The organism is Verrucomicrobiota bacterium (assembly GCA_027622555.1).
In the GTDB taxonomy this organism is placed as follows: Bacteria; Verrucomicrobiota; Verrucomicrobiia; order Opitutales; family UBA2995; genus UBA2995.
Map to the genome: position 1 here is coordinate 1 of JAQBYJ010000006.1, position 57,671 is coordinate 57,671.

General features: G+C 47.0%; 50 protein-coding genes and 1 pseudogene (1 of these 51 running past the window's edge). 15 read left to right on the forward strand and 36 right to left on the reverse strand.

The genetic code is table 11. The annotated features are described in order from the left end of the window. Nucleotides 1-170: 170 nt before the first annotated feature. Nucleotides 171-845, forward strand: a complete 675-nt coding sequence (locus O3C43_02690) for a type VI secretion system tube protein Hcp (GenBank protein MDA1065391.1) — start codon at nt 171-173, stop codon at nt 843-845. Between the two features lie 142 nt (nt 846-987). Here O3C43_02690 and O3C43_02695 read toward each other — a convergent pair whose 3' ends face one another. After that, nucleotides 988-1,911, reverse strand: a complete 924-nt coding sequence (locus O3C43_02695; protein MDA1065392.1) for a TlpA disulfide reductase family protein — start codon at nt 1,909-1,911, stop codon at nt 988-990. A 149-nt stretch (nt 1,912-2,060) separates the two neighbouring features. Here O3C43_02695 and O3C43_02700 point away from each other — a divergent pair, with 149 nt between their 5' ends. Together O3C43_02700 and O3C43_02705 are read left to right on the forward strand one after the other, a co-directional pair. Continuing rightward, nucleotides 2,061-2,930 carry an NAD(P)-dependent oxidoreductase gene (locus O3C43_02700; GenBank protein ID MDA1065393.1) on the forward strand — a complete coding sequence of 290 codons (870 nt, stop codon included), beginning with the start codon at nt 2,061-2,063 and terminating at the stop codon, nt 2,928-2,930. A 33-nt stretch (nt 2,931-2,963) separates the two neighbouring features. After that, nucleotides 2,964-3,671, forward strand: coding sequence for a TerC family protein (locus O3C43_02705; GenBank protein MDA1065394.1), 708 nt, complete (start codon nt 2,964-2,966; stop codon nt 3,669-3,671). Nucleotides 3,672-3,694: 23 nt separating this feature from the next. Here O3C43_02705 and O3C43_02710 read toward each other — a convergent pair whose 3' ends face one another. From O3C43_02710 to rny, 6 genes are all read right to left on the reverse strand, one after another. Next, nucleotides 3,695-5,521 carry a DUF1501 domain-containing protein gene (locus O3C43_02710; protein ID MDA1065395.1) on the reverse strand — a complete coding sequence of 609 codons (1,827 nt, stop codon included), beginning with the start codon at nt 5,519-5,521 and terminating at the stop codon, nt 3,695-3,697. Nucleotides 5,522-5,711: 190 nt separating this feature from the next. Then, entirely contained in the window at nt 5,712-7,472 is a 1,761-nt protein-coding gene (locus O3C43_02715) for a DUF1800 domain-containing protein (GenBank protein ID MDA1065396.1), read from the reverse strand. Nucleotides 7,473-7,662: 190 nt separating this feature from the next. Beyond that, complete coding sequence (locus O3C43_02720) at nt 7,663-8,553, reverse strand: SPFH domain-containing protein (GenBank protein MDA1065397.1); 891 nt, start codon at nt 8,551-8,553, stop codon at nt 7,663-7,665. A gap of 120 nt (nt 8,554-8,673) precedes the next feature. Then, complete coding sequence (locus O3C43_02725; GenBank protein ID MDA1065398.1) at nt 8,674-9,762, reverse strand: response regulator; 1,089 nt, start codon at nt 9,760-9,762, stop codon at nt 8,674-8,676. Between the two features lie 46 nt (nt 9,763-9,808). Further along, a complete protein-coding gene (gene trpS / locus O3C43_02730; protein MDA1065399.1) occupies nt 9,809-10,813 on the reverse strand; it encodes a tryptophan--tRNA ligase in 1,005 nt (334 codons plus the stop codon). Nucleotides 10,814-10,895: 82 nt separating this feature from the next. Continuing rightward, nucleotides 10,896-12,422 carry a ribonuclease Y gene (rny, locus tag O3C43_02735; GenBank protein MDA1065400.1) on the reverse strand — a complete coding sequence of 509 codons (1,527 nt, stop codon included), beginning with the start codon at nt 12,420-12,422 and terminating at the stop codon, nt 10,896-10,898. Between the two features lie 318 nt (nt 12,423-12,740). On the opposite strand from rny, the gene rodA reads away from it, so the two are divergent. Both rodA and O3C43_02745 read left to right on the forward strand, forming a co-directional pair. After that, nucleotides 12,741-13,901, forward strand: a complete 1,161-nt coding sequence (rodA, locus tag O3C43_02740) for a rod shape-determining protein RodA (protein ID MDA1065401.1) — start codon at nt 12,741-12,743, stop codon at nt 13,899-13,901. Nucleotides 13,902-13,996: 95 nt separating this feature from the next. Then, nucleotides 13,997-15,754: an Rne/Rng family ribonuclease gene (locus O3C43_02745; GenBank protein ID MDA1065402.1), complete on the forward strand. Its 1,758-nt coding sequence runs from the start codon at nt 13,997-13,999 to the stop codon at nt 15,752-15,754. A gap of 37 nt (nt 15,755-15,791) precedes the next feature. On the opposite strand, the gene O3C43_02750 is transcribed toward O3C43_02745, so the two are convergent. From O3C43_02750 to O3C43_02780, 7 genes are all read right to left on the reverse strand, one after another. Further along, nucleotides 15,792-16,829 (reverse strand): inositol monophosphatase, encoded by a 1,038-nt coding sequence (locus O3C43_02750; protein MDA1065403.1) that lies wholly within the window; start codon nt 16,827-16,829, stop codon nt 15,792-15,794. Nucleotides 16,830-16,907: 78 nt separating this feature from the next. After that, a complete protein-coding gene (gene nadB, locus O3C43_02755; GenBank protein ID MDA1065404.1) occupies nt 16,908-18,512 on the reverse strand; it encodes an L-aspartate oxidase in 1,605 nt (534 codons plus the stop codon). A 50-nt stretch (nt 18,513-18,562) separates the two neighbouring features. Further along, nucleotides 18,563-19,405 carry a pantoate--beta-alanine ligase gene (panC, locus tag O3C43_02760; GenBank protein ID MDA1065405.1) on the reverse strand — a complete coding sequence of 281 codons (843 nt, stop codon included), beginning with the start codon at nt 19,403-19,405 and terminating at the stop codon, nt 18,563-18,565. An 80-nt stretch (nt 19,406-19,485) separates the two neighbouring features. Continuing rightward, nucleotides 19,486-20,121 (reverse strand): PqiC family protein, encoded by a 636-nt coding sequence (locus tag O3C43_02765; GenBank protein MDA1065406.1) that lies wholly within the window; start codon nt 20,119-20,121, stop codon nt 19,486-19,488. Nucleotides 20,122-20,136: 15 nt separating this feature from the next. Next, complete coding sequence (locus O3C43_02770) at nt 20,137-21,150, reverse strand: MlaD family protein (GenBank protein MDA1065407.1); 1,014 nt, start codon at nt 21,148-21,150, stop codon at nt 20,137-20,139. Nucleotides 21,151-21,226: 76 nt separating this feature from the next. Beyond that, nucleotides 21,227-21,997 (reverse strand): ATP-binding cassette domain-containing protein, encoded by a 771-nt coding sequence (locus O3C43_02775; protein MDA1065408.1) that lies wholly within the window; start codon nt 21,995-21,997, stop codon nt 21,227-21,229. 5 nt (nt 21,998-22,002) lie between these two features. Beyond that, nucleotides 22,003-23,145, reverse strand: coding sequence for an ABC transporter permease (locus O3C43_02780; protein ID MDA1065409.1), 1,143 nt, complete (start codon nt 23,143-23,145; stop codon nt 22,003-22,005). An 82-nt stretch (nt 23,146-23,227) separates the two neighbouring features. Between O3C43_02780 and O3C43_02785 the strand changes: the two genes are divergently transcribed. Next, nucleotides 23,228-23,887 carry an HAD family hydrolase gene (locus O3C43_02785; protein ID MDA1065410.1) on the forward strand — a complete coding sequence of 220 codons (660 nt, stop codon included), beginning with the start codon at nt 23,228-23,230 and terminating at the stop codon, nt 23,885-23,887. A 50-nt stretch (nt 23,888-23,937) separates the two neighbouring features. Here the strand turns inward: O3C43_02785 and dnaE are convergent, their stop codons facing one another. Further along, on the reverse strand, nt 23,938-27,225 hold the full coding sequence (gene dnaE / locus O3C43_02790) for a DNA polymerase III subunit alpha (GenBank protein MDA1065411.1): 3,288 nt from the start codon (nt 27,223-27,225) through the stop codon (nt 23,938-23,940). A 166-nt stretch (nt 27,226-27,391) separates the two neighbouring features. Here dnaE and O3C43_02795 point away from each other — a divergent pair, with 166 nt between their 5' ends. Next, nucleotides 27,392-29,122 (forward strand): radical SAM protein, encoded by a 1,731-nt coding sequence (locus O3C43_02795; protein ID MDA1065412.1) that lies wholly within the window; start codon nt 27,392-27,394, stop codon nt 29,120-29,122. A 23-nt stretch (nt 29,123-29,145) separates the two neighbouring features. Then, the gene (locus tag O3C43_02800; GenBank protein MDA1065413.1) at nt 29,146-29,460 is read left to right on the forward strand and encodes a DUF971 domain-containing protein; all 315 of its coding nucleotides are present in this window, start codon (nt 29,146-29,148) and stop codon (nt 29,458-29,460) included. A 61-nt stretch (nt 29,461-29,521) separates the two neighbouring features. On the opposite strand, the gene lpxA is transcribed toward O3C43_02800, so the two are convergent. Both lpxA and O3C43_02810 read right to left on the reverse strand, forming a co-directional pair. Beyond that, on the reverse strand, nt 29,522-30,292 hold the full coding sequence (lpxA, locus tag O3C43_02805; GenBank protein ID MDA1065414.1) for an acyl-ACP--UDP-N-acetylglucosamine O-acyltransferase: 771 nt from the start codon (nt 30,290-30,292) through the stop codon (nt 29,522-29,524). Nucleotides 30,293-30,303: 11 nt separating this feature from the next. Further along, on the reverse strand, nt 30,304-31,644 hold the full coding sequence (locus O3C43_02810) for a bifunctional UDP-3-O-[3-hydroxymyristoyl] N-acetylglucosamine deacetylase/3-hydroxyacyl-ACP dehydratase (protein MDA1065415.1): 1,341 nt from the start codon (nt 31,642-31,644) through the stop codon (nt 30,304-30,306). Between the two features lie 111 nt (nt 31,645-31,755). Between O3C43_02810 and O3C43_02815 the strand changes: the two genes are divergently transcribed. Further along, nucleotides 31,756-31,977 carry a hypothetical protein gene (locus O3C43_02815; GenBank protein ID MDA1065416.1) on the forward strand — a complete coding sequence of 74 codons (222 nt, stop codon included), beginning with the start codon at nt 31,756-31,758 and terminating at the stop codon, nt 31,975-31,977. After that, complete coding sequence (locus O3C43_02820) at nt 31,950-32,036, forward strand: hypothetical protein (protein MDA1065417.1); 87 nt, start codon at nt 31,950-31,952, stop codon at nt 32,034-32,036. Before O3C43_02815 ends, O3C43_02820 begins: the two co-directional genes overlap by 28 nt. A 76-nt stretch (nt 32,037-32,112) precedes the next feature. Here the strand turns inward: O3C43_02820 and O3C43_02825 are convergent, their stop codons facing one another. After that, a complete protein-coding gene (locus tag O3C43_02825) occupies nt 32,113-33,456 on the reverse strand; it encodes a thymidine phosphorylase (protein MDA1065418.1) in 1,344 nt (447 codons plus the stop codon). Between the two features lie 187 nt (nt 33,457-33,643). On the opposite strand from O3C43_02825, the gene argS reads away from it, so the two are divergent. Then, nucleotides 33,644-35,407, forward strand: a complete 1,764-nt coding sequence (gene argS / locus O3C43_02830; GenBank protein ID MDA1065419.1) for an arginine--tRNA ligase — start codon at nt 33,644-33,646, stop codon at nt 35,405-35,407. Nucleotides 35,408-35,445: 38 nt separating this feature from the next. On the opposite strand, the gene O3C43_02835 is transcribed toward argS, so the two are convergent. Then, nucleotides 35,446-36,594: a M24 family metallopeptidase gene (locus O3C43_02835; GenBank protein ID MDA1065420.1), complete on the reverse strand. Its 1,149-nt coding sequence runs from the start codon at nt 36,592-36,594 to the stop codon at nt 35,446-35,448. A 30-nt stretch (nt 36,595-36,624) separates the two neighbouring features. Here O3C43_02835 and O3C43_02840 point away from each other — a divergent pair, with 30 nt between their 5' ends. Continuing rightward, nucleotides 36,625-37,155, forward strand: a complete 531-nt coding sequence (locus tag O3C43_02840; protein ID MDA1065421.1) for a DUF192 domain-containing protein — start codon at nt 36,625-36,627, stop codon at nt 37,153-37,155. Here O3C43_02840 and O3C43_02845 read toward each other — a convergent pair whose 3' ends face one another. The 9 genes from O3C43_02845 to rpmI form a co-directional block, all read right to left on the reverse strand. Further along, entirely contained in the window at nt 37,156-39,711 is a 2,556-nt protein-coding gene (locus tag O3C43_02845; GenBank protein MDA1065422.1) for a pitrilysin family protein, read from the reverse strand. It lies immediately after the preceding gene. Between the two features lie 11 nt (nt 39,712-39,722). Next, nucleotides 39,723-40,172 (reverse strand): hypothetical protein, encoded by a 450-nt coding sequence (locus O3C43_02850; protein MDA1065423.1) that lies wholly within the window; start codon nt 40,170-40,172, stop codon nt 39,723-39,725. Nucleotides 40,173-40,247: 75 nt separating this feature from the next. Beyond that, on the reverse strand, nt 40,248-41,702 hold the full coding sequence (gatB, locus tag O3C43_02855) for an Asp-tRNA(Asn)/Glu-tRNA(Gln) amidotransferase subunit GatB (protein ID MDA1065424.1): 1,455 nt from the start codon (nt 41,700-41,702) through the stop codon (nt 40,248-40,250). 194 nt (nt 41,703-41,896) lie between these two features. Beyond that, nucleotides 41,897-43,363: an Asp-tRNA(Asn)/Glu-tRNA(Gln) amidotransferase subunit GatA gene (gatA, locus tag O3C43_02860; GenBank protein ID MDA1065425.1), complete on the reverse strand. Its 1,467-nt coding sequence runs from the start codon at nt 43,361-43,363 to the stop codon at nt 41,897-41,899. Between the two features lie 20 nt (nt 43,364-43,383). Beyond that, a complete protein-coding gene (gatC, locus tag O3C43_02865) occupies nt 43,384-43,677 on the reverse strand; it encodes an Asp-tRNA(Asn)/Glu-tRNA(Gln) amidotransferase subunit GatC (GenBank protein MDA1065426.1) in 294 nt (97 codons plus the stop codon). Between the two features lies 1 nt (nt 43,678). After that, a complete protein-coding gene (gene pheT, locus O3C43_02870) occupies nt 43,679-46,123 on the reverse strand; it encodes a phenylalanine--tRNA ligase subunit beta (GenBank protein ID MDA1065427.1) in 2,445 nt (814 codons plus the stop codon). A 5-nt stretch (nt 46,124-46,128) separates the two neighbouring features. Continuing rightward, on the reverse strand, nt 46,129-47,169 hold the full coding sequence (pheS, locus tag O3C43_02875; protein MDA1065428.1) for a phenylalanine--tRNA ligase subunit alpha: 1,041 nt from the start codon (nt 47,167-47,169) through the stop codon (nt 46,129-46,131). A gap of 44 nt (nt 47,170-47,213) precedes the next feature. Further along, nucleotides 47,214-47,573 (reverse strand): 50S ribosomal protein L20, encoded by a 360-nt coding sequence (gene rplT, locus O3C43_02880; GenBank protein ID MDA1065429.1) that lies wholly within the window; start codon nt 47,571-47,573, stop codon nt 47,214-47,216. 81 nt (nt 47,574-47,654) lie between these two features. Continuing rightward, nucleotides 47,655-47,879, reverse strand: coding sequence for a 50S ribosomal protein L35 (rpmI, locus tag O3C43_02885; protein ID MDA1065430.1), 225 nt, complete (start codon nt 47,877-47,879; stop codon nt 47,655-47,657). A 363-nt stretch (nt 47,880-48,242) separates the two neighbouring features. On the opposite strand from rpmI, the gene O3C43_02890 reads away from it, so the two are divergent. Both O3C43_02890 and O3C43_02895 read left to right on the forward strand, forming a co-directional pair. Next, entirely contained in the window at nt 48,243-48,479 is a 237-nt protein-coding gene (locus O3C43_02890) for a type II toxin-antitoxin system Phd/YefM family antitoxin (protein ID MDA1065431.1), read from the forward strand. Then, a complete protein-coding gene (locus tag O3C43_02895; protein ID MDA1065432.1) occupies nt 48,480-48,866 on the forward strand; it encodes a type II toxin-antitoxin system VapC family toxin in 387 nt (128 codons plus the stop codon). A gap of 184 nt (nt 48,867-49,050) precedes the next feature. Here O3C43_02895 and O3C43_02900 read toward each other — a convergent pair whose 3' ends face one another. The 3 genes from O3C43_02900 to O3C43_02910 all read right to left on the reverse strand — a co-directional run bounded on the left by O3C43_02900 (nt 49,051) and on the right by O3C43_02910 (nt 51,397). After that, entirely contained in the window at nt 49,051-49,800 is a 750-nt protein-coding gene (locus tag O3C43_02900) for a hypothetical protein (GenBank protein MDA1065433.1), read from the reverse strand. A gap of 12 nt (nt 49,801-49,812) precedes the next feature. Further along, entirely contained in the window at nt 49,813-50,325 is a 513-nt protein-coding gene (locus O3C43_02905) for an RNA polymerase sigma factor (GenBank protein MDA1065434.1), read from the reverse strand. 190 nt (nt 50,326-50,515) lie between these two features. Then, the gene (locus tag O3C43_02910; GenBank protein ID MDA1065435.1) at nt 50,516-51,397 is read right to left on the reverse strand and encodes an SCO family protein; all 882 of its coding nucleotides are present in this window, start codon (nt 51,395-51,397) and stop codon (nt 50,516-50,518) included. An 81-nt stretch (nt 51,398-51,478) separates the two neighbouring features. Here O3C43_02910 and O3C43_02915 point away from each other — a divergent pair, with 81 nt between their 5' ends. Next, nucleotides 51,479-51,985: an azurin gene (locus O3C43_02915; GenBank protein ID MDA1065436.1), complete on the forward strand. Its 507-nt coding sequence runs from the start codon at nt 51,479-51,481 to the stop codon at nt 51,983-51,985. Between the two features lie 43 nt (nt 51,986-52,028). On the opposite strand, the pseudogene rhuM reads toward O3C43_02915, so the two are convergent. The 5 genes and pseudogenes from rhuM to O3C43_02940 form a co-directional block, all read right to left on the reverse strand. Beyond that, a pseudogene (gene rhuM / locus O3C43_02920) lies at nt 52,029-52,763 on the reverse strand (RhuM family protein). Nucleotides 52,764-52,882: 119 nt separating this feature from the next. Then, entirely contained in the window at nt 52,883-55,189 is a 2,307-nt protein-coding gene (locus O3C43_02925; GenBank protein ID MDA1065437.1) for a DEAD/DEAH box helicase family protein, read from the reverse strand. A 73-nt stretch (nt 55,190-55,262) separates the two neighbouring features. After that, complete coding sequence (locus O3C43_02930) at nt 55,263-56,264, reverse strand: DUF4145 domain-containing protein (protein ID MDA1065438.1); 1,002 nt, start codon at nt 56,262-56,264, stop codon at nt 55,263-55,265. Between the two features lie 77 nt (nt 56,265-56,341). Further along, on the reverse strand, nt 56,342-57,358 hold the full coding sequence (locus O3C43_02935; GenBank protein ID MDA1065439.1) for a nucleotidyl transferase AbiEii/AbiGii toxin family protein: 1,017 nt from the start codon (nt 57,356-57,358) through the stop codon (nt 56,342-56,344). 2 nt (nt 57,359-57,360) lie between these two features. After that, a protein-coding gene (locus O3C43_02940) for a DUF6088 family protein (protein MDA1065440.1) crosses the window boundary here: on the reverse strand, nt 57,361-57,671 show its 3' portion. It continues 289 nt past the right edge of the window; only the last 311 of its 600 coding nucleotides appear in the window; its start codon lies beyond the right edge, outside the window; its stop codon occupies nt 57,361-57,363.

Here is a 57,671-nt window from a genome sequence, read left to right on the forward strand (position 1 = left end):
ACTGGTTTTCCAAAACTTTATCATGCGCATTTTACGGACAACCAGCGGCTTTTCGAACAGGGTCTAGCTTAATGTGTTATGGACTCTGTAATTACTTCAAAGCGGAACTGCCGCCTGATTTGCAGTGTCTCAACAATTCTCTCCCAAATCCCAATTAAACCACCACAACCATGAAATTAAATAGAATATCCCTGCTCATACCCCTCCTAATCATTGCTCCACTTTTGGCAAACGGTGCGATCTACATAAAATTTGACGGTGTTGATGGAGAATCCAGAGACAAGGATCATAAAGGTTGGATAAATCTGACCTCTCTATCAACTGGCAGCGGCGAGCACAACGGATGGTCAGACTTGCAGTCTTTTTCTCAAGGTCTCAGCTCGAGCAATTCAGGAAAAGGAGAAGCGGCTTCAGGGCAGGCTACGGGAAGACGCGATGCGGCTTCAGGTCTGGCTACCGGACGAAGAGACGCCGCTTCAGGACAAGCTACCGGAAGACGTGATGCTGCTTCAGGTCAGGCTACCGGCAGGCGGGATGCTGCTTCAGGTCAGGCGACCGGAAAAAGAGACGCCGCTTCAGGAATGGCAACTGGCAAACGCCAGCATAAACCACTCAACATCTCCAAACCCATCGACAAAGCGACTCCCATCCTGGCAAAGGCGCTGGCATCAGGAAATTCCATAGGAAATGTAACCCTTCAACAGGTTGAAAACGGCAAAACCGAAACCATGGTTTTACAAAACGCAACCGTTGCAGCGATCAGTAGTAATGGTCAAAGCGAAACCGTGACATTGAACTATGATAAAGTTCAAGTACGAGGCTGGAATCCACAGTCAAAGGAGTAGATTCTGGGTGAGGCAAGCCCGACGAGAGCCGGAAAAAGGAAAAAGCCAACAGAACCAAATAGCTTTAAAACCGCATTAATCTTTTATTGAAAAGACCGAAGAGATTATCCTCTTCGGTCTTTTTGGTTTAACGAAATTGATATTAAAGCCTTACGCCGAGCGAAGCCAACGTAACAGATAATTGTGGATCCATAGGATGCCCATTAAAAAGGACATTCCCTTCAGGGCCTACCAGTATCATTCGGGGAATAGAATTGATCATGAGTGCTGAGGAATACGGACTCGCTTCAGGCTCGATCAACCAGGGCATATCCATACCATGTTTCTCCTGGACTTCCCTGGCCAGCCTAACTTGATCAGATCTATCGGTATTCATTCCTGCGACAAACACTCCTTGGCCAGGTAACACTTCCGCTTTGTGTTTAAGTGCCGGCATCAAGGCGATGCAGGGGCCGCACCAACTAGCCCAAAAGTCGAGTAACACGGCCTTCTGGCCCGCAACCATTTCGCCCAAAGTCGTAGTCGATCCATCCGTTGATTGGATCGCGAGATCCAATGGTAGACGGAGATCCGCCATGGCTTCCTGTTGGGCCTGACTTTCATGCCTTTCCGTAACCAGTCTCGACATACCGAACATGTTACTAATTTCAGGACTTTTCCAGAAGCCTTCTTTAACGTGATTCTCAAAAGCCTTCCAATCTCCTTCGTCTCGGGCTTTAAGCGCTTTAAGGTTTTCAATCAAACCGTATACCTGAGCACGACTTGAAAAGAATCCGCCAGAACCTATAGAGAACGATTCAGCTTTAGATTCCATCGATGGAATCAATTCCAGGACAGCCTCAAGGTCACCGCCACCAAGTAAATTTAACACTTTACTCTCCAGCAAAGTCGCATCTTCAACTCCGGCTTTTTGCGCTGCAGAGTATGCAGAATCAAAATCGGATTCCTGATCCACTGAAGCAGCTCTTAACGCGTCGATCGCTTGCGCCGTGGTTAAAATCGGCTGCTCTTGGGCAAAAAGGCAAAGGGGAGAAAGCAGCAAGAATGATAAAAAATATTGTTTCATAATTAGGGTGTTCGAAACTGTGAGACACGAAGTCGCGGATTGTTCCCGCTTAAATCAAAGGATTATGCAGGAAAGTCAATAAAAGGCTGGCATCGCAAAAGTTGAGAAACTTAAATGCCGCTCTCCCTCGAACTTCCAATAATATTTATATGAGCAAAGAAACCATTTCATTTATAGGAACCGGCGTAATGGGCCGAAGCATGGCCGGTCACCTTTTGAATGCTGGATATCCGATCCAAGTCTACAATCGCACAAAATCCAAAGCGGATGATCTGGTTTCCTCAGGGGCGACTTGGTGCAATACGCCAGGAGAAGCAGCCAAAGGTGCCGATATTATTATAACCATAGTAGGTTTTCCAAAAGATGTAGAAGAAGTTTACTTAGCTGAAGGTGGAATCTTGGCTAACGCGGGGGCTGGCTCCTTGTTAATCGATATGACCACTTCAAGCCCGTCATTGGCAAAAAAAATAGCCGCAGCGGCCGAAGGGAAAGGTATCGGTTCTTTGGATGCACCGGTATCGGGTGGAGATTTGGGCGCGAGAGAAGCCAGACTTTCAATTATGGTCGGGGGCTCCCAGGATGATTTCAACCGTGCATTACCTATTTTCGAAATCATCGGTAAGAACATTCAACGCCAGGGCGAAGCAAGTGCAGGCCAGCTTACTAAAATGTGTAACCAAATTGCCATCGCAGCGGGCATGCTGGGAATTACAGAAGCGATGGCTTACGCGAAGAAATCAGGATTGGATCCGTTTAACGTACTCAAAAGCATAGAAACAGGAGCCGCAGGAAGTTGGTCTTTGAGCAACCTTTCACCAAGAGCACTGAAAGGTGATTTTGCTCCAGGGTTTTATGTTAAACATTTCATTAAAGATATGAAAATCGCTATAGAATCCGCAGACGAAATGGGCCTGGAACTACCAGGGCTAAAACTGGCCAAAACTCTTTACGATAAACTCGCCGCACAGGGTGGTGAGGACGATGGCACGCAGTCGCTGTTAAAGCTCTACTTAAGTTAATAAAAAGCCGGGCATCCTTTTAATCTTAATTCTATGACAGGAGATTCCATCGCAACTCTTGCACTCTTAATCGGTCTTGAGCTGGTACTCGGAATTGATAACATTCTGGTCATATCCATAATGGTAAGTCGGCTGCCGAAGGAGGTTCAGCAGAAGGCTCGGATGTTTGGATTGGTTCTAGCAATGGTCGCGCGCTTAGTTCTGCTTTGGGTGATAGTTACTTTGGCATCCATGACAACACCGTTGATCGCCACGTTCTCCGTTCGAGACATCATTTTATTGGTCGGCGGACTCTTCCTCTTATACAAAGCGGTCTCTGAGATTCATCAAACTGTTGAATTAAAGGAGGAGGGACATCACATAGGTGGAAAGAGTGTTTCATCGCAGTTTAATGCAGCAATCATTCAGATAGTGTTTCTGGATATCGTATTCTCTGTCGACTCGGTTCTCACCGCAGTAGGTCTAACAAATGAACTGTGGGTTATCATAACCGCTGTGGTTGCTTCCTTTGCGGTCATATTGATATTCGCGAAGCAGGTAGGAGATTTCATATTGAGAAACCCAGCACTCAAAATCCTCGCACTAGCCTTCCTCGTAACGATTGGTGTCACGATTTTCCTGGAAGGCATGCACCAGCATGTACAAAAGGGATATATCTACCTTCCAATGGGTTTTGCATTGGGCATAGAACTGTTGCAAATGCGTTACATCGCAAATCGAAAAAAAAGAAAAAGCATTTAACAATTGATCTGTAACCACCCCGGCTAAACGTCGTTGCGCTCTACAACCAATCTAAAAAAGCAAGGATGCAGATCCTGTGGAGCAGAGGCTTCCATCCGCTCGTAGATCCCAGTTTCGCCTACCATGGAAACAGGTACCGTAAACCAAGTTATAAGATTGGTTGAAAGCTCAACTTTGTAATCAATGTTCTCGCGACCACCGGGCTTCAAAAAACGATATTTTGCCGTGCCCTCTTCGATCCTGGATACAGGCAATCCGGGATTTGAGTCACCGGCCCTTGGAACGTTGTTATCCAACGGATCCAAGTTAAGAGCAAATGCCATTAAGTTAGTTACTCCATTTTCGTTGATATCCAAATCATCCGCAGCATCCCCGGCATCGTCGATTCGCCCATAGTGAGTATAACGCCAATTTTCCAAAGCACTTCGATTAAATGCGGCTGAATTATTAGAGTATTCGGAGTTACCTGCATCATTGAACGCATGGACTCTAAATTCGTAGAAACCTGCAGGAATCAAATCGGTTGCAATGTAAGTCGTCTGAGAAATATCACCAAAAATTTGTACCGTTTCCCAATCACCTTCGGGATCCGTCCGCATATCGACACGGTAACCTTTTGCGAAATCTATTTCATTCCAGGTTACCTGCATGGTGCCATTCCCAAAAGCAAGCACTTCGGATACCACCGGGGCTTCTGGTTGACCGGGACCATATTGCGGAGTGAGGTCGATTCCTTCCACCAAATTCAAAGGCGCGTATTCTTCAAGGCCTGGAAAAATGTTTCCAATATTTGGATTGGCCATGCGACGAATGATTACCTCACTGAGAATGGTGCGATAGTCGGTAGTTGGCCTTAGATCGGTTTGCATAAACAATTGATCGTTCTGCAATCCTGGAAAAGTTCCGTGTACTCCACCTTTAACGGATCCACCCATTACCATAAATATATTACCAGTGCCATGGTCAGTTCCTCGATCCGCGTTTTCACGAACACGGCGGCCAAATTCACTCATGACAAGGACAGTGGTACGTTTGGACAAGGCATTGGCCTCGCTTCCATCCAGGTCTTTATAGAACGCAGCCAGAGAATCACTCAGTTCACCAATCTTGTTGGAGTAATTTCCGTTATTTGGCGCATAATCCTGAGTATCGTGCGTGTCCCAACCCCCATAGTCAACCGTGGCAACGCGCAAACCCAAATCAAGCTTGATCATGCTGGCAATTGTTCGCATGTCCCGTCCCAAACCTGAGTTTGGATACGCCGCTCCATTGGCAGGGGTATAACTCGTACTCCCAAAGGTTTCAATAATATCCGAAGCATTGAGGGCTTGAAGTCCCGCATCTTTCACCAAGCTGAAGCCGTCCGAGTAAAGGTCGCGAACTGCTTTGCGAAGGTCATCCCTTACTCTCCAATCTGCATTGGAGAAACCAATGCTACTGCCATTGGACATATTTAAAGTGGATTGCTCACCAAACAAAGATGTCGGAGCAGAAGCTCCCGCCGCAAGAACTGGCAACAGCACATCAGGCGGAAGGTCGGGTTGGGTACCCAGGGTACGAGCCAACCATCCGGATTTGGTTGTCTTAACAAACGGCGTTCCAAGTTCCATATAAGCCTGGGCATCAAAGTGACTTCTGGATCCTGCATTTCCTACGGCATTCACAATGGCAAGATTTCCATTCTGAAAAACTTGGTGAAGAGCAGTTGCCCGAGGATGCATGCCAAATTCTCCATTCAAAGCCAATGCAGCATTTGTACCGGTCGTCGGAATTTGTAAGGTGGGACGAAACCCTTCGTAAAACCCCCGATTGTCTCCATCGACAGGAGGAATGAAATTGAGTCCATCCATTCCCCCTCTAAGATAAAGGACCACAAGAATTTCACCAGTGCTTGAAGAGCCATCGGCTTGATTAACAAGGGGTCAAGCTTGATCGAACATGGTCCCGGAAATTTTGGAACCACTCATTGCAGCTATTGCAGAGCAACAGCCTTGCATAAATCTACGTCTGGAGGTGTGCATGGAAGTGTGTTGTTAAAGGTTAGCGAAGAAAGTTTGTGGGGGACAGCAGTATCAAAGCTACTGTGTATCGAAGACGTCGTGCTGCATCCGAATTGGAATCCCAAAGCGTATCCATAGCAGGACTTCGCCCGTTGGCCATAAAATCAATGATCCCCTCTCGCTCTCCTTCCGGCAGTGCCCGAGCCAGGATTCGATTAGTCCAATAGTCTACAATTTCTGCTGAAGTACGAATATGGGAAGGAGTTGCTTCTTCGATCCGAATGTGCCTGACCTCTTCATGCGAATCTTCAACCGCATTGATCATAAAACGCCAGATGCTCATGATAGGATTCGTACTCAACCAACTTTCCTTATTGTCTGAAAACCCATCCGGTGTAGGATGTCTGAACAGCCCCTGACCAGCCGACTGCAAGTAGTCGAGCATACGGGTGGTATCGCTGATCTCCATTGAAAACGGCCATTGAGCATTTGTCGCACGAAAGGCACTAACAGCCATTTCGTAAGGTCGTTTGATTTTATCACCAAAGGCGTTTCGGAATTCGTCAGACATTATTACCGCACGAACCACCTGTTTCAATTGATCCGGTTCATCCTTCTTTGCGATGAACACATCCGCTATCTGGCTGACCAAACTTTCAGGGGGATTGTCCATAATGAGTCTCCGGCAAAGTTTTCTGGAAATGTACCGGGCAGTCCCCGGGTGATTGGCAACCAGATCCATGACTTTGTAACCATCGGACTCACCACCAAAGGCGGGAATTACAGTTTGCAAAATTCTTTTTTCACCCTGGCTATGTCGATCGTTGCGATACATGAAATCGCCGTAGTTTCCAAAATCACCGCTATCATTAACCGTCCACCCGGTGAAACATTCTGCAGCATCATACACATCGGCATCAACATATCCTCTGGGAGTTCCGTCGGTGTAGGTAGGAACATCATCCCTTGGGATTACTCCATAATAATTTTCCGCACCCATAGAGTGCAGTTCGAAAAACTCACGGGCGAAATTTTCATTAAAACCCGCTGAGGTGTTAGTATAGTTGTCGAGGTAATACAACATGGCCGTGTGTTTGGTCATGTCTTCAAGAAATTCGCGGAAGTTTCCCAAGGCATGTTTGCGAATAACCTGCTCGTCCCAATTCATGAACACCGCTTCGATATAGGTGGCCCATCCATAGACATTGAAATGATTGTGCCAGAAATCTACCAGGACTTCGAAAAGCTGCTTCTTACTATGAGCAGCGCGCAAAAAATTTAAGCGTTCCAGCTCCTCAACCGGGCGTCTCCGAACACTCGAGTCTCCGCTTCGTCCATGGTCCGTCCATGCTTGCCGCAACGATTTCCCTGGTGTCGTAAATCCTGCAGCTTGAATTCTCGCGTCACAATCCGCATCGGCAATACTATCTGGATTGAGTTGTTTATCCAACCAGTTGGAGAGACGCTCTTCATCCGTCACGCCCAAATTCTCGAATTCTTCGATCTCTTCAGGAGTTGTGCCAAAGCCACATCGCGTAAGCGCAATGATGCTCAACTTCGGAAGGCTCGTTGCGTGAGTGCGATACTCTTCTATGTTTGGTGTTCCAGAAGCAGTTGCTGCCTGCTTCGCCGCTAAGGTGCCTACATCCTCATACGACTTCCGACTGTTTCGCATCGGCGTAATTATAGCAGTTGAACTACCGGAAGTTCCGGTGACTACCGTGGCAGACGCCTTGGTTGCTAAATTAACAAAATCCCTTCGTGAAAGGGTAGATGACTCTTGTATCCTGGAAGTGTTCATATCGCGGTTAACTCTGCACTCGAATCAACTGCTCCACTTCCGAAACCCGAATTTTCTGCAATTTTGGTTTTTATTTGACTCGGTTTTTACAAGAACCCCGCATTTTAAAAAAATTTTCGCTTTCTTCGAGCCTGATACAAAAAAAGGACCCCGTTTCCAGGGCCCGTTTTCTCTTAAATAATGGTTGGAGCTACTGTCTTTCGCCCATATGCAACAGCGGCATAGGATTGGGACTGCTGCCATCTAAAAAGTAAATTTTGGCTGCAGGATCTTCAGCGATTTTCTTCAGTGCCTCCAATGACTGAAGTTGAATATAAGCCTGATTATCTGCGATGGCATCATTCAGCTTCCCAATTTCATAGGCTCGGGCGTCAGCAAGTAATTTCACCTTTTCAGCTTCTTGTTCAGCAGCCTGGCGCTCGGCGATAGCCTCTTCTACTTTCTGCTGCATCTCTGTTTTGTATCTTTCAAGTTCGGCTTTCTGCTTCTCGACTTCCTGCTCCCGCTCCTTTTTACCCTCAATGGCTTTCATTATGAAAGGAGGAAGTGTGATACTTCGGATAAGAACTTCATCTATGATGAGGCCTTTTTTATCCAAGCTATTCTTAAGATCGTTCAGTAATTGTACTTGGAGCCGATTCTGTGTTTCTTCCAAAAAGAAATCCTCCGCCCGGGCAATTGTTTTCCCGGCTTCCCTTAAGGTTGAACGCAGTGAAGGAATCAGCTGGGTAGTGATAAGGCGGTTCTTATCACCATATAATTTCAAAGTCTGCGGTGCCTCGGACGCATTGATACGAAACTTAACGCTCACATCCATTTGGGTTTGAAGTTGATCCTGGGAAGGAACACTGGCCGTTTCAGTGATGGTATCCGCCCGCGTATCGAAGTCATACCATTGGTACAACGGATTAACCGGAATGTGCAATCCTTCCTCGAAAGGATTAGGCATCACCTTGCCAAACAAGGTCGCTACAGATACGTGCCCCGCAGGAACCGTTTTTAGAAATCGAGATCCAAAAAGAAGGACAACAACTATCATTATACCGAAAACGATAATGGAAAATAGGCCTTTATTATTCATAAGAGTTTATTGGTTAAAAAAAGTCAGAGTAGGCGATGCCATTCGGTGCGCAACGTTTTAGCCGTAGAAAAGTGAACAGGCGGATCTGCGGATTATTTAAAGGCGGCTGAAAAGAATGAGCTATTCTTCTGCAATAGGCAGTCTCAGAATCACCCGCGTACCTTCCCCAGGGTGACTGTTGATGGAAAGGGTTCCACCGTATATACTACAAAGTTTTTGAACAATAGACAGACCCAGGCCAAGCCCTTGCTGCTCCTGTTCTTCCCGGTTTAGTTGAATAAAAGGACCCAAAGAAGAAATTTGCTCCCGACGCATACCATGACCCCGGTCCTCAATTGCAATGACGTAAAAAGGTTCATCAACAATTGTGTTCAGATTTATCCGGGTATTACTCCTGGAAAATTTTAAAGCGTTATCCAGCAATTGGTATAACATAAAAGAGAAATCTTCATCTGAAACTGCCAAGGTCGCAGGTAACAAAAACAAAGTTATGTCTCCCTTCCTTCGGGAATAACGGCTGTATAGTTTTTCAAGGAGTGGCCTTAATGATTTTGGCTCAATTTTATATCGGGCGCTAGCTTGCTTATCAGATAATTGCTCCCGGTTAAAATCGATCTGAAGTTCGAGATAGCGCACATAATTAATCACCGTTTGTAGCATCCGTTCGCCAGATTGTAGAATGAGTGCGCTGAAATCCCGAACCTCCGAAGGATTCAATATCAAAGCATTCTCTTTCATCATCGCTGCAAATCCAAGAATTCCATTCAGGGGAGTCTTAAATTCATGCGGCACTTTGCCTACAAGGTTCATCCGAACCTGATCGAGGGATTCCGAGATTATTCTGAATCGTTCCAGAAGTGAACGAATACGCTTTACCAGTACAGCCGCGTCAAAAGGTGTTGCGACGAAATCGTCAGCCCCAAGACTAAAACCTCTCTCCCTATCACCGCTTTCGTTTCGACCGGTTAGAAAAATAAAAGGTGTAAGTATCAATCGGTCATTGTTTCGAAGTATTTCCAACACCTCGAATCCATCCTTAACAGGCAGCACAATATCGCACAATATCAAATCGGGCTTTTCCTCTTCCGCAATTGTTACACCCGCTTCACCGTCGGCGGCTTCAATCACCTCAAAACCCTCAATCCTTAATAGGTCTACCAAAGGAATCCGGACAGATGCTTCATCTTCAATGACCAGGATTTTTGACATACCAGGAAGGGGTGATTGGATTATTGATTGCTTTGGTCAAGTTGACTCAACGAAACCGTTCAACGAATCCCACTTTGCGCTGTACCTTTGACAAAATTTTGTAGGCTTTCTTTTGAGCGACTTCGGCCCCAGCCTTAAGCACACTATCCAGATAGGTTTTATCTTCAACCACCTCTATGAAACGTTCACGAATCGGTCTCAATCCTTCGACAACTACCTCCCCAACCGCTTTCTTAAAATCTCCATAGCCTTTTCCGACAAACTCCATTTCATGTTCTTCGACAGATTTTCCTGAGAAACCAGCCATGATTGAAAGTAGATTAGTGATCCCGCCTTTATCTGGGTCCGATTTAACTTCCGAACCTGAGTCGGTGACGGAGCGCGCAATTTTTTTACGGATCTGATCAGGATCGTCGGTAAGTAATATGTAGGCACCTTGATTGTCGTCGGACTTGGACATCTTTCGCGTTGGATCTTGCAAAGACAACACCCGGGCACCGGTAGTGGCTATTTGAGGTTCCGGAATTTTAAATGTCTCAGAATAGGTATGGTTGAAACGCTCGGCAACATTCCGAGCCAACTCCAGATGCTGCTTCTGATCTTCGCCCACTGGCACAAGGTCCGCATTGTATAAAAGAATATCTGCTGCCATTAATACCGGGTAAAACAATAGACCGGAATTAACGGGCGCTCCTTTGGCCGTTTTTTCTTTAAATTGGGTCATTCGCTGGAGCTCGCCGAGAGGAGTCAAACAACCGAGCACCCAGGCAAGGTCAGCGTGGCCCACAACATGTGACTGAATAAATAGGGTACACCTTTCAGGATCCAATCCACAGGCAATGTATTGAGCGACCAATGACCGTGTCCGCAGTCTCAATTCAGAGGGAACATACGGAACAGTAATCGCGTGCATATCCACCAAAGGAAACAGGCAGTCGTGATCATCCAAAAGAGAACCCCATTGTTTGATAGCTCCCAGATAATTTCCTATGGTAAGAATACCTGTCGGCTGGGCAGCGGTTAAAACCGTTTTTCGATCTGAATCACTCATAGCAGTAAAAGCGAATCAGCAAGGCAGAGTTTAATTTTCTGTTCAACCATTAAGCCAGTAAGGATTTTGATATCACCAATGCCTAAGTGGCTGTCTCTGTAAATCGTTGTTCTCGAATAACTGTCACCTTGATGGTGCTGGGATATTGAAGTTCCTCTTCAATGCGGTTTCGAATCTTCAGAGCGATCATTCGGGCATCTTTTTCCTGGACTTTTTCGGGCGCGACCATAACGCGAATCTCGCGTCCGGCTTGAATGGCAAATACTTCGGAAACACCTTCTATATCTTTCGCTATCGCCTCCAAGCGAACCAGACGTTTTGCATAAGCATCCAGTGATTCAACGCGCGCGCCAGGACGGGTGGCAGATACTGAGTCAGCGATCATGAGAAGCGGAGCATACAGACTAGTTGGCTCCACTTCTTTGTGATGGGCTGCAACAGCATTAGCGACCGATTCGTTTTCGCCATAGTTACGCAATATTTTGGCAGCCATCATGGCGTGGCTACCTTCATATTCGTGTTCCACAGCTTTTCCAATATCGTGCAATAGCCCGGCTCTTTTTGCGAGGTTAGGATCTAAGCCCAACTCGGAAGCCAACATGGAACAAATGTATGCGCATTCGATCGAGTGGTCCAAAGTGTTTTGATTAAATGAATAACGGTACTTAAGTTTCCCAAGCAGGCTCAGTACTTCATTGGGGATTCCGGTAAGGTTTAATTTCTGTACGGCCTGTTCCCCGTATTGGAAAACCAAGTTATCAATCTCATCTTGTCCCTTTTGGATAGACTCTTCTATGCTCGCCGGATGAATCCGACCATCTTTAACCAATAGCTCAAGAGCGACACGGGCCGCTTCACGCCTGACAGGATCGAAACATGAAATAAGAACACTGCCGGGAACTTCGTCGATCATTAGAGTAACACCTGTAAGTGCTTCGAATGCTTTTATATTCCTGCCTTCTTTTCCAATAATTCGACCTTTCATCTCATCGTTCGGAAGAACTACAGTCGAGGCTGCATTGCTGGAATCTGGTGTGCTGGCGATTCGTTGCATCGTTGTAAGAATGATGCGTTGTGCCTCACGCTGAACTTCCAGATCAGACTTGGCTAATAAACGCTGACGCATATCCCGAAGTTCGTCCTCGCACTCTTTGCGAACCTCATCTTCCAGCCGCCGCCGAATATCTTCAGGATTAAGCTGAGCAACTTCCTCGAGTTTCGTTCGATACGCCGCAGACGTCTCCAGGATAGTTTTCCCTCGGTTATTGAGATCAGCATCCCGCACTGAAAACTCCTCCAAGCGACTTTCGAGATCGAGAGCTATGTCATTCGCATTTGCTTCCTTAGCAGCCAGAATTCGTTCTCGCTCAGACAACTCGGCCTGAAGGCGTTGAATGTCCTGCGTCAGATCCTGACGTTCTTGCTTGATTTGCAGGGAAGCCTCAGCGATTAGCTGTTTGCAATCAACAGAAGCTTCTTTGCGCGCGAGTTCAACAATGTTGGCTGCTTCTACCCGCGCATTCGATCGATATCGAACGGTTAGTATCCACCCAGCCAAAATTCCTATCGCGACTCCAATTACACCTAAGAATAGCGTGTTCGGGTCCATAATTCATTTTCAAATTCAAGTCCAAAAAGAATATACTACCTGTGCCATCAACGATTTAGGTCAATTTAAAACGTAGATTTTAGGGTTCCAAAACCCTAAGTAATACTGGTAAAAACACTTAATAATCTGAGTTTCACACAAAGATTACATAAAATCGCCCGTCGGTTGTGATACTCATTCTGTATCAATCGCTGACCGGGTCCACTGCCTATCCTTTTGATATCCGAAATAATCCAGTCCATTTTTAATCCCAGTACCCGATCAAGGTCAGGATCCAACACAGGTCTGAACCGAGAGGATCACCCGCGCTGGGATTGGATAAGCCCAGTCTGTATTTTCCTGTTGGCGATCGGTGGCGTGTTTTTTATCTATAGTGCACAATTGAATTCCTCCCCCCCACTCTCACAGTGGAAAATGCAGGTTGTGTGGATCTTCCTTGGAACCTTTGTGTATATAATCGTTTCTTTCATCGATTACGACATCTTCATGAAGTACAGCCACTGGTTGTACCTATTAACCCTCGGCCTCCTGGCATTTGTCTATTTTTTCGGACTTGAGCGGGACGGAGCCACTCGGTGGATAGACCTTGGATTCTTCAATTTCCAGCCCTCAGAAGTGGCAAAAATCTCGGTCATGGTTAGTGTTTCGAGCATTCTTGCGAGATCGGAAATCGGCAAGATAAAGGAATCCTTGACCGCTCTGGAAAAAGTTGCCTTGGTTGTGCTAATCCCAATGGCACTGGTTCTGGCACAACCCGATTTGGGTACTTCTTTGGTTCTTATCCCCATGGTACTCGGTCTGTTATATATTTCCAATTTATCAATGCAGTTTTTCATAACTGTGTCATTGGCATGTGTAATGATAGTCGGAATCGTCATGTGGGATGTTTACCGCTACTATAGTTTTTTAGAATCCAATGATTACACCCCGACTAGCAATCTGGGTGCCTACGAAGAAGAATCTTACCTTCCCTACTTGAAGGACTACCAACGTAACCGCATCCTGACTTTTTTGATGCCGGACAAGGTGGACCCAAGAGGCAGTGGATGGAACCTGAACCAATCGCTTATATCAGTTGGTTCAGGTGGCCTAACAGGCAAAGGATGGACAGAAGGCACACAGGCGAAATTGGGTTATTTACCGCGCTCCGTAGCGCACAACGATTTTATCTTCTCCGTCCTCGCGGAGGAGAAAGGGTTTTTAGGCAGTATTACTGTTCTCAGCCTCTCAGGTATCCTATTATTGAATGGTGTTAGAATCGCCAGTAAAGCGAGAGACCGTTTTGGTATGCTTCTCGCCGTTGGTGTGACAATAATTTTTACCATTCATATCTTTATAAATATTGGAATGACCATAGGACTGATGCCGATTACAGGATTACCCCTGCCCTTCTTAAGTTATGGAGGCTCTTTCCTCCTGAGCTGCTGCATACTGCAAGGCATTGTTCAATCTGTATACCGTCACAGAAAAGCTTTCTAGCCCTATGAAAATTTATACATTAAGTGACAATATGATATTTTGCTCAGCACAGCCAGGAATGAATACAGCCTCATTCGACAAGCACCATAAATATCATGAGCGAAAATACATCGAAAGATCATCAAAACATTTCGGAATCCGAATTAGAAGACAAACTCAGGGAACCCCCGGTTGAACCGGAAACGGAACCCCTCCCTTCTCAACAGATAAAGCAGGAGGCAAGTAAGCGGGCGAAAAAATCCCGACCTCTCCTTAAACGCGTCATGAACGCGATTAAGAAAGAAAATCCAACCTTCCGTGAAGTCATCATTAATTCCGAACCCCTGGAGACACGGGTGGCTGTTCTTGAAGATGGCGTAATAGAACGATTCGAAGTCGAACGCGTAGGTGAAGACCGTTTGGTTGGCAGTGTTTTCAAAGGGAAAATTCAGAATCTCGAGCCCGGGCTGAAGGCGGCGTTCGTGGACATTGGCCAATCCAAAAATGCGTTTCTGCATTACTGGGATATTATTCCAGCTGCCAACGATTCGACAATCGAAGTTGTTCGGCGAAATACGAAAGACCCTAATAAGAAAAATAAGAAAATCGACCTTCGAGACATTCCAAGTCTTTACCCAATCGGTACCGACATCGTTGTCCAAATAACTAAAGGCCAGATCGGAACCAAAGGGCCAAGAACCACTACCAATATCGCCTTACCAGGGCGGTACCTGGTGCTCATGCCATTCAACGATCAATGTGGTATTTCCCGCAAGATAGAGGACAATAAGGAGCGGGCTCGTCTGAGGAAAGTGATCAAAGACCTGACCATTCCGGATGGAATGGGCATCATCATACGAACTGCAGGCGAGGGGAAAAAACTACGTTATTTCATTCGGGATCTCCACATTCTTTTGAAGACATGGAATACCATGGAAAATCAGATCGATACTGAGAAAGGATCTGCCTGCCTTTACCGTGAACCGGACATCATCGGACGAACTGTCCGCGATTTTCTAACTGAAGAAGTTGATCGTGTGTTGATAGACAACGAGAAGGATTGGGAGCAAATGCGTAACACCATTTCGGAGATCTCCAAGCGATCCATGAACAAAATCCATTTGTTTAAAGATTCGATTCCGATCTTCGAACGCTTTAATATTGAACGCCAGATAGAGCAGACTTTTCAGCGCCGCGTCCCCCTTCCATCGGGAGGAGAAATTGTAATCGAGGAGACTGAAGCACTTGTCGCAGTTGACGTAAACACAGGCTCTCATCGCAATAAAGATGGTAAGGACAAGAATTACATCGTTCAGGTCAATTTGGAATCCGCATCTGAGGTAGCCCGCCAGATTAGACTCCGAAATATTGGGGGTCTTATTATCATCGACTTTATTGATATGAAAAGCCGACGGGATCGTCAGGCAGTCTACAACCGGATGCGCAAGGCAATGGAGGACGATAAGGCCAAAAACCATATTCTCCCCATTTCTCAACTCGGCATCATGCAAATGACACGCCAGAGGCAGGAGGTGAGCATTGGTACTGGGCTCTATACAGGTTGTCCTTACTGCAACGGACGAGGAATCGTAAAATCACCTCGAAGCATCAGTGTGGAAATCCAACGACAAATCACTTCAGTCTTACGGCGTTTCAAGCCAAAAACTTCCGAAAACGGCCAAGAAGATACAGGGCTCACAATTCGTGTGATGCTCAATCCAACTGTGCTTGAACGACTCCGTAGCGAAGATGAATCCTTGTTGGTAGATATCGAACGTCTTTACGACGTGAAGCTGTCTTTCCGCGCAGATGTATCGTACCATATGGAAAACTTCAGACTGATTAACGCTATCACAAATCAAGAATTTCGTTAACCAATTCCTATACTTTTATAAAAAAGGCTTCTGATTTTCAGAGGCCTTTTTTGTTGGATAAAGGAAAATACTCTTCCAGCAATGGCCTGAGAACCGGTTTGATAATTCTGGCCAATTCTTCATTGGCGTATCCAACCCATGAAACCGGGGCAACAGTATCGATCGGCGCGTCCACTTCCCCGCCCCAGGGAGACTCTAAAATGCAACCCGCCTCAGTTAACAGAAGCCCGGCCCCGACATCGTAAGGGTGGCAAGTTAGCGATCCAGGAACGCCAATTGAACTTAACGCTTCCGGCCTGATATCCCCAAAAAAACGATAATGTCCGACTATCAACTCGTACATTTGCCCAGCAGTACTAATGTATTGATCGTCAAAAATAACGGGTGACTTTGAATTCCCATAATAGCCAAGACCTTTCCACAGGTCCGTTTCGAAGCGAGCTATCAATTCTTTTGCCTCAGGAAAAAACTTCACGAACCCGGCCACACCGTGCTCTAAGGTTTTTGCAGAAGATGGGTTTAATGAAAAAGTAGATTGTTCCCCGCTGTCCAGGTTTAGCCGTAAGGAAACCAACCCACTTCTACCACAGCCTTTACAACCACTAATCTGATCCGAGATTCGCTGTTTAGACGTGGGGAGCTCCGTGATCATGGCTACCTCAATATCACCAACACGATTGCTTCCAAACTTCTGCGGAGCAACTCCAGCAATTACCCAGGCTGACCGTTTGTCATACATGAGTTCGCGAGTACCATCAATCGGATCAATTACGACTTTAAACAAAGTATCTTCCAAACCATAACCTGAGGGAAACAATACTGGCGCTTGATCCTCAAGACCTTCGACTATCAGCTCGATCGGCAAGTCGTCCGGCCAATTATTTGAGAACCACTCCAGAAGAGATTCCTCGCTGAACTTATCGATCAAATAAATGGTATCTGACTCAGAAACACCACTCACTGAAGCTAGCTGTTCAGGTTCAACTGTCGATCGTAGGGAAATAACATGGTCCCTGACAGCTGTACCTAGTTCACAAAGCAGTTCTCGGATCCGCTCTTTTTCGAATTCAGTCATTGAATTATTCAACTATTTTTAGGCCAAAGGACTGTGATGAAATCGATCTCGTAAATCTGCGGTTGAGATGACTCATCATCAATTTGGATGAATCACGGTATTGCTTACTTCGTCATTCTTATCGGGAAAATCCAGCGTAAAATGGAGCCCTCGACTCTCCTGTCTTTGTAAGGCACATTTCACAATCAACTCGCTTACTTGAATGAGGTTTCTTAATTCAAGTAAGCGAGGTTCCACCGTAAAATTCCAATAATATTCGTTGATTTCGGCTGATAAGAGCTCGATTCGTTTTTGAGCGCGTTTCAATCGTTTAGTTGATCGGACTATACCTACATAATCCCACATGGCCTTGCGCAGTTCTTCCCAATTATGGGTAATGACAACACGTTCATCAGGATCGCTCACTTCACCATCCACCCAATCAGGCAACTCTAGAAACCCCACGGAAGATTCTTTAAGATATTTGTCTACAGCAAAAGCCCCGTTATTTGCCATTACCAAAGCTTCCAATAAAGAGTTGCTGGCAAGTCGATTGGCGCCATGCAATCCGGTACAAGCAACTTCTCCACAAGCGTATAATCCGGGTAAATCGGTTTCTGCATCGAGATTGGTAACCACGCCCCCACAAAGATAATGAGCAGCAGGAACTATAGGTATCCAATTTTTGGAGATGTTGATCCCCTGCTCCAGGCAAGCCGCATAAATCGATGGAAACCTTTCCTGGAGGTAATGCTCACCCTGGTGGGTTATATCGAGCCAGAGGTGAGCTGAGCCACTTTTCTTCATCTCAGCATCGATCGCTCGTGCTACAATATCACGAGGAGCAAGTTCAGCTCGCTCATCGTAGTCATCCATAAATCGATCTCCTGATAAATTACGCAATAAGGCGCCTTCTCCTCGAACTGCTTCGCTTATAAGAAAACGCTTAGGTGAATCGGAGTAGAGTGTAGTTGGATGAAACTGAATGAACTCCATGTTCGCAACGGGAACACCTGCGCGGTAAGCCATCGCAATACCATCTCCAGTGGCAATTGATGGATTGCTTGTGAAAGGGTATACATGGCCGGCCCCACCAGAAGCCAGCAACACAGCCTGTGCTGCAATGGTTCGAACATCTCCAGTTAACACATCTAATACATAAACGCCTACCACTCTATCTTCGGACGACTCATTTCCAGCGGAAAGCTGCTGCATTTTTTTTTGGGTTATAAAATCGATAGCGAAAGCATGTTCAAAAGTGCTGATTAGAGGGTGATTCTCGACAGCAGAAAGTAAGGCCGTTTCAATCGCCTTTCCAGTCATATCAGCAACGTGAAGAATCCGCCTTTCCGAATGCCCACCTTCTTTACCAAGCGAAAAAGAACCTTCCTCGTGTCTTGAAAACTCGAGTCCAAGATTGATAAGCTCCTGAACGCATTGAGGGCCTTCTTTAATAATCTGACGAACTACTTTTTCATCACACAATCCGTCGCCGGCAATCAAAGTATCTTGAACATGAAGGTCTACGTCATCGGTAGCCGAAGTAACAACCGCGATACCACCCTGCGCATAATTAGTGTTCGACTCCGCACGTTGTTTTTTCGTAATAATGGCCACTCTATGGCCAAGCTCGGCAGACTTGTAGGCGAAGCTCAAGCCGGCGATGCCGCTACCAATTACTAGAATTTCAAATCTTTCAGCCATGGAACGGAAAAGGTAACGGCATTAAAGTAAAGAGTATTTGAATCCCTCGATCAAAGAAGGATGTTGTCGAGCATTCGTACCTCATCCAACCAAACAGCGGTCAAAATGAGGGTTTTACCAGAAACGACTTCGCGCACAGGAGTCATGGAATCAATATCAACTATTGCCACATAAATGATGCGAATCCGGCGACGCCTACTGAGAATGTGAATGACCTCAGCAGTGATGCGGTCAGGATTTCGAATTCCGTTGTTCACCATGTCCTTTCCAGCTTTTAAAGCCTGATAGACTCCGGCTGCTTCAAGTGCTTGCTGAGGAGAAAACCACTCATTCCTGGAATCAATAGCCAATCCTGATTCCTCACGAACAGTTGGGTAAACTTCTATGCGGGCATTAAAATGTAGATCTCGAATCATCCGACGCACAGCTGCGATCTTTTGCGCATCTTTCTGGCCAAAAAACAGTATGTCGGGATGAAATAGGTTCAAATACTTGGCAATTAAAGTAAGAGCACCCGAGAAATAATGCGGCCTCGATTGACCGCATAACACTTCAGTGATTTGCTTCTCGTTTACGAAGGTGGAATAGTCATCTGGAAAAAGCTCTTGGGGATCTGGAAAGAATACCCAGTCGACACCCAATTCTTTGCATATCTCAAGGTCCTGCTGTTTTCGTCGCGGGTAACGCTCGTATTTTTCATGAAGGCTAAACTCCTTGGGATTGACGAAGATACTCAGTATCAAAACGTCAACTTCGACGCGCGCCAACTGAATTAGGCACTTATGTCCTTCATTCAGTGCTCCACCTGTTGAAATGAACCCAAGTGATTTCTCTGCAAGCCGAATCCGACCTTTAATGGCATCATACTCAGAAAGTGAAGAAAATGTTTCCATCGAAAGTGTTGCTTAAATCAAAATCAATCCGTCTTAAATTGCACCAATAATCTCACTGAGATAATCACTTAATCCTTTGCTTACTTCCACAATTCATCAACGACATCATCGAGATCCTCAGCGATTAACTGACTTACCATAGACAACCCATTTGAGAGTCCTCGAGCCAGATTCGAATAGTTTCCTTTGTCCCATTTTAGATTTTCTCCGCCAAAGTAGCCTTGCTTGTAAATCGTTCCATCGCGAGTCGATTGAACCGTCCAGGAAACTTTTAAAAGAAGTCGAGCTTCCGGAGATTCCTGAGCTTCAAATGACTGAAATTTCAAGTGAACGATAATATCAGGATCGGAATGATCAGGCCATGGAAGAGCGTGTAAGCTTAGCACCTTCGAGGATTGCCTCTCAATATTTTGAGTTAGAATGCGTTGCAAACTTACAGACGGCCTTTCAGCCCACAAATTTCTTTCTGTGTACCGCAGTTCATTTTCGCCAGTCCTTACTGCAATTTCTTTCCGATCCAAATAATCAGGAACTTCAACCTGATCGAATCCAACCTCAATAACTGTTTCTGCCGAGTTGTCACCGGCTTCAATAGGATCGATTGCCGTTAAGGTATAATAGTGGGTAGGTTGCAAATCACCTTCACCACCAATTCCAATGCAACCAACACTGAACACAAGCATAGATAAAGTTAATAGAATGAAGGAGATTCTCATGGTTGCATTTGGATGTTAATCAGGTGATGAAGGTCGGCCGCTGATCAGGGAGCTCGGATTGCGTTCGAGATAATCAGTCAAACTTCGCAATGATTCAGCTGCTTCGGTTAAGCTGCCCAATGCGTGATCCAAATTTGTTCGAACACTTGATTGAGGACGCACCATTACATGCAAAGAGGATGTAGTTACTTCCAAACTCTCCAGTGTTTTGGTCAACTGTTGTAACGCGTTTTGCAAATCCTCTGCCGTGGGATCGACCGCGGATCTAATTTCCGATGCCAAGCTTTGATATTCGGTGAGGGTCAGTTCCATCTTTTCGAATAGCTTTGGAAACTCTGGCGACTCAGCTAATGCGGTAAATGAATTAGCCGTACCTTGTAGGCTTTGAGAAAGCCCCTCAAGATCGGCATTCAGAATTTCCGTATTTAAGTTCTCAAGCAGGTCGATCAATTTCAATGAAATGCCTTCGAAATCTACCGAATTAAAGCGTTTGATAAAGTCTGTTACGTTATCAGAGAGCTCGGCCAAAGTCCCTTTGAAGGTAGGAATTTCAAAAAATTCAGAAAACTGGCTGTAGTACTCAGCCGGATACTCATCGGGATTTACAATGTCTAACTCGACGTACATAAGACCTGTTATAAAGCTCAAAGTCGCCAATCGAGCCCGAAGCCCATCATCAATATAGTTTCGAAGTTCGTCGGGTTTGGATATGTCAATCAATGACCCCATTGATTCATCAAAATTCCTTTTATCAACTTCATAAATCACTGGTATGCGACTAGAAACGCCCTCTCCTTCTGTCTCTCCCAGAAAAATCTTAAGCTCGGTAACTTGCCCGATCTTTACGCCCCGAAATTTCACAGCAGCCCCCACCTCGAGACCACTCACTGTTTCATCAAAATAAGTAACGAATCTATAACTTGCTCTCGAGAACGCAGATCTCCCAAGAAAAATTAACGCAACCACAGCAAAGGCGAGGGCACCGAGGACAAAAATCCCAACAACGGTGGCATTTGGTTTCGTACTCATAAATATTGGAGGAGGGAGTTATAGAACACTAACAAAAAGTGCAACCCTGGTTCTGAAAAATCAAATTTAGTAAACATCATGGTTGCTGAGAATAACGGCCTCCTCTTCGGCTTAGGAATTCGGTCACCCTTTCATCTCTAGAATTGTTAATAAGATCATGCGGATTACCTTTGGCTATCATCGACTTGGTCTGGGGATTCAACATCAAGGCCTGGTCGGCTATGGCAAATATGCTATCAAGCTCGTGTGTCACAACGACAACGGTAGTGTTGAACAAGTCCCTTAAGCTTAAGATCAGGTCATCAAGACGTTTTGAACTAACCGGATCCAGCCCCGAGGAAGGTTCATCGAAAAATAAGATCTCGGGATCCAACGCCATAGCCCGAGCGAGTCCGGCGCGTTTGCGCATACCACCACTCAATTCATTCGGGTAAAATTTTTGAAACCCTTTCAGGCCCATCTGGCTAAGCTTCATGTCAACGATCTCCTGAATCTGACCTCGCTTTAAGTTGGTGTATTCCTCCAACGGAAATGCAACATTCTCCTCCAAGGTCATCGAACTCCACAAGGCACCTCCCTGATAAAGGACTCCAAATTTTCGTAACAACGATTCTCGTTCTCGCTCAGAGCTAGTTGCAAAATCCTGGCCTTCGTATAACACCTGTCCTCCTGAGGGTTCAATAAGCCCAACCATGTTTTTTAGCAGAGTACTTTTCCCACATCCCGACCGACCCATGATCACTAATATCTCTGCCCGTTTTACTTCAAAAGAAATATCATGCAGGACTTGGTAATCGCCGTAAGCGCATATCAAATCTTTTACCTCAATGTGTGGAATTTCAGACACGTTTATTAAATTTCGTAAATACTGTAAAGAACTGCGAAAATGGAATTGGATATTATGATCAACAACAAGGAAGTTACCACGGCCGATGTTGTAGCTCGTCCAACACCTGTCGAACTGCTTTCGCAATTCATCCCGCGTAAGCAACCGGAATAAGCGATGATAATTCCAAAAACGCTGGATTTAATCAGACCGGAGCAGATGTCCATCAAACTGATATTAAGAAAGGTTTCCTGAATATAGGTTTCCACCGGCATGTTTAACGTAATCTTGGCCACCAGCATACCCCCGATCACTCCAAGAGAGTTCGCATAAACGACCATCAAAGGTGTCATAATCGAAAGCCCAATGACTCTCGGTAGAACCAGGTAGTCAACCGGAGATACCGCCAAAGTGCGAAGTGCATCGATCTCTTCTGCCACTTTCATTGAGCCAATGGTTGAGGCAAAAGCGGCTCCCGTTCGGCCAGCCAATACAATGCCCGTCATGATCGGCCCCATCTCACGAACCATAGCCAAGCCGACAAATGCTGGAGTAAAATATTCTGAGCCATAATCCTTCAACAGATCAGCTGCCTGAAACGCCAAAGTGACGCCGATAAGAAAACTGATAAGCCCTACGATTGGTAACGCCATAGGGCCAGTGTCCTGCATGGAACGAAAACAATCTACCCATCGCATTCGAGAGCCTCCAGTGAACAACCGAAAGAAGGAAACAATGATCTCACCCAAAAAATCGGAAAATACGCGTAAATCGCGCCAGAAACTGATCGTATAGTTTCCCACTTCTTCGGCAAAATTAGGAGCTCCTTTAGGCTCCATTCCATCAACACGGGAGTCCACAGCACTCTGCGTCTGCAACATCAACCGGCCCAAGCCATGGGGTAAACAGTCACAGTTTAACTCCATCTTGCGACCGTCAGACCACTCTTTTGCCTGATTTAAAAATACGAGGAGTGATGAATCCCAATCCTCAAGATTTTTGGTTTCTAACAGAAGCCCATTCACATCAGGTCGAATATCTCCTCTTTTAACAAACTCCTTAAAAGAAGGTGCAGTTTTATCCAAAAACCATTTACCCATCAAACGAATGACAAGCGTTTCACCAGTCTCCTCCAGCTCAACCTGGCTGGCATAAGGATATTTCGACATAAAAGTGCAGAGGATAGGATATGAATCAACAGGCTATTCAGTTGATTTAAGGCTCACAATAGGCAAACACTCCTTCCCTAGAATGCAAAGCCTATTATTCGACTTGGATGGTACTCTATTGGACCACTTTACCTGCTTGGTACGTTGCTACGAACACGTGCTAACCGAACTTGAACAACCCATCCCGACCAGGGATCAAATCAAACGTGCGGTTGGTGGCTCCGTTGAGTTGACAATGGCCAATTTCGTACCAGTGGAGTTGCACAAAGAAGCCTGTGCTCGCTGGAAAATTCAACTTAAGGAGATCCTCACTGAAGATGCCTATATTCTTCCTGGTGGTCTCCCCTTAATCCAGGCACTGAAAGCCCAGGGTAAACAGCTGGCCGTATTTACCAACAAAGTTGGTGAACATTCCCGCACTCTTTGCGACCACCTGGAAATCTCACAATATATGGATGCAGTGGTCGGCGCAGACGACACACCTTACCGCAAACCGCAAAAGGAATTTTCTGAATACGTTCTCGCGCTTCTTGATGCCGATCCGGCGACCACGGCCCTTATCGGCGATAGTCCCTACGATATTCAAGCGGCCCATTCAGTCGGTATTCCAGCCTACTGCGTAACCACCGGCACGCACAACCAAGTGGAATTGGAGGAAGCAAACGCGGACGCCGTATTTCCCGATCTTCCTGCACTGGGCAAAGCACTATTTGGTCTCGATCTTCTTCCTGAAATTGCCTGACCTTCATTCTCCTTAGATAATAACAAAGGCCTCTCTTGGCGGGCTTTCAGCTAAACGGCTCGAGCGAGAGCCTTGTCTACATCTCGCAATCCGGTTCTTGCCTCTACCAGGCTGACGCCCTGCACGGTAATCGCGCTTTCGGTTTTATCCCACTCTATCAACACACGTACGCGAATAGCTTTGGAACGTGAGACTACATAAGCCATCCGTTGATAAGCCTGCGGAAACAGCGTAACTTCTGCCACTCCGGTTTCATCCACAAGCGAGACAAACTTCATCGGCTTCCCGTTCACTGCGATAAAGTTTCGCACCGCCACAATGATTCCCACGATTTCCACCTCGCGGCCGACATACTCCACCAATTGATCAATAGATACCGCGCTGATCCGGTTTATCCCCTCCAACCACAGTTCAAAGGGCGACATCGTAATCGGGTAACCAAGCAAATCCGTTTCCCAGTGAGCAAACACTCCGGGCTCCTCGGACTGAAAAGGGAACGGCTCCTTAGTCGGTTCCGGTTGAAGTAAGCGTTCGCTTCGCTCCACGTAATCCTGGCGGCGATAGTGCTCCGCCCACCAAACTGCCTCATAACGATTTTCGAAAAAAAAGTGCAGGGCTCCCGACTTGGCCAAAAGTAGCAAATCAGCCCGATCGGGAAGCACCCGCACTAGAAAATCATCCCAGTCTTCAAACACACGTTTCTCCACCTCCACCCTCCACGTATTCAAGAATTTGCTACCCAACCCTTTAATGCGGGACAATGGATAGAGCACTGTATCGTTGCGAAACCAAAATCCGAAGACCGGGCGCGTCACATCGGGCAGCTCGAAACGGTAACCGTGACGCAACAGTTCCAGCATGTATACCAGCGCGCTATAAAATCCACGACCGCTTTGTAGCACTGCCGTCATGAAATAGCCTAAGTAGTGTTTCTTTAGGAACGCTCCCTGGAATGCTTCCACCGCATAAGCCGCACCATGCGCTTTGTTAAACATGTAGCCAGAGAACCCTACCAATAATTTCCAGACGGTATCGATCGCATCCTCGTCCCTATCCTTATCACGGGCACAGGCGTAAAACTCATCCTCCAACTCCTGCATGTCGCGGCCTTTCAGCTTCTTTATCAGTATGCGACGCAACAAATCAGCCCGCCCCAGATCCATACCTGCCCAGTGGTGCGCCACCAATAGGATGTGCTCCTCATAGACCATCAATCCAAAACAGTCGCCCAGAAGGGGCTCAAGGTCCGGATGCACATAAGTCGGCTCTTCCTGACCCAGATAACGTCGGGAGAATAAGGTCTTCTTATCCTCGTTGGCCGCTCCCGGGCGAATAACGGACACAACCCCAACCAGGCAATCGATATCAGCGCACTGACACATCTTGAGTAGACTTGTCATCGCCGGCGACTCGATATGGAAGACTCCCCTAGCCTCGCCGCTGGCCATCATAGTGTAGATCTCCGGATTGTAGTAATCAATACGATCAAGCGGTGCAAATACCCCTAACTCCTCACGAATATTTTCGCAGGTATCACGGATAACGCTCAACCCGGCTTGCCCAAGTAAATCGAGTTTTAGCAGACCGAGATCCTCCACTGGCTGCATCGACATTTGCGTCATCATATAACCTTTATTCGACGATAGCAGCGGCGTGAAGTCGGCCAGCGGTCGGTCTGCAATAACGATACCACAGGGGTGCATCATTGGATGCCGTGGCAGGCCATCGAGACAGAGCGCTACCTTAAGTATCTCTTCGAAACGCTCTTCATTCTCCAGGTGTTTGTTCTCCTGATGATCTTTGCGCTTATACATCATATCAGCCATGCCATTATAGGGCATGTAGCGCGTCATGTAACGTGCCTCGTTCTCTGAGACGCCCATGGTCTTGGCCACATCTGCGATGGCCGCTCGACTTTTAAAGGTACTGAAACCGCCGATCATCGCTACATGATCTGCACCGTATTTTTCGTACACATACTGAATAACCTCGTCCCGTCTATCCCAGGGAAGATCCAGATCGATGTCCGGAAGCTTTGAATGCTTGAGCCGTTCCCGATTTAGAAACCGCTCGAAGTTCAGCCCGAAACGAAAGGGGCACACATTACTCACACCGAGACTGTAACAAACCAGACTACCCGCGGCGCTACCCCGTGCGAGCAAGGGAATAGTGCGTGCCCGGCAGGCCAATACGATGTCGTAGAAAATTAGGAAATAGCCTGCATAACCCGTCTCCCGGATGATCGACAGCTCGCGCTGAATGCGCTCAAGCAGCTCCTTTCGTGTGGGTTTATTTTTCCACGGGTGGTGCTCTTTTACGTAACGCAGGATGATACCCCGCAGACACAAATACCTCAGCTGTTTGAAGTCCTGCTCGTTTCGTCCGTCGTCCGATTCCCCCAACGTACTTCCATATACACCAGCCTCCTCCGCTGCGACTAGCAACTCTTCACGTTTGTTAGGAGGCAGGGCGGCCTCGCCGAGACCGCCGGAATAGGGATGGATCGCCTGGCGATCGAACCCTGTCTGTACATGTGGTAACCAGAGTTGATCGAAGACAAAATCGAACTCACAGCTTTCTGCGAATTTCCGGGTTTGAGTCAGCACTCGTGGGACTTTGCCAAATCGGTGTCGCATGGCCTCGGCCGCGACAAAAGCATAGTCACCGGGAATCAGTTTATCCGGATGAGCCTGGTTTATGCAGGTCAGTGTACCGATGGCTTGCAAGACGCGTAGGACCTTCCACTGATCGCGAGTCACACACCGAGCTCCGCTCATAGCTACCCAACGGTCGGTCAAAGGTGAGAGTTCCCGGTATACCCTTCGCTGAAGCTCCTGCTCTCTCGGAGTGTCCCATTGAAGTTCGATCCACAACTCAGGACCGAGGTGCTCCACACATAGATCCCACGTACGCCTCCAAACGACCCAATCGCTCACTTGCGGCAAGGCATTGCGCGGAGGAACCGGGCGAACCGATAGATGAAAGTGCCCGCCAAACTCTCGCCAGAAGAACTGAAATGCCGGCAGAGGAATTCTGTTTCCCTGCATTTGCCAGAGTGACAAGTAGCGCGAAAGTACCTGGTAGCCATCGACAGTTTTAACGGTCAGCTGAATCTCTCCCAACTCCGCAACTTGTAGACGGCATCCAAACACCGGCTGCATCTCCATACGCAGACAGGCCTGGGAAAACTCTACCACTCCCCAAAACCCTCCAACATCCGCAATACCCACGGTGCGATACCCCAAGCGATAAGCCAATTCCACCAACTCTCGCGGCGATAGCAGCGAGCCATAAAAAGAGTGAAAGCCATAATTCCCCAAACTTTCCATAGTAAACATATGTTCACTATATTTAAGAGAATGCAAGCCTCCATTTCTGTGTTTCCAAAATTAGTTCAGGAAAGCAAACTACCAAAGATTTGGATAGAAACAGGCGACTGGAGATATCGTTCAAAACACCGAAAGGAATAGACATTTAACCAAGAGGACCCTAAACCCGGTTGCGATGATTACACTTATCCGACCTCCAGCTATAGATGTCCTTCGATTTGCGACAACATCCGTAAGCCCACCCATCGGTCTGGCCTACGTCGCTGGATCACTTGAAGCTGCCGGACACACCGTAAAGATTGTTGATGCAGTAGCTGCAGATCCGACGCAAACGACTCGAGCCTATAAAGGATTCCTCATGGGCCTTAAAATCGAGGAAATGACTGAACGCATTGATGAAGCCACAAAACTCATCGGGATAAGTACCATTTTCACCCATGAATGGCCCATTGTGGTCCAGCTGGTCCGGCTAATTAGAAAAAAATTTCCTGACGTACCCATTATGGTGGGAGGAGAGCACGTCTCATCGATGCCCGAATTTTGCTTACAATCCTCGGACGTTAACTTCGTCGTAATGGGAGAAGGTGAAGAAACCTGTGTTGAACTGGCAGAGGCTATTTTCTCTGGTAGTTCACATAAAGAAATCGCCGGTATTGCCTACCATGAAGGTGATTCGGTTATCACAAATCCCAGACGACAGCGCAATGCCGCATTGGACGATATCCCACGACCGGCCTGGCATCTTTTTGATTTGGCCAGCTATCGGAAGCATGGCTTGATTGGTGGAATCGACACGGATGGGATCACCATTCCAATGCTCGCAACGCGCGGATGTCCGTACCAGTGTACCTATTGTTCCTCCCCGAATATGTGGACAACAAACTGGGTTGCGAGAACACCGTCCAAGGTTGTGGACGAAATGGAATATTACATACGCGAATTTGGAGCGTCCAATTTTCCGCTTCAAGATTTAACAGCCATCATTCAGAAAGATTGGATCGTTGATTTCTGCCAATTGATAATCGACCGAAACTTGAATATTACCTGGCAGTTACCGACCGGAACACGAGCCGAGGCTATTGATGATGAGGTGGCTGCGCTTCTGAAAAAGAGTGGAATGGTTAGTATGGCATATGCTCCAGAATCCGGATCGGACGAAACGCGCGAGCTCATTAAGAAAAGGATTCACAAAGATAAACTCCTGAAAAGTATGGAGGCCGCGGTAAAGCACGATCTCCATGTGACCTGTTTTTTCGTCCTTGGGTTTCCACATGATACCCCGAAGCACTTTAAAGAATCGCTGTCTTTTGTGAGACAACTCGCAGAAACCGGATCGGAAGATATTGCGATAAGTTTTTATATGGCACTGCCGGGGACAGAGCTATTTCGAAAACTCTACAATCAGGGAAGAATCAAATTCACGCGGGACTACTTCAGGCACATCCTCGATGCGCAGACTATGGCTCCGTCCAATCTCTATATGGACGTAGGAAGCCGGGAGATGCTGAGCTATTGGAAACTACGGATATACTTTGAGTTTTATGGAGCAAAGTCTCACAAGAACACATTCCTCGGAGTTCTTATCAGTGTATTCGGCGCCGTTCCTGGCATGTTTAAGAAGGTGCACGTATCCCGTATGGAAACGGCATTCAGAAATTTCCTGACGAACTGCGTTCGTATGTTCAAAGCGCAGTTTCGCCCGCGATGGATGCCGATGAAAGAAGAACTCGAGATGTTTGAACCTTGGCATGATCTATTTGCTTCAACCATGGATATAAAAGCGGCGGGAGCGCCCGAGTTGAAGGAAACGGGTAAGATTAATTTCATGAGTATATTGAAAAAGGAGCACGCACAACGAGTAGAGTATAAGAATGAGATTCGAACGGAAGTAACCGCCGACACTTAATCTAAAAGAGGCCCTAACACCTTATGAAAAGTCCTAAAGACGTTCAAATAATTGGACAGGAAATCGCTATCCTATGGCATAATGGAGAGGAAGATTATTTCCCGATGGCATTTCTGCGCGAATTTTCACCGAGTGCCGAAAACATAGGCGAGATGGATATCCTGGGAAAAGTGCACGGAGGTAAGCCCGGTCACAAGTATCCAGGCGTAACGGTAACTGGCTGGGAATTCATGGGAAACTATGCCATTCGATTTGATTTTAGCGATGGGCACAACACTGGCCTGTTTTCATTCGATTACCTGACTACTCTCAGAGAACGGCAAAAGGACTGGTCTTAGTCCGCTTATGCAAGCGGATTGATATTGGGAACAGTTGGCAGCGAAAAAACGGGAACCCGCCTTAATACACGCCACGATCGCTACTTTCCATAAAGTCGAGAAAAACCTTAGCGCGTGGATGACTGGCATGATCCGAAGCCAATGTAGTTTCCATTGCCTGTTTTCGATTTAATCCTTCGCGGTAAAAAGTCTTATAGAGGAATTTCACCACAGAAAGATCTTCTTTGGTAAATCCATGACGTTCGAGCCCGACTTTATTAAAGAATTTAACTTCCGGGTCACGTCCATCGATCAGCATGTACGGTGGCACGTCCTTCACCGTTTTCGACATACCACCCACAAAACAATAATCACCAAAGCGGCAAAACTGATGACCCGCTGCTCCCCATGAGATGATGACGTGATTACCGACAACGCAGTGGCCAGCGAGGGCGTTTTGACCACTCATAATGAGGAAGTCGCCAATAACGCAATCATGAGCAACATGTGCATAAGCGAGAAACACATTGTTATTTCCAATCTTCGTAAACTTACCGTCTTGAGTACCTCCGTGAATAGAAGTGAATTCTCGAAAGGTATTTTGATTGCCTACCTTTAATCCAGGCTTTCCGCCGTCGAATTTCAGATCCTGTGTTTTTGTGCCGATACAGGCATAGGGAAAAATCTCATTCTCCTCACCTAAAAAGGTATATCCTTCCACGGTAGCATGGTGATGAATAACGGTGTTTGGCCCAACAGTTACTTCGGCGCCAACAAAGGCATAAGCGCCAATTTCAGCACTTTCATCTATTTTGGCTCCGGGTTCAATTATAGCCGTTGAATGAATACTCATGAAATGAAGTGTTAAGAATCTTCTTCTGCTACGAGTGCGAACATCATTTCCATAGAAGAGACTACGGCCCCGTTAACTTTGCAAGAAGCAGAAGCACTTCCAATTTTGTTAGCTCGGAGTTTTAAAATCTTTGCCTCGATCACCAGTTGATCTCCTGGAACAACTATTTTCCTGAGCTTCACTTTATCAGCACTAATAAAGAGAGGAATCTTCCCTTCACCGCCACAACGTAAAAGCATCAGCACACCGGCAACCTGGGCCATGGCCTCGATTTGCAAAACTCCGGGCATGATTGGATTGCCCGGATAATGACCCGTAAAATGAGGCTCGTTAACCGTTACGTTTTTAATGGCAGTCAACTCGGTAGTATCCGACTTAATTTCTATCACACGATCCACCATAAGGAATGGATAACGATGAGGTAACAGATTCAGTAATTGTTGAATATCCAGCTCGGTTGCATCTGATATCACAACCGGTTTAGGGGCCTTTTTCTCAACCTTCTTTTTGGAAGCTTCAGACTCGGCAATCATTTTTTCATAAATGGCACGGGTCAGCTTGGCGTTCAAAGCGTGACCAGGAATGAGTCCAACAATATGCGCCTTGATCGGCATCCCGAGGAGAAATATATCTCCAATAATATCCAGAATCTTGTGACGCACCATCTCGTCAGGAAAACGTAGAGGTTCTTTTGAGAGAATCTTGTCGCCCTTGATGACAACCGCACAATCCAAACTACCGCCTTTAATCTTCCCCATCTTCAGAAGCGGTTCGATCTCCTCGTAAATCGTGAAGGTCCGGGCCGAAGCAATCTGCGTTGCATACACGTCGGGATCGATGTCGATAGAGAGATGTTGGGTATGAACCGCCTTCTGGTCGGTGGAAGTGCAAGTGACCTTAAAGCCGTCGTAAGGCAAAGCTACCAATGAGCGATTACCATTGGTGACAGAAATAGGATCCTTGAGCACGTAAAACTCCCGTTCCTTGTCCTGTTCAACAGGCTCACCCTCGAGGACCATATTTAAATAGTGTTTAGCGGAGCCGTCAAAGACGGGAAGTTCATTTCCATCCACCTCAACCATCACATTATCCACACCCATTCCGTTGAGCACACTCAACAGGTGTTCTGTCATTTCAACTTTGGTGTAGCCATCCGAAATAGTTGTGCTGCGAATAACTTCCGAAACATTCTCGATGGATGCTTTCACCTCTGGTTTACCGTACAGATCAACTCTACGAAAAACCACACCGTGATCCACAGGAGCAGGTTTGATAGTCAGGGTTACTTCCTCGCCGGTGTGAACGGCTTTTCCTTTCGCGGTCACTTCGCGCAGAATGGACCTTTGTTTCATGGGGTGGTATCCTTATAATATAGAAAGAAAAGGAAAGCACCAATTTTGGCACTCCCAAGCGGTTGACAACATAGGAATCAAAATCTAGCAACCGACCCAAACTCCTATTTTATGGCTTCACCTACCGACATCCGTAAAGGACGCGTCATCGATTATAACGGCACGCCTCACCTTGTTTTAGACATGCTGTTCCGCACTCAAGGGCGCGGATCAGGTTGGACCCAGGTCACATTAAGGAATTTGAAAACCGGGAGTAGTTCCACCGTAAAAGTGCTGCCACTAAAGCTGCCACAACCGAATCCGGGTTGGTCCTACAAGTTCCTCTTTTCGTAAAAGTTGGAGACAGAATAAAGATCAATACTTCGGATAAATCCTACCAGGGCAGGGTTTAGATTTAATTCAATTATCTCCAACAAAAAACCGCATCTTTTCAGAAACGGTTTTTTGATAAATAGTTGCTTCCGCGACCTAAGCTACGCGCTCGACTATGAGCTGCGGAGGATTCGGACGTTTGGGCGCGAGACGATATGCTTGTTTGAAGTATTCGAGCACGCTTTCCAATTTTGCTTCGTCATTGTAGTGAATCATCATCAACGGCTCTCCTTGTTTCACCTGGGTACCGACCTTCTTGATTTCAGAAACGCCCACAGCAGGATCAACATGCTTCTTTCGCCCATCGCGGTTGGCACCGAGAAGCTGAACTCCACGAGCAATCATACCGGCATTGATAGTGTGAACATAACCACGCTTCGGTGCAGGTAGTTTGCGAATATGTTTCGCAACAGGAAATTTATCCGGATTGTCAATGTAGCTTGAATCTCCGCCTTGGGCTTCAATCAACTCTTTGAATTTGGCAAGTGCCGACCCATCTTTCAGATGTCGTAGCACCGTTTGTTTAGCAGATAGAGTAGATCCCGCCACACCAGCTAAGCGAACTATCTCCATACCTAGCTTAAGAACGAGCTCCTTCAAATCCTCAGGACCTTCTCCTTTAAGTAATTCCACCGCTTCACGAATTTCGAGGGCTGTTCCTACCGTATCGCCGAGTGGCTGATTCATATCGGTAACAAGAGCCACGCAGCGACGCTTTAATGAGCGACCTACGCGGGTAATGGATCGGGCTAATTGCCTCGCCTGTTCAACATCCTTAATGAAAGATCCGTTCCCCCACTTCACATCAACCACCAATCCTTCCGCACCTTCTGCGAGTTTTTTACTGAGGACACTGCCGGTAATGAGCGGTAAACTAGGGATTGTCGCCGTATTTTGACGCAAACGGTAAAGAGCTCCATCAACTGGAGCAATTTCAGGGCTTTGTTCAACAATGCAGCAACCAGTTGTCTTTAACTGATCAACAAACTGTTTTAGACTCATACGACCACTGAATCCAGGAATAGCATCAAGCTTGTCCAAGCTGCTGATTAGGAATTCTTCATCCTGACCAACCATCATCGGCATTATAACTCCACAAGAAACAGCCAGGGGAGGCAACACCAATGAAGTCTTGTCTCCTACTCCACCGGTAGAGTACTTATCAATCTTGGGACGTGAGATCTGTGAAAGATCAACGACTTCCCCAGAAAGCATCATCTCCTCAGCCAAAGTAGCTGTTTCCTGAGCGGACATGCCCTGGAAATAGATAGCCATAGCTAAAGCGGCCATTTGATATTCAGGCATTTCCTTATCGAGCAAGGAATCTACAATATATCGAATTTCTTCTGGGGAGAATTCACCACCATCGCGCTTTTTCTCTACTAGGTAGGAGTAAGACGGCTTTATGAATTTCTTGGGTACAAGTATCTTTTTTCTCATAAAATTAATAGACCAGCATGGACGGTCTCGGCGGCCAAAATTGCAAAGGTTTAAGTAGTAGGTAATTAGGTCCTCTTTGTCGAGCTTATTCTACGAAGGAGGTAATCTTTAAACATACTCCCGATAAGCCAATTGAGCAAAAAATCTAATCTTGCAGTTTCAAAACGACCTCCCATTGGTTTGTGGGATGACGATATGGTTCGACATTGCTAGAGGCCTTGAAGAAACATTAGGAGGTACAGCAACTACACTTCCTGATTTTGATGGAAACTTTTCTCCGGAAGTCCGCCAGGCCGATCCAAGATTTGGAGACTACCAAGCCAATGGCGTATTACCTTTTGCCAAGCGCAACCAGAAAAATCCAAGAGCACTTGCGGAAACACTCATAGACGCACTTCTTGCATCCGGATGCTTCGATCCAGATATGATTGAATTAAGCGTAGCAGGGCCTGGCTTCATTAATTTTAAACTGAGTCCTCGATTTCATTTCGAATGGTTAACGAAGTTCAGAACGGCTGACGATTTGAGGAACGCTGCAGCCCTCCGACTCAAAGGTAACAAAATCATTATTGATTACGGTTCACCTAATTCGGCAAAGCAGATGCATGTAGGGCACCTCAGATCCACGGTCATTGGTGAAGCCATTAAGCGATTACTGGTATACTTCGGAGCGGACGTAATTGGAGACAACCATATCGGTGACTGGGGCACTGCCTTCGGCAAGTTGATCCTTGCCATAAAACGAAAGGGCTTCGATTTACAATCTCAGCACGAGGATCCTTTGGCTGAACTAGAAGCACTTTATAAATGGGGAAACAAGGTCACAGACGAAGATCCAGAAGCTCTTATCGAAGCACGTGAGGAGCTTGTTAAACTCCAAGAAGGCGATGCCAAAAACGTCGCTATGTGGGAAGCGATCAATCGAATCAGCAGTCTCGGTTTCCACAAAATTTATGATCGGCTCGGCATTGATTTCGATTACGAGTTGGGTGAAAGCTTTTACCGTGACAAAGTTCAGCGCGTTTATGATGAACTCGAGGAAACAGGAGTTGGTGAAAAAAGCGAAGGTGCCTGGGTGGTGTTCTTTCCCGAACATAATCGTTTCAAAAACCAGCCTTTTCTTTATCGGAAATCGGACGGCGCTAGTAACTACGCAAGCACTGACCTTGCTACCGTTCTCTACCGTCTCGAAATATTCAATGCGGCTCAAATCATCTACGTTACTGACGACCGCCAAAGGGACCATTTCCAACAACTCTTCTTAACCATTGAAGAGTGGTTTGAAGCCAAAGAATACAAAATCCCCGAACTTCACCACGTATATTTCGGGACTATTCTTGGTGAAGATCGTAAACCAATAAAATCGAGAAGCGGAACTCCGGTTCTATTAAACGATCTTCTTAATGAGGCCGTCGAACGCTCGCGGGAAACAGTCGAAGAAAAAAGTCCGGATTTTTCGGAAAATGAAAAAAATGAGATTGCCGAAACCGTTGGCATTGCTGCCGTGCGATATGCGGATCTGATGCAAAATCGGTCAACGGACTACATTTTTTCCTGGGATAAAATGCTGAGCATGGATGGCAACACAGCGCCCTATATGCTATATGCAATCGCGCGAATAAAAAGTATTTTTAGAAAAACCGGGGTAGCTGAGAATGCGGAACTAACCGAAGCCAACCTTCTTGAAACCACCACAGAAATTGCCTTGGCGAGAAAGCTATCCGGATTTCCATTTGTATTGGATCAGGCGTTGATTGATTTAAGACCCCATCACCTGTGTACCTACTTGTACGAACTCGCTGGCGCATATAGTTCCTTTTACAGTGCCGATAAAGTAAACGTAGAAGATCCGGGTACTCGTGATCGCCGCCTCATGCTTTGCCAACGCACTTTACTTATTCTTGAAACGGGTTTGGCCCTTTTAGGGATCGGGACTTTGGAAAAGATGTAGGGTTTTCAATTCATCCGACGAATAAATTGAAAACATGCCTAGGCGAACTCCCACTGATATGGAGCCCTGGAAAGCATTTCACACCCAGTTTTTGTAAGCCAAACCACATCCTCAATCCGACATCCACCCAAGCCTGGATAATACAAACCTGGCTCAATTGTTAAAACAAATCCCGGTTTCAACGTAAGTTTATTGGCTCCTATACGTAAGGGTTCGTGAAGCTCCAAGCCAAGACCATGTCCGGTACCGTGGAAGAACCCAGTCGGAACTCCATTTACCCGCTCTGTTTTAAAACCTGCATCTCTGAATAGTTTGTTTATAGCTTCATGAACTTTATTGCCCTGGATGCCTCCTTTTATCATCGAGATCCCAAGCTTATGTGCGGCACGAACCGTCTTAACCAACTTTCTTTGGGCATCGGATGCCTTCCCTTTCAGGAAGGTCCTGGTCATATCACCAAAATAACCGTGTTTCTTCATTCGGGGAAAGATGTCCACAATGATTAGTTCATTCGCCTTGAGAGAACCAGAACCTCCACAGTGAGGATCACAAGCTTGGTCTCCTCCCGCAACAATAGTGTGTAATGCAACGCCCCCCATTCGCAAACAGACGAATTCGATTTCTTCACGTAAACGTTCGCTGGTAAGTTTTTTGCCTTCGAAATAAATAAAGCCATTGCGGATCTGGGAAGCTTGAAGAATTTTCTTAACCACCCTGAACCCAGCAGCAGAGCAACGGTTTCCTTCTCGAATCAATTCAGCTTCAAGGGCTGACTTTTCAAGTCGTTTAGGAAACAGAGCACCTTCAATCACTTGGAAATCAAAATTATGTCGATGCAATCCCTCAGAAATCCAAACAGGAAAATTCTGCGGGACTCGGAATAGATCGATGTGGTAAACATTGGCTAGCCAGGTAATTTGATCAACAACCGTTGCTGCACTTTTACCAAGCCACTCTTTAGCCGAACGCTCAACAGCCACCATCGATAATACGTCGGTTAACTGAGATTCATTTTTGGCACGGTTTATTTCAAGCTCACTAAATATGCCGATTTTTTTTCGACCGATTTTCAAACTCAGAAAACGATCAGGGACGAAGAAACCAGCAAGCCATTTTTGATCTGGATCTTGCTCAGTGTCTGCATAATTACAATCGGCAACAATTCGGTGTTTTTTGCTTTTTACCATGAAGCAACACCATTTAACTCCTTTGGAATAATGTCTAGATATTTAGAATTCATCAGGACTCATTCAGGTCTAAGTTTCCTTGTCCTTTCAGTCTTCACCTTTCTTCTGAGCGGATGTAGTGACGAAGCAAAAGCAGAGCCCGCCCCAGTCAACCAATGGTTTGAAATACAACTGGGAGACAAAACGATAGAAGTTCAAATTGTTTACAAACAGGCCGAAATGGCGAAGGGCCTCATGAACCGAACTTCTATGGGCGAAAATCGGGGTATGATTTTCTTCTACGATCCGCCCAAACAGATGAGTTTCTGGATGCGGAATACGAAGATAGCCCTCGATATAGCTTTCTTCACCTCCGATGGAGTTTTAAGAGAAGTGTATCCTATGTATCCCATGGATGAAACCAGCGTGAAGTCCCGCAGGGACGATCTACTCATTGCCCTTGAAATGAACCAAGGATGGTTTGCAAAAAATGGGATTAAACCAGGAGATTCCTTTAATTCAGAGAAACTCAAGAATGCACTCCTCAAACGAGGTATCCAAAAAAGTAAGATAACTTTTTGATTATCTCTTCTCGGGACGAACAATCAGCTCAAGTCGTTTGTCAGCAGAAAAGAATTTGGCAGCGAAGTCGGCCAGGTCTTCAACGGTGACTTGATCCAGCTTATCGTCGAAGTTCATCCAATCATTCACAGGCAAGCCGTAGGTCACATTAAGTGCCGCTTGCATAGCGCGAGAACCAATAGTTTGCATACTCATTCGCCGCTGAGCTTTTAACCGGGTTTTAACCCGCGCAAATTCATCTGACTCCACTTTTCCCGACTGAATTCGTTCGACCTCAGCAGTCATTTCATCGAGCACCGCCTGGGCAGTTGAAGGTTGGGTTCCGCCATAAAGAAAAAGCATCCCCGTATCCATTCCTATAACGCGACTACTCCCTACATAATAAGCAAGTCCAAGATCATCCCTAACCCGTTCAAAGAGTTGACTACTCATTCCGCTGAAGAGCTCGTCTAACACTGATGCTAACAGCATGAGGTCATCCTGGCATACGCCGACACAGGGAAACGCCTGGAATACCACTGCCTGCTGACGGTCCATAAAAACCTCTTCTCTACCAACCTGGGCAGGAGTATCGAGAGTAACGGTACGGTCAGGAAGAATCCGTCTTGGTAACCGGTTCAACAACGTTTCCAATTTGGGCTCAATCTCTGCTCGATCGAACTGGCCACTTACAGCGACCACACAATTTCCTGCCGTAACAAGTGTCTTCAAATAAGACTGCACCTCTTCCAATGACAGTTTCTCAAGATCTTCTATTCGACCGTCAGAACTTACTGAATAGGCGACTTCGCCAAAAAACTTTTCTCGCAATTCTCGAATCCCAAATTCGACGATGTCATCCAGGCTTTCCTTGACGTGGGCCACTTGACCATCCCGCTCTACCTCGAAAGTGGATACATCCAATTTCAAGTGCAGTAAACTCTGCTCTAATAATTCCAACGCAAGATCGGTATCTTGAGGCAGTACTTCCAAACTAAGACCAAAAGTATTATTCCCTGAAAACTCGGAGAAAGAACCACCCACCGATTCGATCTTCGTGGCGACCTCGAGGGCGGAGTTAGTCTCAGTATCCTTTGTTAAAATGATCGCTGCCAAAGAGGTGATTCCCCGCTGATCGGGATTTTCCCATAATGCCCCTCCCTTGAAAACGACCCGGATATGCACTTTAGGGAAGTTTTCACTTTGCTGAAACAAGAGCCTCGAACCACCTTCAAGCGTCCGCTCATCAAATAGGTGGTTTTGTGCGTCAGAAACGTTGGCTCCAGATTCCTCAACCTGCTCATTCGCTGGATCGAAAGTGACTTGCGTCAACCGTTCTTCAACCAGATAGGACTGCAGCAATCGTTGTAAATCTTCAGCCGAGACCTTTTGAATTCTTTTCAGAAAAATCCTGGAGTAGTCTATGTCACCAACCACGACTTCAGCAGCCCCTATGCGCGCTGCCTGTCCACTCATGGTCTTTCGATTGTTGATCTCACTCACCATGGCCTGGCGCTGAGCTTTCAAGATCAAAGTTTCGTCAATTAAGGTCTGCTTTAAGCTCTCGATCTCCTTCCAAAACGCTTCCAGTGCGGCCTCTCGATTTTCTGGGTCCACCATCATTGAAACCCACATCAGCCCAGAGCTCCCAGGATTCCAGGCAGAAACATCCACATGATGAACAATCCCAGTTTCCTGTCTCAACCGCTTCCAGAGGATTGAGCTATCTCCACTCCCAAGGATTGCTGCTAACAAGCTCACCCCGGCGGCGTCTTCATGATGCAATCCTGGAATAGAAAACCCTAAGCCAATACGACTGATATTCACGTCACCCATGAGACTTTGTTCTCGTTTTGCCAGTCCAACGGGCTCAGCTGGAATGTAGACAGACTCCAAGCGGGCACGAGGAAGTCCACCAACTATTTCTAAAGCTGCCTGAAAAACGTCTTCTGCTTTAACGTCTCCTGTTACAACAAGCACTGCGTTATTTGGCACATACCGCTTATGGTAATAGTCAACTAATTCGTCACGCGTTACTGTCTTAAAAATATCCTTGTAGCCGATAATCGGGTACTTGTAGGGATGAGTCCGGTAGGCTGTCTCAAACAGTGCCCTACTCAACTGCTGGTCTGGATCGTCGAGCCCCATGTCGATTTCGCGCAAAATGACCTCACGCTCTTTATCCACTTCCTCAGCCGGCAAAGTGGAGTTGAAACAGGCATCCGCAAGAATTTCGATAGCGCCACTTGTATGCTCGCTAGGTAGATCAATGTAATAAACCGTACGATCAAAAGAAGTATAGGCGTTGATATGTCCCCCCAGGCTTTGAACCTCACGGGAGATTTGTTTCCCATTTCTCTTTTCGGTACCCTTGAACAACATGTGCTCCAAGTAATGGGATAAACCGGCACCAAGAAGTGATCCTTCATGTATGCTCCCCGTTTTTACCCACAACTGGACAGAGCTTACCTGACTACTCGTATCCTCGCGGACAAGTATAGTCAGACCATTATCTAAGGTTTTTCTGTGAACGGGTTCAGCGAACAAAGACTGCAAAACAGAATTAAGTGGATCCATTAAAATGATATTCAGGGTAACCCGCCGTTTAATTGGTCTTTACCTTTTCTTTCTCCAAACGAAGGAATTCGACGATTATTAGGAGCAAACGGTTTCAGAAATGCTGATTTAAAATCGTATCCGTCACTAAAATCTTCACGCCGATCGGTATCCGTTTTTCCTAGCACACCGTATTCAACCAAGTTGAACACAATATCACCAAAATCAGAACAACGGGTGACATTCCACTCATTAAAAACAGTCATGGTTAGAGGACCAAATTGATCGAGAGCATATTTGCGGATACCTTCCAAAAGCTCTTGGCCAGAAACATGATGACTCGTCCTGACCTCTTTGGATTCGCTAATTTCCTTAACGGTGAAATCCAAAGCTTTACGAACGAAGTAGTAAGCGCCTTTGCCAAATCGAGAATCGTCCTTGATGACCAGGTCGACGACTTCCGAAAAATCTTTTCCACTCATAAATTAAAATTCAGTTCTGATAACTTGATTGAGACAAAGGACGCAACCCTACTTAGAAAAGCTTCAATTTCAAATTCAGCCTTTTTTATCAATTAGCTCCTTGAGCACTTTATCCACAAGAGCGGGGTTGGCTTTGCCACGGCTTGCCTTCATAACCTGGCCTTTCAAAAAGTTGATAGCTTTTTCATTACCGGCTTGAATTTCCGCCACGGGGCCTGGATTTGCATCGATCACTTCCTGACAAAACCCTTCAAGTTCTCCAGTGTCATTACTCTGTTTAAGTCCCTTGGCTTCTACGATAGCAGCAGGCATTTCGCCTGTTTCAAACATCGTTCCAAATACCTGTTCCTTGGCGATATTGTTGGAGATAGCACCTTCATCGATCAGCCCTACAAGCTCCGCGATATGAGCAGGTTTTATTTTGCTTTCGGATAAAGAAAGCCCGGCATTCCCCAATTCACCAAGAAGGTTATTCACCAACCAATTGGCCGCCTGTTGGGGTTTACTGCAACCCTTGGCTGCTTCTTCAAAAAACGCGCACAATTCGGGATCAGGAATCAGGACGGAAGTTATTGTGAATGGTAAATCGAATGCTTCGTAATAACGACGTTGCCGATCAAAGGGTCGTTCCGGGATGGTCGCTTTCACGCGTGCACGCCAGGCTTCATCGATTCGGATCGGCATCAAATCAGGGTCCGGGAAATACCGGTAATCATGGGACTCCTCTTTGAAACGCATATGGTAGGTCACATTTTTAGTAGCATCCCAACCACGTGTTTCCTGATGAATAGTGCCACCAGCTTTCACGGCCTGAATCTGCCGCTGAATTTCATAGGCCAATCCATTCTTAACACCGGAGCTACTGTTCATGTTCTTGATCTCAACCTTTACGCCAAGCTCTAGCTGACCCACCGGACGTATGCTGATATTTGCATCACAACGCATCTGCCCCTTCTCCATATCGCAGTCGGAAATGTCTCCGTAAATCATGAGATTTCTCAGGGCATTTAAATAAGCAAATGCTTCATCCGGAGTATGGAGAACCGGCTCGGTAACGATCTCAAGCAACGGAGTCCCCGCACGATTGTAGTCCACCAGACTGTCGCCATCGAAGTGATTGAGTTTTCCCACATCCTCTTCGAGATGCGCACGCGTGAGCTCAATCCATTTATGCTCACCCATGATGTTCCTCGACGGACCAGGCAGCTCGATCTCAACCTTACCTCCTTCACAAATGGGCTGATCGAACTGGGAGATCTGATAATTCTTGGGGCTGTCAGGATAAAAATAGTTTTTGCGGTCCCACTTGGTTACTTCGGGAATCGTACTTTCCAAAAGCATGCCCACCTTAACCGACTTCTCGACCGCTTCCTTATTAATCACAGGAAGCGCCCCCGGAAAACCAAGAACCACAGGGTCCGTCAACGTATTCGGTTCTTGTCCAAACCCAACCCCCACCGATGTAAAAATCTTGGACTTCGTTCGAACCTGAACGTGCACCTCTAAACCTATGACGACTTCGTATTCCATGGAGCTTAAAAGTTAATCAACTAAATATGGAAGAAATTGTAGGAGCGGTTTTAACCGCGATTTTCCTGGGAACGCCACTCCCCAGATTGGCAACCTTTGCATACGGATCGCAGCTAAAGCAGCTCCTACATTGTTTACAGACAATGCATCCACATTAGGTTCGTGTTCATTCGTGTCCATTCGTGGTTAATTCCTTAAATCTTCGGGTGCTGGTTCGAGTGATCGTGGGCCTCTTCATAGGCATTCGCAATCGCCAGAAGATCGGCTTCGCCAAACGGTTTACCCAGGATCTGTAGTCCAATGGGCAATCCTTCCGAGTTTTTACCACAGGGCAGAGATATTCCAGGAATACCGGCGAGGTTAGCCGAAATGGTATAGATATCGGCCAAATACATCTGGAGTGGGTCGTCCGTTTTCTCGCCCGCTTTAAACGATACGAATGGGGATGTAGGGGTGAGCAATGCGTCGACCGATTCATAGGCCCTCATGAAATCCTGGCGAATCAACGAGCGTACCTTCTGAGCCTTCAAATAATAGGCATCGTAGTAACCAGAACTAAGCACATAAGTACCGAGGATAATCCGAAGCTTCACTTCTTCACCAAAACCTTCCGCCCGGCTTTTAAAATACAGGTCGATGGCGTTTTCAACGTCCTTGCTTCGATGCGTATAGCGAACGCCATCAAATCGTGCCAGGTTTGAGGAAGCCTCTGCCGTCGCGATTATGTAGTAGGTCGCAATAGCCAAATTCATGTTTGGCATGCTCGCTTCCTGGATCTCGCACCCCTGATCGGCGTACCAATCGATCGCTTTTTGAACAGTACTTTTCACTTCAGGATCCAGGCCATCTCCAAAGTATTCTTTGGGAACTCCAAGTTTCCAGGGGCCTTTCTTTGTCCCCAAAGCTTCACTAAAGTCAGGTACCTCCTGGTATATGGAAGTGGAGTCTTTGGGATCGTGTCCGGCAATCGTCTGAAGCACCGTCGCCACATCTTTTACCGAACGGCCAAACGGGCCGATTTGGTCCAGAGAGGAGGCATAGGCCACCAATCCAAAACGGGAAACGCGACCGTAGGTTGGTTTAAATCCAACCACTCCGCAAAACGAAGCGGGCTGGCGGATCGAACCACCGGTATCACTTCCAAGGGAAACAGGTACCGAACCAGCTGATACAGCCGCGGCGCTACCACCACTGGATCCACCAGCTACTCGCTCCAGATTCCAGGGATTAAACGTAGTTTTGAAAGCCGAGTTCTCGGTTGAAGAACCCATGGCAAACTCATCCATGTTCAGTCGCCCAAACAACACCGCACCAGCATCCTTCAGTCGGGTTGATACAGTGGCATCGTAGGGAGATACAAAGTGCTCAAGCATCTTGCTCGAGCAGGTCAAAGGCAGGTCTTTTACCGCGATCACATCCTTGAGACCAATGGGAATTCCATCGAGGGCTCCCAACAATTCATCGGCAGCACGACGTTTATCGGAAGCTTCCGCTTGAGAAAGCGCGTAATCCTTATCGAGCGAGTTAAACGCCTGAACCTGCGGATCCACCGCTTCTTTCCGATCTACCAACGCATTGGTTAATTCCACAGAAGAAATATCGCCAGCAGATAATAAGTCCTGCAGGCCGGAAAGAGTTTTAAAATGAAGATCGTCTGCCATCTTGTACCCGTAGTCTGGATTCAGCCGTCGATAACCTTTGGTACTTGAACCATGTTATTGCGTTTGGCAGCGGCATGCTGAACCGCGGTTTCAGGATCGAAACCTTCGACTGATATGTCTTCCCGCAAAACGTTCTCCACTTGAAATGCGTGGGCCATCGGTTCCACATCACTGACGTCCACGGCATTCAACTGCTCGAAATAATCCAAGATACTTCCGAGTTGAGCAGAGAAGCGTTGGCGTTCTTTATCAGACAATTCGATGCGTGCCAAGTTCGCGACGTAGTCGATATCAATGGATCCCTTTTCACTCATCTTAGGACCGCACCAGGTAAGGCGTTGATGATTCGATTTCTTTTTGAACTGCGCTGAAAACCTCACCGACTTCCTTGTCCGTAAGCGTGCGATCGTTCGAGCGAAATTTCATATTGAAAGCCAAACTCTTTTTACCAGCCGGAAGGCCTCCTCCTGAATAAACATCGAAGACGGTAACCGATTCCAGCTCGTAGCGATTGTTCACCGCCCGCTTGGTAATCTTGGCGAGCTCGCGACGCACTGTTTCGGCGTGCAAAAACTCATCCACCACAAGTGCCAGGTCCTTTTCAGCGGGAGGAAACTGACTGAACGGTTTAAACTTAACAATATCGTGACCAAGAGTCACTTTCTCCGGCAGGATCTCGATGCTACCAGCAAGCACGGTACCATCCAGATCCCAATCCTTTACCAGGTTTACGTTGAGCATCCCAAGGATGGCTTCAAAACCGTTGTCGGCAAAACTGCCGACATGGGCGGAATGACCTTCCTGCCAAATCGTGGTACCCCAGGCCAGATTCTTGTAACCCACTTCATCAAGCTTGAGATTCGCCAATTGGCCAAGAGCGTTGAGTATATTCTTCGAGGTATAAAAATCTGCCGGCTCACGGCTTTTCCAGGAGGAACTTTTATCGGGCTGAAATATGGCAAAAGCCACAGACACCATCTCGAAAATCTGACCGTTGTGTTCATGGAATACTTTTCCTACTTCGAAAACACGCTCCATTCCCGTTTTGCGGGCGAAGTTTAACTTCAAGGTGTCGAGCAATCCGGGAATCAAGGATACGCGCAGGTGAGTTTGATCGGAGGTAAACGGATTCGCCAACTTAAGGGCATCCATGCTGAATCGACTGAACCATTGCTTGGCTTCCTCGCCTGAGCGAAGACTGTAGTGCACGCACTCCTGAAAATGTTGCCCAGCGAGATAGGTCGAAAACCGCTCGTTCAAAGTCGCTGTATTCGCATCGTCTTGAATGAGCCCGGCCACCGTCACAGGAGCGTCAGGAATCTGGTCCGTGCCAAACATTCTGATCGCTTCCTCGGCAAGATCAGCAGGACGATAAAGATCACCACGCCAACTAGGCACATGAACCACCCACTCGTTCTCGTTACCGGTGACTCTACATTCAAGTGCTTCGAAAATCTCACGAATTTTTTGGTCTGGAATATCAAAACCAGCCACATCGCGAATAAATTGAGGGTTTAAATTGATCTCTTGTTCGGTGCTGGGTTCCGAGCCTGCTTGAATGTAAGGCCCAACCAGCTCCCCACCGGCAATTTCCAAAATCAAGTCAATGGCGCGCAGGGCAGCGAAGTTTGCACCCTTGGGATCTACGCCACGTTCGAAGCGGTAGGAACTGTCTGAAGACAACCCAAGGGTTCGGCTCGTTTTCCGAATTCCGGACGGATCGAAATAAGCGGATTCCAAAACGATATCAACCGTGTTGTCATCCACCCCAGCATCGACCGATCCCATTACACCTGCAATCACTAATGGCTTTTCCGCATCGGCGATTACCAGCATATTGGATTTTAAAGTCCGTTCCTTGTCATCGAGAGTGACGATCTTTTCACCTTCCGATGCTTTACGAACAACAATCTTGTTTCCTTTAATCTTGCTGGCATCAAACGCATGAAGAGGTTGACCGAACTCGTGCAGGACGAAGTTGGTGATATCCACCACGTTGTTAATCGGCCTTTGATCAACGGCTTCAAGATAACGCTTCAACCAATCCGGGCTCGAACCCATCTTAACGCCTTTGATGCTATGGGCGTAATAATTCGGACAATCTTCCGGAGACTGCACATCAACCCCGGTAATCAAACCATGTTCTCCTGTTTTCCGAACGCCATCAAAGTCGGTTTCCAGTATGGGGTAAGTAAGTGCCTTGCCATAGTAAGCCGCCATCTCCCGGGCAATACCTACATGACTGAGGCAATCGGGACGATTTGGGGTCACTTCGATATCCAAGACGATATCGGAATCGGGAAACACATCGTTGATGGGAGTGCCGATCTCAGGATGGTTCTCAAGTATCATCAACCCCTCGTGATCCGCTCCAAGGCCAAGCTCACGAGGACTGCACATCATTCCAAACGATTCAACGCCACGGAGCTTGGAGGCTTTGATTTTAAAATTCCCTGGAAGGCGTGCGCCTACTTTGGCTACCGGCACGCGGTCACCGACTTTATAGTTAGACGCTCCACAAACGATTTGCAGAGTCTCTGCTTCACCCACATTGACCTCGCAGACGCCAAGCCGATCCGCATCAGGATGCTGCTCACGTGCAAGAACTTCTCCTACCACCACATTGGGTAGATCAGGCAATCCGGTATTTTTAATACCTTCCACCTCGAACCCGATCATTGTCATGGCATACTCAATCTCCTCGGTCGTTTTGTCCGAGAGGTCCACATAGTCGGATAACCAGCTAAGAGAAATTAACATGACGTTTAGGAAAATTGCTTCAGAAACCTGAAGTCGTTTTGATAGAAATAACGGATGTCGTCGATGCCGTAGAGAATCATGGCGATCCGCTCGATCCCAAACCCGAAGGCATAACCGGAATAAACGTCAGGATCATAACCGACGGCAGTGAAAACATTGGGGTCGACCATACCGCACCCACCAAGCTCAACCCAATCCTTACCTACCTTGGCCAGATGCGAGGACTGTGCGTCCATCTCGAAACTGGGTTCAGTGTAGGGGAAAAAGTGCGGGCGGAATCGTGTCTTGGCATCCGATCCGAGCAATGATTTCAATAGAAAATCCAAGATGGCCTTCAGGTCACGAACCGTAACACCTTTATCGACATAGAGTCCTTCAACCTGGGTGAAACTGGCACTGTGAGTCGCATCCGTCGTGTCTCTGCGAAAACAACGTCCGGGAGAAATAATCCTGACCGGTGGTTCCTGCTCCAACATGGTACGGATTTGCACGGTCGAAGTGTGCGTGCGTAACAAGTAACGCTCGTCCGCATGCTTCGATACATTCCCCACTGTCGCATCAGTTGGAAGGTAGAAAGTGTCTTGCAGGTCTCGTGCAGGGTGATCCTTCGGCGTGTTTAATGCATCGAAACAAAAGTGCTCGGTTTCGACTTCAGGTCCTTCGGCCACAATAAATCCAACCGATTTCAAAACACGCACGATCTCATTTCGCACCTGTGTCAGCGGATGCAAGTTGCCGGGAACAGGATCTGGACTGGGCAATGACGGATCAATCGGATCCCCCAGCTTTGCTGCTAGCTCGGTCGTTTCAATCTTGTCCAGGGCAGCCTGGAAGATCGCCTCCAACTCCTGCTTGGTTTTATTGAGTAGCTGTCCTATCCTCGGTTTGTCTTCCTTGGGAACCTGAGCCATGCCACGCATGGCATCCTTCAGCGAACCGTTGGGGCCGACAAAGCGAGCTTTGAATGCTTCAAATTCCGGGCGGGTATGAACCGATGGGATTCCTTCCTCAGCCTCGGATACTAAGGCCTTGAGTGTATCCTCCATGGAGCTATGCGGGTCTAATGTGTCCTTAAGTCGTATGCCTCGGACTAAGCTCCCTGAGCTTCTTTAGCCTTATTGATGAGTGCGATGAACGCGGTCTCGTCGTGAATGGCCAATTCCGAAAGCTGTTTCCGATCGAGTTCGATCCCGGCCTTCTTAAGTCCATTCATAAAACGGCTATAAGTCGTTTCGTAGGTACGGCACATTGCGTTGATCCGGACGATCCAAAGAGCACGCCAGGTGCGCTTCTTGTTTTTCCGGTCGCGGAAAGCGTATTGTTGGCCGTGGTTAACGGCCTCGTGAGCATAACGGAAAAGGCGGGAACGATTTCCCCAATAGCCTTTGGCCTGTTTTATAACGCGCTTACGGCGTTTACGTGATGCGGGTGCGTTGGTTGCTCTAGGCATGTTTTTAAGTTTCCTTGAAGTTTAGAACCGGCAGGCCGCCTACATAAAATGTCGCCTGAACGGTCGGTTATTAGAGTGTTTCTAAGTGCGCTTGCTGTGCGGAAGCGCTTTGTGGATAATAGCAGAAAATCCTTTTGAGACTTCTTTATCGTGACCACTGGCGCGCTTCTGTTTAACTGATTTACTGGACAACAAGTGACGACGGTTCGGGCTACGGCGCATGACCTTACCCGTTCCGGTGATCTTGAAACGTTTAGCAACAGACTTTCTTGTTTTTTGCATGAGAAATTCGGAAAAGCGGACCATAAAAGCTGGCCCTCCCTTTGTTGTAAAGGGTGAAATCTGCGTTTTTCGGGGAAAGTTCCAATCCTAATCCAGTCCAGTAAACAAGCCAGATTCAGACTCATTTCGGCAGGCGGCTCCAAAGCAGCCTTGGTTAATCAATTGGCAATCGACCATTACTCGGTCTATTGGCGCTTTGAATAATGCCCGTTTGTCTCCCATTCTTTTACAAGCTTGTTTACGAGGTCTGGCAATTTGGCAGCGAGGTCCGTCGTCTCGCTCGGGTCGGAGCCAGTTAGAATACAAACACGCGTACCTGTCGTCAAACCACCTGATAATTCGGACTAAATACTTGACTCAGTTAATGACTAAGTTAAGCTTGGTTCAATGATCAGAATTAACATCCATGAAGCCAAGACGCACCTTTCAAAATACGCCCAAAAGGTGAAAGCTGGCGAAACGGTGATCTTGTGCGACCGGAATATTCCGTTTGGCGAGATCCGTCCGTTCGAAACGGATGCACCGGGTCCTGTGCGGTTTGGGGTCAGCCCCTGGGAATTTGCAATCCCTGATGATTTTGATGATCCGTTAGAGAGCTTTGAAAGTGATTTTTACAGAGCGTAAATGACCACCTACCTCCTGGACACCCAAGTGGCCCTGTGGCTATTTCAGAACAGTCCCAAAATAACAAAAGACCTGAAAACCCATTTGTCGAAACCGGACGCACGTTACCTTTTTCATCAGGCATCCACATGGGAAATACAAATCAAATACGACTTGGGTAAACTCCCCTTGCCTGTCCCTCCAAACGAATATTTAAGCATTTGCCTGGAAAAATCAGGGCTTGGCTATCGAACTATTACGGATGCTGGTATTTTCATGTTAGGCAAACTGCCGGCGATACATCGTGACCCTTTCGATCGTTTGCTTGTCGCCCATGCGATTGCCAATGGGTGGACTCTTTTAACTGCGGATCAGACTTTGAAACAATACCCCGTAGTCACCTCTTAGCTTTCCACGCGACCATTAGCTCGAGGTACACATACCGGAGCGTTTCTTTGCCTGAAAGTCACCTCGCGAGGTTACGCGATTCTCCTTGTTGATAAGATTGAATCAAACCAGGCATTCCGTCATGGCCAAAAAGCCCTTCCCAAACTTCTCCGAAGAAGTTCCGTTTCCCTTCAGACATTTCGACCTATCCAAGATATTCCCTCACGGTTACCCCAGGCTCTGATCCGGTAAGCAAATAAACATGAGTATCAGTCACCCAACCGCCCGTTTCAAGATCGTGGCTCAGCAATACCTTATCGAGGTTGGCGATCGCTTCCTCGGTGAATCCGGAGCGTTCAGCAACAAACATGTGAATAATTTTTCCGTCTTCACGGTGAAAGCACACGAGGGAGACTTCATGTCCTTGCCACTCCATCTTCTTACAGCCAATGGGCTCCTTCTGTGCTAACAGAGCTGGAACGGACTCATACAGGGGTGCGTCCTTATCCTGGAGCCAGTCCTCAATATTCGCCAGATCCTTGTCCATGTAATCGAGCATGAAGTATGACTTTGCGATAAAATGAGACATTCCCTCGCGAAGAGTGGCATAGTCGTGCATCTTACTGTTGTAATTGGCAGCGTAGCCCAGGAATCCACCAACCCCTATAAGAAGTACTGCGGCAATGGCAGAAGCCCAGCGAATATAACTGACAACCTTGTTATGGCGTGCCTTGCGATAGTCCGCCAAAATCGCGTCTTTTAATCCATCGATGTCTGGGGCATCAGCCAGTGCCTCTTGAACTTGACGATCGAAAGCCAATTGATTTTCAAACCAAGCAGCGAGCTCGGGCTCTTTATCGAGCAGGCCTAGCGCTTCGAGCATGTGCGGATCAGAAAAATGATCTTTGCCACTTTGATAAGCGCTAAGAATTTGTTTTGCTTCTAAAATATCCATGATGTGTAGCGATTAAATATTGCCGTTCTTCGCTTGCGGTTGCGGATCCTTAAGTTGGTTGTATAATTCGGCTTTTCCTCGATAGAGGCGCGACATGACTGTTCCCACAGGCAATTCCATTACATCAGCAATCTCCTGATAGCTGTATTGCTCAAAGTAATAAAGCGTCAGGGGAACACGCAAAGATTCCTTGAGACTCTTCAGAGCTGTAACAACGGTCGCGGAGTCGACATGTTGTCCTATACGAGAAGGCTCTGCAATGAGTGCATCCGAGGACGTTTCTTCGTATTGTATTTCTGGGTGGCGGCTGAATTTCCTTTTTTGGTCGATAAACAGTCGATACAATGTTGAAAACAACCAGCTTTTTACCTTGGTCATATCTCGAATCGAAGCATAGCTTTTTGCCAGTTTCAAAAAGGCTTGTTGTACCAGATCCTCGGCATCCGCCCCATTCCTGGTCAGATTGAGAGCAAAATAGTAGAGATTCTTGTAATGTAGATCTACGACCACTTCAAAATTTTTCATAGACCAAAGGGTGCATTCCAACGATTGAGGCAACGGACGTGCAACGTAAGCTTATTAACAGAGATAACATCATATACTAGGACGACACATCGAATGACTTATTCACCTGATAACGGAAAAAATTAGTTAAGTAACCTTTCGGACAGATTTACTTCTCCGTCAATCTATGACTCCTTGCGAAATCTCCTGGCTACTCCTCGCACTCAGCTCCCACACAACACGATCCCGCTATCTCAGCGTTTTTGACCTCTTCCAAAACCTGCTCCGGCTGCCAGCGATTACCAGGCCACACATGGATTAATCGTCCATCCGGTCCAACCAAAGCTGTGATCAATGTATGGTCCAAGGAGGCGTTTCCGCGTTTGACGCCCATCTGAAAAGCGCGGGTTAACGACGTAATTTGATCCATTTCTCCAGTGGCAAAGCTCCACCTATTCGGATCGGCCCCCACCAGTTTGGCATAGGAGGAAAGAACAGCCGGTGTATCGAAGTCTGGATCCAAAGTGATACTCAGCAACCGAATCCTGAGCCCAAACTGCGGATCACTCTGTGCCTGGTTTTGAATGGCCGAAAACCTGGTAGCCAGGAGTGGACAAAACTCCGGGACCGGACAACGGGTAAACATAAATGTTACGACCGTGAATTTATCCGAGAGAATGTCTTCGGTAATTGCAGCAGCCGATTCATTCTTAAGTTGGAATTCTGGAAACAAATCTCCGGGGCCTAACGACTGCTGAAAACCATTCGAGACCCTTTCGACGACCGACGAATCAGCTCCTCTAGCCAGAACGATAAATTGATCAGCAAAAGAGGAATCCTCACTCACATGAAATTTGAACCTCACTCGATCGCCTGCTTCCAAATTCACAATCTCAGAGTGATCCGAAACATTGAAGACCATCGTCATCGCCATCATGTAACCGGGAATTTCCTCCTGCTCGATTACTGGACGACCGTCGAGCAGTTTGCCTCGAATGACGCCATTCACCTCAAACACCCTTTCAGCGCCAAGCAGTTGCAGGGCAAATAAGCTACAAGCTACAAAGATAGAACCACTCAATCGTAGAGACATGCTTACAAAATGCCTCAAACAAAGAGAAATTACCTTGATCTGCATCAAGGCGAATTAGCGTTTTCTGGATTAGTTTCGGTTATGATCAAATCACTCAATTTCTTTCTGTTATTAACTATAGCCTCGATCGGACTAGTTTTATCCGGTTGTGGTAAATCAGAACCGGAGCAAACTGCGCCCCCACCGCCTGCCCAAGCACCTGCGGATGGTATGCGAACGATCCAAATAACTGGCAACGACACGATGCAGTACAATATTACCGAGATTCGAGCCAAGACGGGAGAGAAGATCCGGATCGTCTTCACCAACATAGGCAAAATGCCGAAACAGGCTATGTCGCACAATTGGGTTTTGCTCAAACCGATGGATCTTTCTGCCTTCAACGCCTGGGCCATGTCCGCAGCCACCAAAGCACCCACCTACTTGCCCGACGACAAATCAGCTATCCTCGCCTCCACTAAAATGCTCGGTCCTGGGGAAACCGACACCATCGAATTTTCAGCACCAGCACAAGCCGGCGAATATCCCTACCTCTGCACCTTCCCGGGCCACTTCGCCATTATGAAAGGTAAGTTAATAGTGGAGTAGAAATTACTACCTCCGTCGTTTGCCACTCAGCGTTACCGGAAGATTATTTTTCGTCGCTCTGACCTTTAAGACGTTTCACTTCTCGGTCGAAGTCTGATACATACTCCCGGTCCTGCTGCTCACGGAATACTTAGAATTCTGCTTCGGCTTTGAGCTACGCTTCCAGTGCGCTCACCTTTCCTTTATCTTCGAGAATGGGGTAACTTGATAATTCCAGAAAGCTGTTCAGGAACCGCAGCAAAAAATCCCTCGTGATCGGCGCCTGAGAATCGTAGTCCACCGACAGCGCATAAATATCCGTAATCTTCTGATAGAACCGCCGCTCACTAGCCCGGATTTCACGAATGCGCTCGAGAAGTTCATCAAAGTAATCTTTGCCAAAATCTTTGCCCTGCTTGAGTCGCTCGTCGTCCAGCACAAAACCTTTTATGACGAACTCCTTCAGCGTCTTGGTCGCCCAGATCCGGAACTGCGTCGCCTCATAGCTGTTGACCCGGTAACCCACAGCGATGATGGCATCGAGATTGTAATGATCCACCTTGCGCCTCACTTCCCGTGAACCTTCCATTCGAACTATTTCCATTTTGGAAACAGTTGCCTGCTGGTTGAGTTCGCCAGACTCGTAGATATTACTCAAGTGTTTGTTAATGGCGGGAACCTTCACACCGAACAACTCCGCCAACGCCTTCTGCGTCATCCAGAAATTCTCATCCCGGTAAACCACTTCGATCCGTTGCTCACCGCTAGGTGTCCTATAAAATATGATTTCGTTAGGCATGGTTAGAGTAGGCTTCCGGAATGTTCGCGCATACTAATCAAACTAGAATAGATACCATTAAGATATAAATCATAAATACCTTTAAATATTTTTCGCTGATTCGAGGAGTTTCCATATCTTCAGATATTTTCCTTTGTCCTATCAAGGACTTCAAAGACTCCTTCTATTACATTTTCTTTTCCAGCGAATAACACTTCGGGCCCTCCATCATGCAGATCTGCAAACGGCGGTTCATAAAGCGCACTCTTTTCGACGATTCCGCTAGTGGTTAACAATTCGACTACGAGCTCAATAAAGCGTTGCTGAGTACTGGAAAGCGAATGGTCTTCCAAATATTTGGAGAATAATTCCAATGCGGCCTTACGATCCATTCCAACAAACCTGCGAACAAGGTAAGGCAAGGAAGGTAAATCGTTCTTTTCCAACATCCCGTTAAGCAACTCGTGACCATGATCTGCACCCAGCGAGATGAGTATTTCTTCCAACGCCGCTAGATCCTGCCCAGTCAACGGCTCATTCATTCTCAATTTGTGAATGGCCAATTGATCCTGATTACTCTTCAGGTACTCCCTTACCTTTTTTTCGTATTGAGAAGAGGTCATAGTTGGAGCGTTGATGGGCGAGACTTCTTCAACACTCATGATCTCATCGTCGAGATTGGTATACACACTATGAGATGAGGTCTTTTCGACAAACTGAGCGAGGTCCCGCAGTTTCCGCCTTATCTCCTCTATCTGTTCAAGTGTGATGCCTTCCCAGAACTCCACTTGCTGAATCATTTGGATAAACGCCAGTTGCGCCTTGATAGCTGGTATAGTCGGCTTTCCCTCCAATACCTCAGCGATACCGATGACCTTCTTTCGAAGGTTTTCAAACAACCCGAAATTCTTCTCAAGTGTTGCCAACTGCATTTTTAAACAAATTAAATCAAACCGCTTGGCTTCCAGTTTTTCTATGGGCAAGGAATCGGGAAGTCCGGCGACTTTTAGGTTAAGGATAGCCACGTCTTCCTCCTTGATCGACTCCCAGGCAGCGGCGTTTTCAAATTGCTCCACAGCTTCAAGCTGCATACGAACCAAAAAGTTTTTCTTCGGCATCGCCTGGACTTGATTGAGCAAATGTTTGGCAACGGCAGCCCTCACTTCCGCATTCCCCGCATCTTCATGAACCTGTAAATCTACCAAGGATAGTAATCGAACTCGCTCGGTAAACAGTAACTGCCCCAATGACATTCCTCCTCCGCCTTCGATTCCGGTCGGGTTTTCTTTGAAAAATTTAAAGTTACCGCAGAAATCAAAGACCCTGAAGTCCTCTTTATCCTTCCCGCAGTCAAAGAGATCAGGGCAGAGGCGCGTGCCACGGCCCACCATCTGCCAGAATTTGATTCTCGAATACACCGGCTTGATAAAAGCCAGGTTCGCCACCTCGGGCACATCGATACCTGTATCCAACATATCTACACTGATGGCAATGTGGGGTTCCTTGTCTTTGATTGAAAACTCATCGATCAGCGACTGCGCGTATTTGACCTGATTATCGATGATACGAGCAAAGTGTCCCGCGTAGTGAGGGTAATGTTCATCGAAACGCTTCTGGATAAAAACGGCATGCTTATGGTTTCGGGCAAAGATGATTGTTTTGGCCAAACGATCCCCGCCCTCCACCTTATGGCCATGCTCCATCAGCTCCTTTAGCGCCGCATCCACGGTACCGGTATTAAAGAGCCATTGGTTGATCGCGGCAGCGTTTACTTTTTTCGGAGCCCCACCTTCTTCTCCACGATCACCCCACTCCTTGCTTTCCCATTCTTCCTTTTCTTCGTCGCTGAGGTCGTCGTATACGATACTCTGGCTTGGATATCTTAAATCGATCAGCTTTGCCTTCGGCGGAACGAGATAACCGTCGTTCACAGCTGTCTCCAACTCATAAGCATCGGTCGGCACTCCATTCTCCAGGTCGAAAAGCCCGTAGGTGTTTCGGTCTATATGATCACGCGGCGTTGCCGTCAGTCCCAGTAGGAGTGAATCGAAGTAGGCAAAGATGTGCTTGTATTTCTGATACACGGAGCAGTGAGCCTCATCGATGATAATCAAGTCGAAGTAGCCGCTGCCAAAACGGGCGATCCCATTGTCCGTTTCGTTGATCAAACCCATCATTGAAGGATAAGTGCACACATACACGCGTCCTTCTGTATTCTTTTCGGTTACAAGATTCACTGTGTTGCATTCAGGTAAATGCGTTTTGAAGGCGTTCGCCGCCTGCCGGACGAGTGATATGCGGTCAGCGAGGAAAAGCGTGCGCTTCACCCAGTTGTTGCGCTGCAAAAGGTCAGCCAGCGCAATCGCCGTTCTTGTCTTCCCGGTTCCAGTAGCCATGACCAGCAGGTTCTTTCGGTGCTTGGATTCAAAGTCTTCACACACCTTCATGATGGCTCGCTTCTGATAGTAGCGCCCGGCGATCGCCTCATTGATTTGTTTAGAATCGGCGTTTTGTCGCGACTCACGTCAGCTGGATCATCAACTCCAGTTCTTCTCGGTTATGATATCCCGCAACCTCCCTGGGTGGATAGGCGGTGTCGTCCCAGATATTAATCTTGTAGCCGTTTGTATAGAAGATAACCGGTCTCTGCCCATGCATCTGCTCCAGGCAATCTGCATACAATTTGGCCTGCTGCTTACCGACTGCGGCGTCTTTTGTCGTTCGTTTGGCCTCTACCAGTCCTAGAGGTTTTCCGTCGTATCCCCAAAGCACATAGTCGGCAAATCCCTCCCCGGAGTTTGTGGGCATTCCCTGCACGGGATACTCCTTATCCTCTTTATTTTCCAACGTCCACCCGGCACGAGCCAGCTCTAGGTCGATCAGGTATTTCCGCGTATCTGCTTCCGAGTAGTCGTGCGTATCCGGCTTTGCTTCGTTGGCTCTGCGCGCTGCGCTTATTCGCAGTTGAAGTTGCTTATGCTTTTCATCGATCTCCGCTTCCTTGTCCGCCAGTAGCTTCGCTTTTTTGGCAAGTTCGGCTTCCAATGCGGCAAGCTTGGGTCCACTTAGATCTTCGTCGGCAGCAACCGCTTCTTGAGGAATAAGCCCAACTTCAAACTCCTTAACCTCAGCCAACCCTTGGCGGTGGTAAGTCCGCGCCAGCCAATACAGTGAGTGAAACAACTCCTTAACCACCTGCTGCGCTTCCCATTGTTTTACCGGTCGACGCGAATTGTGCACCGCCAGGTTACCCGCCTGTTGGATCACTTTGGCTTTGTGAAAAATCTGCTCAGGAACGACCTCCCTGAACTTACTTCCGTGGATCAACGATCCCAGCTTGGTATCGTAGGGTAGTTCCAGTTGACTGTCGTGTTCGTATAGCCATTGGACGGCGATTTCGAGTGCCAGACGCGCATAGATGCAAGCCGACCGCGCATCCGTATACGCATAGCCTTCCGCCTTTTTCCCTGCTTCGTAAAGCTGGGGAAACTCTTTGCTCAGAAATTCGAAGTTCGATTCCATGGTGACTGCAGGGTAGGTTTTGAAGGGATTAACAAACGTTGGCAATGCGTATACTTTATGCGCAAAAGTCCACTCCCTTACTGCTTACACCTTTCTTCAAAATCTTTCACCGTTTTCAACACTTCATCAAACGAAGGAAAATCTCCGAAGAACATCGTTCTTTGCATCTCCATATAATCTGCCTTCCAGAAATCCAGTGTTTCTTCCTTCGGTTGAATAGCAAGGTCCCCAATATCAAACGCCTCCCAATCCATCCAGGAGTATCCAAAGAAGGCCGATCGATGCTCAATCACGCGGGCAAGTAGATCTGTATTCCTCACTGCTTCCATTGCGACCCCTTTCTTTATCAATTGGTAAACATCGTAATAGTGCCGAGACAACCTTCGGTTCTTTACTTTGCCTGGCGGCCTGAAGTTCTCCTCGTGAAGCAGTAGCAACTTATCCAGACAGGTTCGCTCTTTCGCAACCACCCGAACTTTTACCTTAGGTTCTTCAAAGTAATTGGGTGCCACTTCTGCGGAGTAGGACACTACCTGAGTCCATTCAATCGGCCAGGTTGCAGAACGAGCGCCCATTTCGATTTTCACTTCACGTGGTATATACGCATCGAGTCCATCCGGATACACACTGGCATACTTAAAAAGTAAAGTCATCCCATCTACGTCATCGGGATCCGCTACCAGCATCCCATGCTCTCCCAGAATCTGCTCAACACTTCGGCTCAAAGCCGGTTTCAGTCGCTCAGCTATTAACTTACGACAGGCTTCCTTTAGCAGGTCGAAGCGTTTTCTTCGCTGCTTCTTACTGGGAGCTTTCTCTGGACTTTCGTTTCCGCCAAATCCCAAAAAACTACGATCAATAACGATATCAATATCTTCAGAAAACCGGTCGATCAATTTCCATGCCTTCGATAAAGAAGTACCGCCCTTAAAGACCAACGCTTCTCCAACTCCTTCCAAAGCGAACAATTCCCCCAAGATCCAGCATACCCAGAAATCCTTTTCAATGCTGATAGCCGATAGATTGAGTTGGTTAGACGTTTCCTCGAAGACAATCCGCTTCTCATCATCAGACACTAAAGCAAAGGCATCCATACCTAGTCTGCGGCTATGGCTCGGAATATCGGACCCATCCAGGCAGGTGCAAATTGCACGTCTTTCAACAAACGTTTCCTGTCACTATCGCTCAACTTTCTGCGCAAGACCTTAACCGTTTGATTATCCACGTGATCTTTCCCCATGGATCTTAACGCTTGAATCACGAGGCCGGTCACTCGGTCACTCGTTGCCATGTTTCGGGGCGAAGTATTTATCAGTTCAATCGTCCGATTTCCGACTCTCACCTTTCTACCTTTGCCATCGGTCAGGTAAACAACGCGCATCGGCACTTGGGTCGACAATCCCAGCA

Coding starts and splice junctions, on each gene's coding strand:
- O3C43_02800 (MDA1065413.1), top strand. CDS start 29,146: ATGAAAAGTCCTAAAGACGTTCAAATAATTGGACAGGAAATCGCTATC.
- O3C43_02745 (MDA1065402.1), top strand. CDS start 13,997: ATGAGCGAAAATACATCGAAAGATCATCAAAACATTTCGGAATCCGAA.
- O3C43_02715 (MDA1065396.1), bottom strand. CDS start 7,472: ATGAACACTTCCAGGATACAAGAGTCATCTACCCTTTCACGAAGGGAT.
- trpS (MDA1065399.1), bottom strand. CDS start 10,813: ATGAGTGATTCAGATCGAAAAACGGTTTTAACCGCTGCCCAGCCGACA.
- gatC (MDA1065426.1), bottom strand. CDS start 43,677: ATGAGTGAAAAGGGATCCATTGATATCGACTACGTCGCGAACTTGGCA.
- O3C43_02925 (MDA1065437.1), bottom strand. CDS start 55,189: ATGAAGGTGTGTGAAGACTTTGAATCCAAGCACCGAAAGAACCTGCTG.
- O3C43_02710 (MDA1065395.1), bottom strand. CDS start 5,521: ATGGATGGACTCAATTTCATTCCTCCTGTCGATGGAGACAATCGGGGG.
- O3C43_02835 (MDA1065420.1), bottom strand. CDS start 36,594: ATGGTAAAAAGCAAAAAACACCGAATTGTTGCCGATTGTAATTATGCA.
- O3C43_02850 (MDA1065423.1), bottom strand. CDS start 40,172: ATGAGTGGAAAAGATTTTTCGGAAGTCGTCGACCTGGTCATCAAGGAC.
- O3C43_02815 (MDA1065416.1), top strand. CDS start 31,756: ATGGCTTCACCTACCGACATCCGTAAAGGACGCGTCATCGATTATAAC.
- O3C43_02825 (MDA1065418.1), bottom strand. CDS start 33,456: ATGAGAAAAAAGATACTTGTACCCAAGAAATTCATAAAGCCGTCTTAC.
- O3C43_02840 (MDA1065421.1), top strand. CDS start 36,625: ATGTCTAGATATTTAGAATTCATCAGGACTCATTCAGGTCTAAGTTTC.
- O3C43_02780 (MDA1065409.1), bottom strand. CDS start 23,145: ATGTCGAAATATCCTTATGCCAGCCAGGTTGAGCTGGAGGAGACTGGT.
- O3C43_02785 (MDA1065410.1), top strand. CDS start 23,228: ATGCAAAGCCTATTATTCGACTTGGATGGTACTCTATTGGACCACTTT.
- O3C43_02765 (MDA1065406.1), bottom strand. CDS start 20,121: ATGAGAATCTCCTTCATTCTATTAACTTTATCTATGCTTGTGTTCAGT.
- O3C43_02795 (MDA1065412.1), top strand. CDS start 27,392: ATGATTACACTTATCCGACCTCCAGCTATAGATGTCCTTCGATTTGCG.
- O3C43_02695 (MDA1065392.1), bottom strand. CDS start 1,911: ATGAAACAATATTTTTTATCATTCTTGCTGCTTTCTCCCCTTTGCCTT.
- O3C43_02845 (MDA1065422.1), bottom strand. CDS start 39,711: ATGGATCCACTTAATTCTGTTTTGCAGTCTTTGTTCGCTGAACCCGTT.
- O3C43_02910 (MDA1065435.1), bottom strand. CDS start 51,397: ATGTCTCTACGATTGAGTGGTTCTATCTTTGTAGCTTGTAGCTTATTT.
- rpmI (MDA1065430.1), bottom strand. CDS start 47,879: ATGGTCCGCTTTTCCGAATTTCTCATGCAAAAAACAAGAAAGTCTGTT.
- O3C43_02930 (MDA1065438.1), bottom strand. CDS start 56,264: ATGGAATCGAACTTCGAATTTCTGAGCAAAGAGTTTCCCCAGCTTTAC.
- O3C43_02770 (MDA1065407.1), bottom strand. CDS start 21,150: ATGAGTACGAAACCAAATGCCACCGTTGTTGGGATTTTTGTCCTCGGT.
- gatB (MDA1065424.1), bottom strand. CDS start 41,702: ATGGAATACGAAGTCGTCATAGGTTTAGAGGTGCACGTTCAGGTTCGA.
- pheT (MDA1065427.1), bottom strand. CDS start 46,123: ATGTTAATTTCTCTTAGCTGGTTATCCGACTATGTGGACCTCTCGGAC.
- gatA (MDA1065425.1), bottom strand. CDS start 43,363: ATGGCAGACGATCTTCATTTTAAAACTCTTTCCGGCCTGCAGGACTTA.
- O3C43_02700 (MDA1065393.1), top strand. CDS start 2,061: ATGAGCAAAGAAACCATTTCATTTATAGGAACCGGCGTAATGGGCCGA.
- dnaE (MDA1065411.1), bottom strand. CDS start 27,225: ATGTTTACTATGGAAAGTTTGGGGAATTATGGCTTTCACTCTTTTTAT.
- O3C43_02900 (MDA1065433.1), bottom strand. CDS start 49,800: ATGGATATTTTAGAAGCAAAACAAATTCTTAGCGCTTATCAAAGTGGC.
- O3C43_02690 (MDA1065391.1), top strand. CDS start 171: ATGAAATTAAATAGAATATCCCTGCTCATACCCCTCCTAATCATTGCT.
- O3C43_02705 (MDA1065394.1), top strand. CDS start 2,964: ATGACAGGAGATTCCATCGCAACTCTTGCACTCTTAATCGGTCTTGAG.
- O3C43_02810 (MDA1065415.1), bottom strand. CDS start 31,644: ATGAAACAAAGGTCCATTCTGCGCGAAGTGACCGCGAAAGGAAAAGCC.
- O3C43_02905 (MDA1065434.1), bottom strand. CDS start 50,325: ATGAAAAATTTTGAAGTGGTCGTAGATCTACATTACAAGAATCTCTAC.
- nadB (MDA1065404.1), bottom strand. CDS start 18,512: ATGGCTGAAAGATTTGAAATTCTAGTAATTGGTAGCGGCATCGCCGGC.
- O3C43_02935 (MDA1065439.1), bottom strand. CDS start 57,358: ATGGATGCCTTTGCTTTAGTGTCTGATGATGAGAAGCGGATTGTCTTC.
- argS (MDA1065419.1), top strand. CDS start 33,644: ATGACGATATGGTTCGACATTGCTAGAGGCCTTGAAGAAACATTAGGA.
- panC (MDA1065405.1), bottom strand. CDS start 19,405: ATGGAAACATTTTCTTCACTTTCTGAGTATGATGCCATTAAAGGTCGG.
- O3C43_02720 (MDA1065397.1), bottom strand. CDS start 8,553: ATGAATAATAAAGGCCTATTTTCCATTATCGTTTTCGGTATAATGATA.
- O3C43_02895 (MDA1065432.1), top strand. CDS start 48,480: ATGACCACCTACCTCCTGGACACCCAAGTGGCCCTGTGGCTATTTCAG.
- O3C43_02750 (MDA1065403.1), bottom strand. CDS start 16,829: ATGACTGAATTCGAAAAAGAGCGGATCCGAGAACTGCTTTGTGAACTA.
- O3C43_02890 (MDA1065431.1), top strand. CDS start 48,243: ATGATCAGAATTAACATCCATGAAGCCAAGACGCACCTTTCAAAATAC.
- rplT (MDA1065429.1), bottom strand. CDS start 47,573: ATGCCTAGAGCAACCAACGCACCCGCATCACGTAAACGCCGTAAGCGC.
- pheS (MDA1065428.1), bottom strand. CDS start 47,169: ATGGAGGATACACTCAAGGCCTTAGTATCCGAGGCTGAGGAAGGAATC.
- rny (MDA1065400.1), bottom strand. CDS start 12,422: ATGGACCCGAACACGCTATTCTTAGGTGTAATTGGAGTCGCGATAGGA.
- O3C43_02915 (MDA1065436.1), top strand. CDS start 51,479: ATGATCAAATCACTCAATTTCTTTCTGTTATTAACTATAGCCTCGATC.
- O3C43_02725 (MDA1065398.1), bottom strand. CDS start 9,762: ATGTCAAAAATCCTGGTCATTGAAGATGAAGCATCTGTCCGGATTCCT.
- lpxA (MDA1065414.1), bottom strand. CDS start 30,292: ATGAGTATTCATTCAACGGCTATAATTGAACCCGGAGCCAAAATAGAT.